We start from the raw sequence: 57,138 nt of genomic DNA on the forward strand, positions 1-57,138 counted from the left end.
CGGAATATAGCATGTGGGCCTTGGCGGGAACGGGGCCGTCCGCCTGCCGGGATTCAGGGTAATACGCCCCTCCCGACGGGCTGCAACGGGGCACCCCATCACGCGCTCTCCGAACCTTCGTTCGGGTTCACGTGAAGGATCTTGGCCTTCGAGGTCGCCCAGGTCTGCCCGCCCAGCCAGGCGAGGACGACCGCCAGAGCGCTGTACACGAAGGCGGAACTACTGAGGTCCTCGATGAGGGGACTGCGGCCGAGGGTGACGAGGATGATGCCCAGCACCGCCATCTTGACGACGAAGCCGAGCATGTTCGCCGCCAGGAAGAGGTCCTTGTTGCGGCGCGTGATCATGAGGACGGCCCACTGGCCCAGCCCGAAGCAGCCGAGCACGATCACCACGGCGAGGAGGGAGCTGAGCGCTCCCGCGACACCGGCGAAAAGCGCGGAGACCGCAATGGCCAGGACCCCGCACGCAGCGCTGGGAAGCGCGGCGCCACGGAGGATCCGGGCGTCGTGTTCCTGCATCACAAAGCTCCGTTGGGGTTCAGTGGGTACCTGCTCGTGAAAGCTATCACAAGGTTCTCGGTGCTGAATCCGGGGGTTCCTTAACGCGACCTTAACGCCCCTCAAAACGCCCGTTCCGGGCGCTCTCCGGGCCCTGTGTCACCTTCACCACACCGCTTCCGACCATTGCTCTCGCAGGTCATCGCACCCGCTTTCCGAGACCTTGGTCCCGAACGCCGACAGCCTCTCAGGCATCAGATGGCGAATCGTGACCTGCGTCCGTCTTAACGCGCTCCTTGCGGTCCCACGGCAGGAGGCCCCGGCGCCGCAGTCGGGGCAGCGCGATGAGGCCGACCGCACACGTGGCGACCAGCGCGGTGACCGTCAGCACGATCACCGGTGAGTCGAACACCGACAGGGACACCGCCGCGAACGCCACGATCCCCGCCCACAGGTACATCAGGAGCACGGCCCTCATGTGGCTGTGGCCCATGTCCAGCAGGCGGTGGTGGAGGTGGCCCCGGTCCGGGGCGAACGGGGACTTGCCCGCGAGGGTCCGGCGCAGGACGGCGAGGACCAGGTCGGACAGCGGCAGGGCGATCACCAGCAGCGGCAGCGCGATCGGCAGGAACACCACGAGCCCGCCGGAGTTGAACTCCTCGCGCGCCGTGTTGGCGTCGAACTGGCCGGTCACCGTGATGGTGATCGAGGTCAGCAGCAGCCCCAGCAGCATCGAGCCGGTGTCACCCATGAACACCCGGGCCGGGTGGAAGTTGTGGAAGAGGAATCCAGCACAGGTGCCCGCGAGAATGATCGCGATCATCGCCGGATACGACTGGCGGACGAACCCCTGCTCGACCGCGACCACGTAGTAGTACGCGAAGAACGCCAGCGAGGAGATGCCGACGATGCCGGCCGCCAGCCCGTCGAGGCCGTCGGCGAAGTTCACCGCGTTGATGGTCACCACGATGAGCAGGATCGAGACCATCGCGCCCAGCCACGGGCCCAGCGACAGCTGGGTGCCGGGCAGCGGAAGCCACAGCAGCTGCACGCCGTTCGCGACGAGGATGCCCGCGGCGACGACCTGGCCCGCGAGCTTGCTGAGCGCGTCCATGCCCCAGCGGTCGTCGATGATCCCGATGACCGTGATGAGCCCGCCCGCGAGGAGGAGGCCCAGCCAGGTGTCGGCCACGAAGACGTTCTGCAGGTGCGGGAGCTGCGCGGAGATCAGCAGGGCGGCCGCGAACCCCCCGTAGATGGCGAGCCCGCCCAGGCGCGGGATGGGTTCGGTGTGCACGTCGCGGTCGCGCACCGGAGGGGTGGCGCCGATCTTGATGGCGAACTTGCGCACCAGGGGCACGAGCAGGTACGTCACCGCCGCGGCGATGACGAAGGTGAGCGCGTACTCTCGCACGGCCTGACCCCTCTAGTTCTCGGAACGGTCGCCGTCGGGGCGCTGCCCCGCCTCGGGAGCACTGTCGTCCTTCGCGTCCCCGGCGGTCCCGCCCGTCCGGGGCTCGTCGGTGCCGGGGACCCCGTCCGTGTCCGCTCCCGCGGCCTCGCCGGCGGTCGTGGCGCCATCCGTCGCCGGGGACACCTCGTCACCGGACGCGGGCGCCGCTTCCGTCACCGGGGTCTCACCGGCGGCGGGCGCCCCGCTCCGGGCCGCCGACGCTCGCTCGGCCTTCGCGGCCTCGCCGGCCTTGGCGACCTCCTCCTCCTTCACCGGCTTCATGCGGCCCTGCCGCAGCTCGCCGATGACGGTGCCGCACACCGCGCGCAGCTGCTCGATGGAGATGGCTCCCGCCCGCAGCACCCGCGGCACCGCGTAGGTCAGGTCGACGATGGTCGAGGCGACCGGTGAGGCGGTCTCCCCGCCGTCCAGGTACACGGCGACGTCCTCGTCACCGAGCTGCTCCAGCGCCTCGTCCACCCGGGTGGCCGCCGGCCGGCCGGACTTGTTGGCACTGCTCACCGCCATGGGCCCGACCTCCTTGAGGAGCTCCAGGGCGACCGGGTCCATCGGCATCCGGACGGCCACGGTGCCCTTGGTGTCACCGAGGTCCCAGGACAGGCTGGGGGTGGCGGTGCACACGAGGGTCAGCGGGCCGGGCCAGAACTCCTCCATGAGGTCGCGGCCGTGGTTGCCGAGGTCCTCGATGAGGGCCGTGGCGGCGCGCATCGAGCCGACCAGGACGGGCGGCGGCATCTCGCGCCCGCGTCCCTTGGTGGCGAGCAGGTTCGCCACCGCGGCGGGGCTGAAGGCGTCGGTGCCGATGCCGTACACGGTGTCCGTGGGCAGCACCACCAGGTCACCTCGGCGTACCGCGGACGCGGCGTCGGCGATGCCGTCCTTGCGGGCGGTCTCGTCCGCGCAGTCGTAGATGCGGCTCACCTGCGTTCACCTCATTCTCGAACGGGGTCGACCGGATTGAGCGGTCCGACGGGTATACGGGGGGTGGTGTGGGGCACGGCCTGTCAGCCGTCCTCGTCGACGCGGCGCATGACCACGAAGCGGTCGCGCCGGGCCATGTCCTTGCGGTTGAGGACGTCGCGCCAGCCGTGGTCCTCGGGGAAGAGCCAGGGGATGTCGATGCCCTGCCCGTCGTGGTGCTCGACGGCCATGGCCCCGCCGGGGCGGAGCAGCCTGCGGCCGACCGCCTCCAGTTCGCGGATCATGTCGAGGCCGTCCTCGCCGGACCACAGGGCGGGTGCGGGGTCGTAGTCGCGCACCTCGGGCGGGATGGTCCCGGATCCGCGGGTGGGGACGTAGGGGGGGTTGCTGATGAGGAGGTCGACGCGGCCGTTCAGCTCGGGCAGCGCGGTGCGCATGTCGCCGTGGTGGGAGGTGACGCGGTCGGCGTGCCCGCTGGCGTCGATGTTGCGGCGGGCCCACTCCAGGGCCAGGGGGTCGATCTCCACGGTGTGCACCCGCGAGCGCGGCACCTCCTGGGCGATGGAGATGGCGATGGCTCCCGACCCCGTGCCGAGGTCGACGACCAGGGGGTCGGCGACGTCCATGCTGCGCAGTGTCTCGATCGCCCAGTCGACCATGATCTCGGTCTCGGGCCGGGGCACGAACACACCGGGCCCGACCCGCAGGTCGAGGTAGCGGAAGTAGGCGTGGCCGGTGATGTGCTGGAGGGGTTCGCGCGCCTCCCTGCGCGACACGCACTCCCAGTACCGGGCGTCGAAGTCGGCGTCGGCCACCATGTGCAGCTCCCCTCGACGGACACCGTGCACGAACGCCGCGAGTTCCTCGGCGTCGGTGCGGGGTGAGGCCACGCCCGCCTCGGCCAGCCGGAGCGTGGCGCGGGCGACCTCGTCGAGTAGCAGGTTCATGATGACTGGGCGGCTTCGAGCCTCTCCTTGGTGTCCGCGTCCACCAGGGCCTTGACGACCCCGTCCAGCTCCCCGTCGAGGACCTGGTCGAGGTTGTAGGCCTTGAAGCCGACCCGGTGGTCGGAGATGCGGTTCTCGGGGAAATTGTAGGTGCGCACGCGCTCGGAGCGGTCCACTGTGCGGACCTGGCTCTTGCGCTCGGCGGAGGCCTCGGCGTCCGCGCTGGCCTGGGCCTCGGCGTAGATGCGGGCGCGCAGGATGCGCATGGCCTGCTCCTTGTTCTGGAGCTGGCTCTTCTCGTTCTGGCAGGAGGCGACGATACCGGTCGGCAGGTGGGTGATGCGCACCGCCGAGTCGGTGGTGTTGACGCTCTGGCCGCCGGGCCCGGAGGAGCGGTAGACGTCGATACGCAGGTCCTTGGCGTGGATCTCGACCTCCACCTCCTCGGCCTCGGGGACGACCAGGACGCCCGCCGCGGAGGTGTGGATGCGGCCCTGCGACTCGGTGACCGGGACGCGCTGGACGCGGTGCACGCCGCCCTCGAACTTGAGCATGGGCCACACGCCGGCGCCCGGCTCGGGGTTGCCCTTGTTCTTGAAGGCGATCGTGATGTCCTTGTAGCCGCCCAGGTCGGAGTGGGTGGCGTCGATGACCTCGGTCTTCCAGCCCTGGCGTTCGGCGTAGCGCAGGTACATGCGGACCAGGTCCCCGGCGAACAGGGCGGACTCCTCGCCGCCCTCTCCGGCCTTGACCTCCATGATGAGGTTCTTGTCGTCGGAGGGGTCGCGCGGGACGAGGAGGACCCGGAGCCGCTCGGTGAGCCGCTCGGCCTCCTCGGTCAGGCGGTCGGCCTCCTCGGCGAAGGAGGAGTCCTCGACGGCGAGCTCGCGCGCGGCGTCGATGTCGTTCTCGACCTCCTTGAGCGCGCGGTAGGCCTCGATGATCGGGGTGAGCTGTGAGTAGCGTTTGCCCAGCGTGCGCGCCCTGGTCTGGTCGGCGTGCACCTCGGGGTCGGCGAGCTGCTGTTCCAGCTCGTAGTACTCCCCCAGCAGGTCATCCAGCTTCACTTCTGCCACGTCCCCGTCTTGTTCGGCTTGCCTCGCCTGTCCGTCTCCCCCTCGGGGGCCAACCTGGCCCCGTGGCGCCGGCGGTGCGGCGCCACGGGGCAGCGGGCTGCGCTACTTGCGCTTGCCGAAGCGCTTCTCGAAGCGGGCGACGCGGCCGCCCGTGTCGAGGATCTTCTGCTTGCCGGTGTAGAACGGGTGGCACTCGGAGCACACCTCGGCGCGGATCTTGCCCTCGGGCACGGTGCTGCGGGTGACGAAGTGGGCACCGCAGGTGCAGGTCACCTCGGTGGCGAAGTACTCGGGGTGGATGTCGGCCTTCATCGTGCTCTCCTCATCAGGGGCGCGACCGCCGGACGCATGCCAAGCCGCACCACCCGGAGGGTGGGTCGGCGTGGTGGGTCATGCGCGAACCGGTGTCGCGGCGATCCAGGTAGTCAGGGGCGGGCTCTGCCGGAAGACGGCGGTCCGTTGCCCTGGTACCAGTTTGCCAGACCCACAACGATGCCGGGACCAGTGTCTATTCCGTCCCCTTCTCGCCTCCCCCTCGGGCGGGGTCCCGGACTGCGCCGGACGCCCTTCCCGCGTCCGCCCTGCGCATGAGGGCCACGAGGGCGGCCAGGGCCGCGAGGAGGAGGGCGAGCACCACGGTTCCGGCGTTGGCGCCGAACCCGTGGACGAACACGTAGCTGACCGAGCCGGCCAGGAGGACGTAGTAGGCCATCGGCAGCACGGTCTGCCGGATGAGGTCGCCCTCCCTGCCGACCAGGCCGACCACCGCGGAGGCCGCGACCACGTTGTGGACGGTGATCATGTTGCCCGCGGCGCCGCCGACGGCCTGGGTGGCGACGACGGTCTCCGGCGGGACGCCGATGCGCTCCCCCGTCGAGAACTGGAACAGGGAGAACATCAGGTTGGAGACGGTGTTGGAGCCCGCGACGAACGCGCCCAGCGCACCGATCCACGGCGCGTAGAGCGGCCAGGCGGTGCCGCCCAGTTCGGCGGCGCCCGCGGCCAGGGTGAGGGGCATGCTCTCCAGGGCGGTGTCGCCGAAGTCGGCGCCCGTGTTGATGAACACGCGGACCAGGGGCACGGCGAAGAGCAGCGCGACGGCGGCGCCCGCCAGCTGCGATCCGGCCATCTTCCAGGACTCGGCGATCTGGCGCGCCTTCATGCGGTGCAGGCCGAAGGTGACCAGGCAGACCAGGATGAAGGTGGCCCCCGGCGAGTAGAGGGGTTCGACCACCTGCGAGACGGGGGTGCCGAAGATGTCGTCCGCACCGACGGTGATACCGGTCAGCCACTCCTTGACGGGTTCGACGGTGCGGGTGGCCACCAGGAGCGCGGCGACCAGGAGGTAGGGGGTCCAGGCGCGCAGGAGGCCGATGCGCCGGTCGTCGGCGAGGACGGTCTCGCCGTCACCGGGCGAGATCCTGCCGCTCCACCGGGCCAGCCAGTCCTCGCGCGGCGGGAAGTCCCACGTCCGCTCGGGCATCAGGAAGCCCTTGCGCGCGGCCAGGACGACGACGACCAGGCCGGTCAGCCCGCCGAGGAGGCTGGTGAACTCCACTCCGAGGAAGAGGTTGTACAGGACGGAGGGGACGGTCATGGCGAAGGCGGAGAAGAGCGCGAACTTCCACACCCCGAGGCCGTCGGAGAAGCGCCGCCGGCCGCCGTAGAAGCCGCAGAGCATGCAGCAGATGATCAGGGGGACCAGGGTCCCCGCGACGGCGTGCAGCAGGACGGTCTGGAACCCGATGTGGCTGATGAACCCGGGCAGGGTCAGGCCGAGCACGGCGGCGCGCTCGGCGACCTCGGGGGACCCCTCCAGTCCCCCGGCGACGCCGACGAGGATGGGGGTTCCGACGGCGCCGAAGCTGACCGGCGTGCTCTGGATGACCAGGCCGACCATGACGGCGGCCATGGCCGGGAAGCCCAGTGCCAGCATGAGCGGCGCGACGACGGCGGCGGGGGTGCCGAACCCCGAGGCGCCCTCGATGAAGCTGCCGAACAGCCAGCCGATGATGATCGCCTGGACGCGGCGGTCGGGGCTGATGTCGGTGAAGGTGGAGCGGATGGTGGCGATGGCGCCGCTCTTGGTGAGGGTGCTGAGCAGGAGCAGCGCGCCGAAGATGATGTACAGGAGCCCGACGGCGAGGATGAGCCCCTGGACGGTGGAGGCGGCGACGGCCGTCCAGTCCGCGCCCCAGCCGAGGACGGCGATGGTGACGACGACGGCGTACCCGGCGGGCATCGCGTACATGGCGGGGACGCGGAATCCGACGAGCAGGACTCCGACGAGCAGGATGGGGGTGAGCGCTAGGAGGCTGAGCAGGGCGAGGTTGTCCATACGGACGGCTCCCTGGAACGGGGGTGGTGCACTCGACCCCGCGACGATAAGCCGGTGTCCCTGGTGGGACCATCCCCCCTGTGCGATCCGAGATACACCGGTGATCTCTTTCGACTACCGGTGCGGTTCTGTCGCCATGCGGAACTAGGGGTGCCCTCCATCCCCTCCGGCCCCGGCTCACCTCCCCCGACGCACGCGACGGCCCCCTCCCTGTCGGGAGGGGGCCGTCGGTCGTTCACGCGCGGTGGAGGCTAGCGCTCCGGTCCCACGGTGGTCTTCTGGATCTGGAGCAGGAACTCCGCGTTGCTCTTGGACTCCCTCATCTTGTCCAGGAGCAGCTCGATCGCCTGGGTGGTGTCGAGCGCGTGCAGCACCCGGCGGAGCTTCCAGACGACGCCCAGTTCCTCGGACGACATCAGGATCTCCTCCTTACGGGTGCTGGAGGCGTCCACGTCCACGGCCGGGAAGATCCGCTTGTCCGCGAGGTTCCGGTTGAGCTTGAGCTCCATGTTGCCGGTGCCCTTGAACTCCTCGAAGATCACCTCGTCGGCGCGCGATCCGGTCTCGACCAGCGCGGTCGCCAGGATGGTCAGCGAGCCGCCGCCCTCGATGTTGCGGGCCGCGCCGAAGAAGCGCTTGGGCGGGTACAGGGCGGTGGAGTCCACACCACCGGACATGATGCGCCCGCTCGCCGGGGCGGCCAGGTTGTAGGCGCGGCCCAGGCGGGTGATCGAGTCCAGCAGGACGACGACGTCCATGCCCATCTCGACGAGCCGCTTGGCCCGCTCGATGGCCAGGTCGGCGACGACCGTGTGGTCCTCGGCCGGACGGTCGAAGGTCGAGTGGATGACCTCGCCCTTGACCGTGCGCTGCATGTCGGTGACTTCCTCGGGCCTCTCGTCGACCAGGATCACCATCAGGTAGCACTCGGGGTTGTTCTCGGTGATCGCGTTGGCGATCGCCTGAACCACCATCGTCTTGCCCGCCTTGGGCGGGGAGACGATGAGCCCGCGCTGGCCCTTGCCGATGGGCGCCACGAGGTCGATGATCCGCGTCGTGAGGATGTGCGGCTCGGTCTCCAGGCGCAGGCGCTCCTGGGGGTAGAGCGGGACCAGCTTGGAGAACTCCTGGCGGCCGCGGGCCTGGTCCGGCGACATGCCGTTGACCGAGTCCAGCCGCACCAGGGCGTTGAACTTCTCCCGGCGCTCGCCGTCCTTGGGCTGGCGGACCGCACCGATGATGTGGTCGCCCTTGCGCAGGCCGTGCTTGCGCACCTGGGCCAGGGAGACGTACACGTCGCTCTGACCGGGCAGGTATCCCGTGGTCCGGACGAAGGCGTAGTTGTCCAGGATGTCGAGGATGCCCGCGACGGGCAGCAGGACGTCGTCGTCGCCGATGATCGGCTCCGGCTCCTGGCCCCCGCCGCGTCCGCGGCGGTCACGACGGTCCCGGCGGCGTCCCCGGCGGCGTCCGCCGAAGTCGTCGTCGTCACCTCCGGAGTTGCGGTCCCGGTCCCGGTCCCTGTCGCGGTCGCGGTCCCTGTCGCGGTCTCGATCCCGGCCCTGGCTCTGGCCCTGACTCTGGCTCTGACCCTGGTTCTGACCGCCTCCGCCCTGCTGCGGGGCACTGCCGTTGGCGTTCTGGTCGTCGCCACCGCGGTTGCGGTTGCGGCGGTTGCGCTGGCGCTCGCGACCCTGCCCGGACCTGTTGTCACGGTCCTCGGCGGAGTCGGGGCCGTTCTTCTGGGGGGTACTGGATGTCTTGGTCACGCTGCTCGCGGAGGTAGAGGAGTCGGCGCCGTCCACCGACCTGGCCTGGTCGCCGGTCTCGTCACCGCGCCTGCGGGACGAACGCCGGTTGCGGGGCGACTTGTCGCCCCGTCCACCCTGGGGGTCGGTCACGGCCTGGTCCGACGGCCGGTCGGCCGCGCGCTGACGCGGGGCTTCGTCCGTGCTCGCCGTGTCGGGGGCCTGGGCCTCGATCGAGCCGTCGGTTGCCTCGACCTTACCGGCCTTGGGAGCCGGGTCGGCTTTCTTTGCGGTTTTGGCCTTCGCCGGGCCGCCCACGGGGCCGCCCTGCTTGGTCTCGATCGCGGCGATGACGTCGCTCTTGCGCATGCGCCCCGTGCCGGTAATGCCCAGACTGGAGGCGAGCTTCTGGAGCTCGGGGAGCTTCAGAGCCGCGAGCCCGGTACCGCGCGACGCCGTGCGGGACCTGGACGACGCACCTGTGGGCGCGCCATCGCCAGCCTCCGCTACGGAGGCGCCGGTGGAGGCTTTGCTGTCGACCGCCGCGTCCGTGTGGAGTTCGGTGGTGTCGCTCACTAAGGGTCCTTCCCAAGGAGCGGGCTTCGGCCGTCAGCGGATTGCATGATCGGCCGGCCCGGTGGTGCGAACCGGCAGGGGCCGGGTAGGGCGTGCCCCACGTGGATGTCGGAAACCGGTATGAAGACGGTCCCCTACCCAATCGCGGCGGGCTCTGGGTACAGCCAGACGTCGGGGCGGATGGCTCGGTGGTGATGCCCGTCAACCGTGGTGACACACTCATCCGAGGAGGAGTGGACTTCGATGACGTTGGCACAGTCGCGGGAGAACCGCTGACTCGACACGTTGGCCGCCGCTTCCGAGTGGTCGTGAGATCGGACCATCGGAGTATGGGATGCGGAAGCCGCTGTGGCGGATGAGCACTCGCCCCGCAACGGGGCATCCGGTGCTTCACCTAGCCTAACATCACCAGAGGCCACGGCTATTCCTCGACACAGGTGCTACGGATGGGGAGATGGGGACCGCACCCCTCCGGCTCAACGTGTAGGGGGCGTATGTCCCAATCATTACCCGCCCTCCGACGAATCGAATCAACCTGTCGGATGATTTCCGGCGAATCAGCCTCCGCGGTCCCCGTGCCGACCGAGCACAACACCAGCACCGTGGGTCCCGCGCCGGAGACCACCGCGGGCAGCCCCTCGTGTTCACGCAGGTCACGAATGAGGTCGAGGGTGCGCGGCATCGCCGGCGCCCGGTAGGACTCGTGTAGCCGATCCTCCGTCGCCGCGTACAGGGTTTCCGGGTGGCCACATACGGCCGCCGTCATCAGCGCGGAACGGCCCGCGTTGAAGGCGGCGTCGGCGTGCGGCACCGTCTCGGGCAGCAGCCCCCTCGCCCGCTCGGTGGACAGCCGCTCACCCGGGACGCACAGCACCGGGAGGATCCGCTCGTCCGGGGAGAGGCGCACCGCGCCCCACCGCCCGCTGTCCCGGTAGGCGACCGTGTAGCCGCCGTAGACGCAGGGGGCCACGTTGTCGGGGTGGCCCTCGATGTCGGCGGCGATCTGGTAGATGCCGTCCCGGTCCGGGCCGCCGTCGGGGCCGACCCGTCCCAGCAGGGCGCTGGCCGCGGCGACGCCGCCGACGATCGCCGAGGAGGACGAGCCGAGCCCCCGCGCGTGGGGCACGTTGTTGACGCACGTCAGGTCGAGTCCCGGCAGCTTCTCCCCGGCGCGCTCGAAGGTCTCGCGCATGGCGCGGACCACGAGGTGCCGCTCGTCGAGCGGAACCTCCCCGGCGCCCTCACCGCTCACCCGGACGCGGAGCCTGCCGTCGTCCCTGAGGGTGGCCTCGAACTCGTTGTACAGGCGCACGGCCAGGCCGAGGGCGTCGAAGCCCGGCCCGAGGTTGGCACTGGTGGCGGGCGCGCGGACGGACACCGCGGTGGGGCGTGGTGGGGTCACGGCGGACTCTCTCCTGACGGGAAGCGCGGCGGGCCGGGGCCCCCCGCGCCGGGGGCCGTGGACGGCGGTCGGCCTCAGGCGAGGTCGAGGGCCTGGGCGGCGGCGAGGGCGTCCACGGGGACGGTGATGGCGGAGGAGGCTCCGGCCAGCGCCCAGTCGGGGTCCTTGAGGCCGTTGCCGGTGACGGTGCAGACCACACGGCTGCCGCGCTGGACCTGTCCGGCGTCGACAGCCTGCATGAGCCCGGCGACGCTGGCGGCGGAGGCCAGTTCGACGAACACGCCCTCCTCCGCGGCGAGGAGCTTGTAGGCGGCCATGATCTGGCGGTCGGTGACCTTGTCGATCAGCCCGCCGGAGTCGTCGCGTGCCTGCTCCGCGAGCTTCCAGGAGGCCGGGTTGCCGATGCGGATCGCGGTGGCGATGGTGCTCGGGCTGGTGACGGGGGCGCCGTTGACGATGGGCGCCGAGCCGCTGGCCTGGAATCCGAGCATGCGCGGGTTCTTCGAGGAGATCCCGTCGCGGGTGTACTCGGTGTAGCCCATCCAGTAGGCGCTGATGTTGCCCGCGTTGCCCACCGGGATGCAGTGGACGTCCGGTGCGTCGCCGAGGGCGTCCACGATCTCGAACGCCGCGGTCTTCTGGCCCTGGAGCCGGTACGGGTTGACCGAGTTCACGAGGGCGACGGGGTAGTCGACGCTGAGCTTGCGGGCCAGTTCGAGGCAGTCGTCGAAGTTGCCGTCGACCTGGAGCAGTCGCGCCCCGTGGACGAGCGCCTGGGCGAGCTTGCCCATGGCGATCTTGCCCTGGGGCACCAGCACGGCGCAGGTCATGCCCGCGCGGATGGCGTAGGCCGCCGCGCTCGCGCTCGTGTTGCCGGTGGAGGCGCAGATGACGGCCTTGGCGCCGTCCTCGGCGGCCTTGGAGATGGCCATCGTCATGCCGCGGTCCTTGAAGGAACCGGTCGGGTTGAGCCCCTCGACCTTGAGGAAGACCTCGCAGCCCGTGAGCTCGGAGACGCGCGTGGCCGGCAGCAGGGGCGTGCCGCCCTCCTGGAGGGTGACGACGGGGGTGTTCTCGTTGACGGGGAGGCGGTCGCGGTACTCCTCGACGATGCCTCGCCACGCCCGTGCCATGCTCACGACTGAGTCCCTTTCGGGTGGATGCGGCTTCGCTTGACGCGCGGTGGATGCGGTGGGGGTCTCCACGGGTGCGCGGTGGCGCCTCAGGGTCCCGACCAGCTACGAGTCTACGACCCCACACATAGTATCTCGAATCGCGGTCGTCGGCGTCTCATTATGTGGCACTCCGGGTGCGGCCGGGAGGCCGCGCGGAGCCTCCGCGCGGCCCCGCCCCCGCCCCGGTGCACGCCCCGGCCGGCCCGTCCGGCCGTGCCGGCACACGGTCCGGCCGGGGCCGGACATCAGTCCGAGAAGGTCTCCACCCGCATCACGCTGGCCACCTCCCGGACCATGTGGTGCTCGCGCAGCACCTCGACCGTGGAGCTGAGCGCGGCGTCCGGCGCGGGGTGGCTGACGAGCACCAGCTGCGCGTCGTCACCGGTCCCCTCCTGCCGGACGTTCTTGATGGACACCCCGTGGTCGGAGAAGATCTCCGCGACCTTGGACAGCACACCGGGACGGTCGGCCACGTCCAGCGCCACGTGGTAGCTGGTGATGGTGTGACCCATGTCGTGCACCGGCAGCCCAGTGTCGTGCGCGCCCTCGGCCACTGAGGTGTCCGCGAGGCGGTTGCGCGCCACCGCGACCAGGTCGCCCAGGACCGCGCTCGCGGTGGGGGTGCCGCCTGCGCCCGCCCCGTAGAACATGAGGCGTCCCGCCGACTCGGCCTCGACGAAGACCGCGTTGTAGGCCTCCTTGACGCTGGCCAGCGGGTGCCCGACCGGCAGCATCACCGGGTGGACGCGCACGCCCACCGAACCGCCGTCCTCGGAGCGCTGGCAGATCGCCAGGAGTTTGACCACGCAGCCCATCGCCCGCGCGCTGGCGATGTCACCCGCGGACACACCGGTGATTCCCTCGCGGTGCACGTCGGCGGCGGTCACCCGCTGGGTGTGGAAGGCCAGCCTCGCCAGGATCGCGGCCTTGGCCGCGGCGTCGAAGCCCTCCACGTCCGCGGTGGGGTCGGCCTCCGCGTACCCGAGGGCCTGGGCCTCCTCCAGGGACTCCGTGAAACCCGCCCCCAGGGAGTCCATCCGGTCGAGGATGTAGTTGGTGGTGCCGTTCACGATGCCCAGCACCCGGTTGACCCGGTCACCGGCCAACGAGTCCCTCAGCGGGCGCAGCAGCGGGATCGCCCCCGCCACGGACGCCTCGTAGTACAGGTCCACCCCGGCGTCGCGGGCTGCCGCGTGCAGCGTCTGGCCGTCCTCCGCGAGCAGCGCCTTGTTCGCCGTCACGACGGACTTCCCCGCCTTGACCGCGGCGAGGATCAGCGACCGGGCCGGTTCGATCCCGCCGATCACCTCCACCACGAGGTCGATGTCGGGACGCGTCACCAGGGCCGTGGCATCGGTGGTCAGCAGCGCTGGGTCGACCCCGCGGTCGCGGTCGATGCGACGCACCGCGATCCCGCCGATCTCGATCGGCGTGCCCACCCGCGCGGCAAGCTCCTCGGACTGTTCGTTGACCAGGCGGACGACTTCCGAACCCACAACGCCGCATCCGAGCAGCGCCACCTTCATCGCCATTTGGGCGTGACTCCCACTTCTCTCGTGTCCCCAACCTCGCGCGGCGGCGCCGCCTCGGAGTGGACTGTTCAGCCGACGTCGAGGCGGAGCAGGTCCTCCTCGCTCTCCCTGCGCACGATGACGCGCGCGCTCCCGTCCCTGACCGCCACCATGGCCGGCCTGGGCAGATGGTTGTAGTTACTCGCCATGGAGTAGCAGTAGGCTCCCGTGGCGGCGACGGCCACCAGGTCGCCCGGCCTCAGGTCCGCCGGGAGGTAGAGGTCGTGGACGATGATGTCGCCGCTCTCGCAGTGCTTGCCGACCAGGCGCGACAGCATGGGGGCGGCGGTGCTCTCCCGGGAGACCAGCTGGCTCGTGTACTCCGAGCCGTACAGGGCGGTACGGATGTTGTCGCTCATCCCCCCGTCGACGCTGACGTAGGTGCGGATTCCCTCGACGTCCTTGACCGTACCCACCTCGTAGACGGTAATCCCGGCCGGGCCCGCCAGTGCGCGCCCCGGCTCGACGGCGATGCGCGGCATCGGCAGCCCCGCGTCCTGGCACTCCCTGCGCACGATGGAGGTCAGGCTCGCGGCGATCGCCTTGGGTTCGAGGGGGTCGTCACCCGAGGTGTAGGCGATACCGAGTCCTCCGCCGAGGTCGAGTTCGGCGAGGGTGACGCCCAGGTCCTCGTGGATGCCGGTGAGGAACCGGGCGACCCTGCGGGCGGCGACCTCGAACCCGGAGGTGTCGAAGATCTGCGAGCCGATGTGCGAGTGCAGGCCCACGAGTTCGAGGTGGGGCGCGTCGAGGACGCCGCGGACGGCGGCCGCCGCCGCCCCGGTGCTCAGCGCGAAGCCGAACTTCTGGTCGTCGTGCGCGGTGGCCACGAACTCGTGGGTGTGCGCCTCGACGCCGGTGGTCACGCGGATGAGCACCTTCGGGCGGACGCCGAGTGCGGCGGCGACCGACTCCAGGCGCGTGATCTCGTCGAAGGAGTCGATGATGATCCGTCCCACCCCGGCCTCGGCGGCGCGGCGCAGTTCGTTGACGGACTTGTTGTTGCCGTGCATGCCGATGCGCTCGGCGGGGACCCCGGCGGCCAGGGCGACGGCGAGTTCGCCGCCCGAGCACACGTCCAGCTTGAGCCCCTCCTCCACGACCCAGCGCGCGACGGCCTTGTTGAGCAGCGCCTTGCCCGCGTAGTAGACGTCGGCGTCGGAGAAGGCCGTGCGGTAGTCGCGTGCACGGCTGCGGAAGTCCTCCTCGTCCATGACGAAGAGGGGTGTGCCGTGGGCGGCGGCGAGTTCGCGCACGCCGACGCCGCCGATCGTGACCTCCCCCTCCGAGCGGCGGGCCGTCGTCGGCCACACCCGGGGGTCGAGGTCGTTGAGGTCCTCCGGCGGCAGCGGCGGGTTGTCCTCCGGCAGGATCTCCGCGTGACGGGATCCGGCGGGGTGGGCGTAGCGGCTCATGATGGGCTTTCGGCTGGAACTGTACGGCTGGGCGGGTCGGCGGGTCCCCGGCGGTGACGCCCGGGCCCATTGTCCACCAACCCGATCGGAACGCGTGGAATGGGTGTGCCCCCCGGAGGCATGGCGGGGCGTCTACAGCCTTGTGGGCGCTGACACCCCGAGCAGGAAGAGCCCGGTGCGGAGGACTCCGGCGACGGCGGCGGGCAGTGCCGTGGCCGTGACCGTGTCCGAGGTGGTCCGCTCCGCCGGTCCGGCGGCGGCGTGGGGACACGTCCGCCACTCATCGTAGGCACTGGCCAGCGCTTCCAGGTATCTCACCAGGATATGGGGTTCCTCTCGGCGCGCGGCCGTGTCCAGGACACCGGGTCCGTCGAAGAGGAGTCCGCGCACGGCGGCGGTGTGCGCGGGACACGCGGCGGGGGGCGGCGCCCCCTCGGCCGTCCAGCGTCCGCTGGTGACGGCGTGGGCGTGCGCGTGGCGCAGCCGGAAGGCGGGGTTGGCGTCGGTGAGGCGTGTCCAGGCCCCGGGGTACTCGGCGGACGGCAGGACCGGCAGGTCGCGGCCGGTGGTCTCGGTGGCGCGGGGGCGTTCGGGCACCGAACGGCAGAAGGCCACGCGCGCGCTGTCCTCCCCGACGGCTCCGAGTGCGCGCGCCGCGGGGGTGACGAGTCCGCTCCGGTCGCCGTCCAGGTAGGGGTCGCGCCAGGACACGTCGGCGTCGCCCGGCCCCGGCGGCGGGATCAGCGGCCCGGTGGCCAGGGCGATACGGCCCCGTGCGTCGGCGCGGGCGAGCCTGCGGGCCTGGGCGACCGGCCCCGCGTCGTGCAGCGCGGTCCGCGGCCACTCCCCCGCGCCGTCCCAGTCGCGGCCGGTCAGGAAGAGGGGGCCGTCGGAGGCCTCGGCGACCAGGGCGTCGCGCTGGTCGCCGGTGAAGGTGATGTTGAGGAAGCCGCGTCCGTCGGCGACGACCTGGGCGAAGTCCGCCAGGCCCGCTTCGCGCATGCTCTGCAGCTGCGCGGCCACACGGCCGGAGACCAGCAGGTGGTGGCGCCGTCCGCGCCCCTCGCCCGGGGGGAGCCGTGCGGCGACCTGCCCGACCAGGCGCGGCGCCAGGGCGGTGGCGGCGTCGGCCGTCCCGTCGGCCTGGTCGTGGCGCGGCCAGACGAACGGGACCTCCTCCGGGGGGAGGTCGAACGCGCGGGCGGCGGCCTCCCGGAGGAGGGCCTCCAGCCGTCTGGGGGTCATGCGGGGCCCCCGGCGCGGTCGACGAGTTCGCGGATGACGTCGATGAGCGCGTCCGGGTCGAAGGGCTTGGTGACGTAGGCGTCGACGCCGATCCGCTCGCCGCGCCGGTGGTCGTCGGCCTGGGTGCGGGCGGTGACGAGGATGATGGGGCAGTGCCGGGTGCGCGCGTCCGCGCGGAGCCGCTCGGCGGCGGTCCAGCCGTCCATGCGGGGCATCATCACGTCCATGGTGACGACGTGGGGGGCTATGTGGGCGGCACGGTCGAGGCAGTCGCGTCCGTCCACGGCGGTGAACACCTCGAACCCCTCCAGTTCGAGGTTGAGGCGGATCAGTTCCCGGATCACGTCGTCGTCCTCGACGACGAGAACCCGTGTGGGTAGGGCGTTCACGGGCGTGACACTACCGCCGCGCGGCGACACGGCACCACCGGAATCCGCCGATCGGCACGCCCCTCCCGGGGGCAGCGGTCACCGGTGGACGAAGGGCACGGCTCCCCTGCTACAGTTGTTCACGCAAGCCAGCCCCCTTAGCTCAGGGGATAGAGCATCGGCCTCCGGAGCCGAGGGCGCAGGTTCGAATCCTGCAGGGGGCACGCGGGCGCGTCAGCGCCATACTGGAGACGACCAGCGGGAACACTGTTCCCCGCTGGTCTTTTTCTTTTTCCGGGACGCCGACGGCACCCGACGGCCGCGGGGCCGCCCACGGTCGCGTCGGCCCGGAGGAGATCGACCCGCCTGGCAGGGGGACGACGTCCCCGACTCCTGGTGACGGTCCGGCTCGGACCGGTGGGAACGGGTGAGATACGCATGGTCGGGAGCAGGGAGCGCGAACGGGTCGCGGGTGAGCTGCGGCGGCGGATCCGGGCCGGGGACCCCGGCCCCGGCGGGCGGTTGCCCTCCGAGGACGAACTGGCCGGACTCCACGGCGCGGACCCGGCGGCCGTACGCGGGGCGCTGGCGCTCCTCCGCGCCGAGGGTCTGGTCGGGGAGCGGGACGCCCCGGGCACCGTGGTGCTCGCACCGCGGCGGGCGGTGGTGCGGAGCAGCGAACGCCACCAGTGGGAGAAGGACCGGGCACGCGCGGACCTGCGGGAGCGTCGCGCCACCGGGGCGACCGAGAACGACACGGGGTCCGTGGTGGACGACCTGGAGTTCAGCGCCCGCTACGGGCGCGTCGACGCCGACCCCGACCTGGCGGACGCCCTCGGGGTCCCGAAGGGGACCGCGCTGCTGGAGCGCGTCTACCGGACACGCCACCGCGACGAGGACGCCCCGTTCAGCCTGACGTCCTCCTACCTCGTCCTCGACCTGGTGGAGTCCAACCCCGACCTGCTCGACGAGACCAGGGAGCCGTGGCCGGGGGGCACGCAGAGCCAGCTGCGCACCGTCGGCGTCGAGGTGGACCGGGTGGAGGAGAGGATCACTGCGAGACCGCCCACACCGGACGAGGCGGACGGGCTCGGGCTCGGCGCGGGCGCCGCGGTGATGGTGCTGAGGAAGACCTCGATCGACACGCGGGGCAGGGTCGTGGACTGGTCCGAGGTCATCCTGCCCGGCGACCGCTCCGAGGCGGTCTTCACGACGCGGTTGGAGCGCTGGTAGCCGATGTCCCGGATCATCTCCGTCGTCACGGCCGTCCATGCTCCGGGCGCCCGCTTCCTGCCCGCCGCCTACCGGTCCCTCCTGGAGCAGCGGCTCCCCGACGGGTGGGACTGGCAGTGGGTCGTCCAGGAGGACGGTGAGACGGACGAGGTCCGCCCCCGCCTCGGGGAGGACTCCCGGGTGAGCTTCGGGCAGGGTCGGCCCGGCCGGGCGGGCATGGCCCGCACGATGGCGCTGTCCCGCGCGGAGGGCGAGTTCGTCAAGGTCCTGGACGCCGACGACCAGCTGACGCGGGGAGCTCTGGCGCGGGACGTCGCCGCACTGACGGGCGGGTCGGGAGCCGCGTGGGCGGCGTCGGCCGTCCTCGACCTGCTGCCCGACGGGTCCACCGCCGGGTTCGCCGGCGACCCCGACGAGGGGCCCGTGGAGCGCGGGGCCGTCCTCTCCCACTGGAGGGAGCACGACTTCCTGGCGCAGGTGCACCCGGCGACGCTGTGCGTGCGCCGCGACCTGCTCCTGGCCCTCGGCGGGTGGATGGCGCTCCCCGCGTCGGAGGACACCGGGCTGCTGCTGGCACTGAACGCCGTGAGCCGCGGGTGGTTCACGAGGGAACCCGGACTGCTGTACCGGAAGTGGCCCGGACAGGTGACCGCCGCGGCGGCGCACACCGACCGGGAGGAGCGGGCGGCGCGCATGGCCGTGGTGGAGTCGCGGGCGCTCGCCCTGTCGGGCACCGGCTGGAGCTTCGAACCGCCCCCGGCGTAGCGGGCGCCCGGGGCCACGTCCCCGCGCCGGGAGGGCGACGGCCCGACCTCCCGGAGGAGGGCGGCCCGACCACCCGCGCGGGACCGTCCTGCTCCGCGGGAGCCCGCCCGGCCCGGGACGGCCGACCGCCGGGGAGGGCCCTGCCCAGGCCCCGCCGCGACGACCGGGGTCAGACCTTGGCGAGCGGCCACGACCCGTCGATGACCGCCTCGGGGTCCCGGCCCCGCCGCAGATAGGCCTGGAAGGAGGCCGCCTGGTCGGCCTTCCAGCCGACCTGGGCGGCGTGCAGGTCGTCCACGCCCATCTCGGCCAGCTCGGGGTGGGCGGCGCCGAGCTTCCAGGCGAGGCGGGCGGCGGCGAGCGCGTCGGCGGAGGCCCCGTGCGCCTGCTCCTCGTCGAGGGGCACGCCGTGGTGCGCGCACACGTCCACCAGCGTGCGGCCACCCCTGCGGTAGGGGTCCATCTGCTTGTCCAGCACCAGGGGGTCGACGACGCGCAGCTGCCCGAAGTAGCTCACCCCCGAGCCGTGCCGTTCGAGTTCGGCGGAGAGCAGGCCGAGGTCGTAGGGAGCGTTGTAGATCACCACGGGCAGGCCGTCCACCACGACCCGCTCCAGGGCGGCCCCGATCTCGGTGACCACCTCGGCGGCGGGACGGCCGTGCTCACGGGCGTGCTCGGTGGTGATCCCGTGGATGGCGGCGGCCTCCTGGGGGATCTCCACGCCGGGGTCGGCCAGCCAGGTGACGGCCTCCTTGCTGCGGGCTCCGGGGTCGATCCTCCACAGTGCTGCGGTGACGATCCGGTCGGTGGCCAGGTCCAGACCGGTGGACTCGAAGTCCAGGGCGGCCATCGGTTGCGTGTGCCAGGTCATGACGTCCTTCGGGTCGGATGGTTCCTACCTTCCCGCACCTGGCGTCCCACACCGGAAGACGCGCGGGTTCTGACCGGCGCGGACCGGGCGTCGACGCGGACGCCGGCGGGCGGTCGGTCGGTCCGCGCCGCCGGGGCGAGTCGGCTCCCACAGACCGCGGGGCCCGGGAACGGGGTCGCGGAAGGAGCGGGACAGACGGTCGGGCAGGCCCGACAGGTGTGGCAGGGGCCGTCCCGGCGCGCGGTCAGCGGGCCGGGGCGGCCTCCCGCACCGGGAGCGGTCGGCGGGAGAACTCGCCGCCGCGCGCCACCACGGCGAAGGCCATCACGCCCAGGCCGACGAGGGTGATCAGCGCCCCGGTCCACAGCGGCGACGTGTAGCCCAGCCCCGCGGCGAGGCCGAGACCGCCGGCCCAGGCGCCGAGGGCGTTCCCGACGTTGAACGCCGCGATGTTGGCGCCGGAGGCGAGCGTGGGCGCCCGGTCGGCGAACCCCATGATGCGCATCTGGAGCCCGGGGACGGTCGCGAACCCGAACCCGCCCATCAGCACCAGGGCGACCAGTGTCGCCCAGGGGATGTGGGCGACCAGCGCGAACGCGGCCAGGACCAGGGCCAGACCGGCGATCAGCACCAGGAGGGTGCGGCCGGGGTCGCGGTCGGCGAAGCGCCCGCCGAGGAGGTTCCCGGCGAACAGTCCGACGCCGATGAGGACGAGCAGCCACGGCACGGACGCCGTGGTGAACCCCGTGACCTCCGTGAGGGTGAACGCGATGTACGTGAACCCGCCGAACATTCCGCCGAAGCCGAGCACGGTGACCGCCAGGGAGAGCCACACCTGGAGGCTGCGGAACGCGCCGAACTCGACGCGCAGCCCGCCGGACCCGCTGTGCTCCGCCTTCTCGGCCGCACCGGTGCCGGGGACGAGCGCGGCGATGCCGACGAACGCGACGATCCCGATGGCGGTGATCGCCCAGAAGGTGGAGCGCCATCCGAGGGCCTGGCCCAGGAAGGTGCCGAAGGGGACGCCGAGGACGTTGGCGGTGGTCAGCCCGGCGAACATGACGGAGATCGCGGCGGCCCTGCGGTGCGCGGGCACGAGGCCCGCCGCGAGGACCGCGCCGATGCCGAAGAACGCGCCGTGGCACAGGGCGGCGAGGATCCGGCCGGCGAGCATGACCTCGTAGGTGGCGGCGAGCGCGGAGACGGTGTTGCCCGCGATGAACAGCACCATGAGGAGCAGGAGTGCGCGCTTGCGGTTGACGGTGTGCAGGAGGGCCGTCAGCCCGACGCCGCCGACCGCGACGGCGAGCGCGTAGCCGGAGATGAGGTGGCCGGCGACCGTGGGCGTGACGCCGAAGTCGGCGCCCACCTCGGGCAGCAGGCCCATGATGACGAACTCGGTGAGTCCGATGCCGAAGCCCCCGATGGCGAGGGCGTAGAGCGCGAGCGGCATGAGGAGTACTCCTCCGAAATGATCGTTGCGCATGCACTAGTTGCAGACGCAACGAAAATAGTTGCACACGCACCCTACCGGCGCAAGCTGCTATTATGTGCTCCCCAGCACGCCGCTGGCCGACGGAAACGGGGTGTGGCCATGGGCATCGCCGACGACGCCGTGGAGATCCGCGCGCACGGATGGCGCACGCTCGCCGCCGTCCACGGGCTGATCGAGGCCTCCCTGGAGAAGGCCCTCCAGTCGGGGCACGGCATCTCCGTGGTGGAGTACACCGTCATGGACGCCCTCGACCGCCAGGACGGGTGGCACATGCGCATGCGCCAGCTCGCCCGCGCCGCCGCGCTGTCCAACAGCGCCACCACGCGCCTGGTCACCAGGTTGGAGGACCGCGGCCTACTCACCCGCGTACTGTGCGCGGACGACCGGCGCGGCATCTACACCGAGCTCACCCAGGCCGGGATGGCCCTGCTCGCCGAGGCCCGGCCCACGCACGACGCCGTGCTCCGGGAGACCCTGGACGAGGCGGCCCGGACGCCGGAGCTGGCCCCCCTCGTGGGGGCGCTGCGCGACCTCGCTCCCGTGGAGGCCTGACCGGGCCGGGGCCGGAGGACAGGTGCCGGAGGACAGGGGCCGGAGGGCCGGGGCCACGCCGGAGGTCGCGACCTTGCGGGAGACCCGCCGACAGGGGCGGATACAGGGGATCCGCGGAATGTCCCTGGCGCCGCGGGCGGCCCGAGGGCAGCACGAACACGGCGAGCCCCTGGGGACCCCCCGTCTTCCAGTCAACCGCGACAGTCCCCCACCACACCAGCCCCGACCCCCACCTGTGGACAACGCCCCCCGGGCCCCGGATCTCGGCTACGGCGCGGCACCGCGACCCGTTCGAGGGCAGCACGAACACGGTGAGCCCCTGGGCCCCCCGTCTTCCAGTCAACCGCGGCAATCCCCCACCACACCAGCCCCGACCCCCACCTGTGGACAACGACCCCCACGGCCGCCTCGGGCTACGGGCCCGCCCCCGGGACCCGAACCCCGAGACCCTGCCCCCAGGCCCCCGGACCTCGGAGCGGACACCCCCGCCCCCTCACACCCCCTGACCGCCTCCTCCGCCGCGGCCGCCCGTGAGCACCGCCGCGACCTCCCGCGCGATCCGGGCCGCGGACTCCTCCGCGACCTGGGTGGACGCGCCCGCCAGATGCGGGGTGGCGAACACCCCCGGGCGCCGCAGCAACGGGTCGCCGGCCGCCGGGGGCTCGGGGTCGAACACGTCCAGCACCGCCCCGCGCAGGTGCCCCGCCTCCAGGGCCCGGTCCAGCGCGACCGCGTCCACCAGCTCACCGCGCGCGGTGTTGACCAGCAGCGATCCTGGGCGCATCGTCGCGAGCGCCGCCGCGTCCACGATGTGCCGGGTCTCCTCCGTCAGCCGGGCGTGCAGGCTCACCACGTCCGACCCGGCCAGCAGCTCGTCCAGGCCCACCATGCGGGCGCCCGCGCGGAGTGCCGTACCGGCGTCGGCGTAGGGGTCGTGGGCGAGGACTGTCGCCCCGAAGGCCCCCAGCAGTTCGGCCACCCGCGCCCCCACCGCGCCGAGGCCGACCAGCCCCACCGTGGCCGCGCGCAGCTCCAGGCCGGTGCGCTCGTACCGGAACCCCTCAGCGTCCCACCGGCCGCGCGCCAGGCCCGAGGCCGCGGCGGGCAGACCGCGCATCGCGCAGATCATCGTGCCCACGCAGTACTCGGCGACCGCGCCCAGATTGCGCCCGGGGAGGTGGACCACGGGCACCGACGCCTCCGCCGCCGCTGCGAGGTCGACGTTCACCGGGCCGCCCCGGGTCACGCCGATCACCCTCAGGGTGCCGCGGCCCGCCTCGACCACCTCACGGGTGACGGGCGCCAGGTGGGTGACCAGGGCGTGCGCGCCCCTGGCCAGTGCGGCCAGCGCGGCGGGGTCCCCGGAGGCCTCCCTGACCCCGTCGACGTCGGCGAAGGGCGAGGTCGGCCAGGCGGAGTCGAGGCGGGCGATCCTCGTAGGGGGCCCGGGCGCTCCGGTACCGGAGTCCGTGCCCAGCTCGGCCTCCAGCGCCCTTGCGAGCAGGTCCGCGGAGATGAACCTGTCCCCGGCGCAGACCAGGCGAAGAGTCTCGGTCATCGCAGTCGCTCCCCCGTGTCGGGATCGAAGAGGTGGACGTGTTCGGGTCGCGCACCGACCAGGACCGGAGCGCCCGGGTCGAGGGTCACCCCGCCGGGCGTCTGGACGACGAACCGGCTCCGCGCCCCGGGCCCGCAGGCCGCTCCCTCCGGGGCGCGGGCGCCGGCGAGGTCGACCGTGGCCAGCCCGAACTCCATGAGGTACTCGAACACGCCGACGGTCGCGCTCAGCGCGGGACGCGCCGAGCCCCGCTCGACCACCGCGCAGTCCTGCGGACGCAGCCCGACCTGGACCCGGGTCCCCGCGCGGGCCCGGGAGGCGGTGGGAAGGGTCCCCGCTCCCCCGACGCGGACGGCCCCGCCGCCGTCCGCGACCGTGCCCTCGACCAGGTTGATCGAGGGCTCGCCCACGAAGTCGGCGACGAACCGGTTGGCGGGGTCGTCGAAGATCTCATCCGGTGTGCCGAACTGCTGGATCAGCCCGCCGTCCATGACCGCCATCCGGTCCGCCAGGCTGAGCGCCTCCAGCTGGTCGTGGGTGACCACAATGGTGGTGTAGCCGAACTCGCGCTGGAGCACCTTGAGTTCGCGGCGCACCCGCTGGCGCTGTCCGGCGTCCAGGTGGGACAGGGGTTCGTCCAGGAGGAGGACCGGCGGGTTGCGGACGAGTGCCCTGGCCAGGGCCACGCGCTGCTTCTGGCCGCTGGAGAGCCCGGCGGGGCGCAGGTCCAGCAGGTCGGTGATCTCCAGGCGCTCGGCTATGGCGGCCACGCGGGCGCGGACGTCGCGGGCCCGGCGGGCGCGCAGCCCGTACGCCAGGTTCTCCCGGACCGACAGGGGCGGGTAGAGGGCGTAGCTCTCGAAGCCGACGCCGACGTCGCGCCTGCCCGGGGGCAGGCCGGTGACCGCGCGGTCGCCGATGACGACCTCCCCCGAGGTCACGGTCTCCAGTCCGGCGATCATGCGCAGGGTGGTGGTCTTGCCGCAGCCGGAGGGTCCGAGGAGGGCGACCATCTCCCCCGGCTCGATGGCGAGGTCGATGCCGCGTACCGCCGCGAAGGGCTCGCGCCCGCGCGCCGCGTAGGTCTTGCGGAGGTCTCGCAGGGTGAGGCTCCGGGCGACCGGGGCCGCCGCGTCCGTGTGGACCGTCATCGCGTCCCCCCGACCGGGAGCGCGCCGCCCACCCGGGGCGCGTACGGCGATCGGTCCTCCGCCCGGCCGGCGAAGACGTGGACGCGGTCCCAGCCGACCGCGAGGGTGACGTCGTCGCCCTCGCGGACCCGCGGGTCGTCGGTGACCGTGATGACGGTCCGACCGGACACGTCCACGCTCAGCTCGCGGGAGCGTCCCAGGCGTTCGACCAGGACGACCCGTCCGCGCAGGACGAGTTCCCTCCCGGCGTCCTCCCGCGGCGCGGACGGGCCGAGGAGCCGCAGGTCGCGGGGGCGCAGTCCGAGCAGGACCCTGTCGGTGTCGGGCACCGTGCCGGGGAGGGCGACGGTGATTCCCCCGCCGTCGGTGGTGGCCAGTCCTGCGTGCACGCGGGCCTCCAGCAGGTTCGTCTCGGGCTGTCCCAGGGAGCGGGCCACGAAGGTGTCCGCCGGGGTGTCCCACACCTGGGCCGGGGTTCCGACCTGGACGAGCCGCCCCTCGCGCAGCACGCCGATCCGGTCCCCCAGCGCCAGGGCCTCCTGGTAGTCGTGGGTGACGTAGACGGTCGTGGTGCGCGCCATGCCGCTGAGCTGCTTGAGCTCGGCCCGCATGGTGGCGCGTAGTTTGGCGTCCAGGTGGGACAGGGGTTCGTCCAGCAGGTAGACGTCGGCGGGCCTGACCAGCACCCGCCCCAGGGCGGTGCGCTGTCGCTGGCCGTTGGACAGCTCACGCGGGTAGCGGCCGAGCAGGTGGTCGATGCCCAGGGTCCGGGTGACGTCGGCGACGCGGGCGCGGCGCTGCTCGGGCGTCCACACCCCCAGGCGGCCGGAGCGCAGGGGCGAGGCGAGGTTCTGCTCCACGGTCCTCTGCGGGTAGAGGGCGTAGCTCTCGAAGGCCATCGCGACGTTGCGCTCGTAGGGCTCCGCGCCGGTCATGTCGCGACCGCCGATGACGACCTGGCCGGTGGCGCCGTCCACCAGCCCGGCGACGCACTTGAGGGTGGTGGTCTTGCCCGCGCCGGAGGGGCCCAGGACGACGAAGAACTCGCCGTCGGCGACCTCCACGTCCAGGCCGCTGAGGGCGGTCTTCCTTCCGTAGCGGGCCCCGAGCCCGCGCAGTTCCAGGGAACTCACGACTTCACCGCCCCGAACGACAGGCCGCGCACGAGATAGCGCTGGATGGACAGGGCCACCAGGAGGGGTGGCAGGGCCGCGAGGAGCGCGGCCGCGGCGGTCAGGTTGTAGAAGGCCTGCCCGCCGCCGCCGAGGAAGCGGGTCACGGCCACGGTCACCGTGGGGTTCTGGCTACCGGTGAGGATCAGCGGGAACACGTAGTTGTTCCACGCGAAGATGAACGCCAGCAGCGCCGACGCGGCGATGCCCGGGCGCACCAGCGGGAGCGCCACCATGAGGAACGCGCGGGTGCGGGTGTAGCCGTCCAGGAGGGCGGCCTGTTCCAGTTCCTCGGGCATGTCCTGGAAGTAGGACCGCAGGATCCACACGATGAGCGGCAGGGTGACCAGCTGGAGCACCCACACGGTGCCGACGGCGGAGTCGAACAGCCCGAGCTGGTTGTAGATGATGAAGAGCGGCACGATCACCATCAGCTCCGGTGCGAACCGGAACGACAGGATGGTGAACATGATGTCGTTGGACCCCCGGTACGCCCAGCGCCCGGCCGCGTAGGCCGCGGGGATGCCGATGGCGAGGGACAGCAGGACCGCGCCCAGCGAGGTGACCAGGCTGGTGAACAGCGCCCCGGTGAAGTCGACGCTGGTGAGGCGCACCCCCTCCTCGCTGAGGACGGTGGCGAAGTTGTCGAGGGTCGGCGTGAACACGAAGTAGGTGGAGGTCTGGTCGGCCCTGGACTTGAGGGACAGCAGGACCATCCACAGGATCGGGAACAGCGAGAAGGCGAACCACAGGACCAGCAGGAGGTCGGCCCCGGCGGAGGCCGGGGAGAACCGCCGGTGTCCGGGTCGGCGGGTGGCGGTCACGGCTCAGTCCTCCGATCCGGCCGCGCGGCGCTGGGCCCGGCCCAGGACGCTGACCAGGTAGCGGGCGGTGATGAACACGATCACCCACAGCAGCAGCATGTAGGTGCTGCCGAGGGAGAAGTTCAGGTTGGTGATCGAGTTCTGGAAGGCGCCGACCTGGAGGGTGCGGGTGGCCCCTCCGGGCCCTCCGGCGGTGAGCACGTACACGTGGTCGAAGACCTTGAGCGAGTCCATGAACCGGAAGATCACGGCGACGAGGATGTAGGGCCACATCATCGGGAGCATGAGGCGCCGGAACATGTAGAACCAGCTCGCGCCGTCCACGTCGGACGCCTCGAAGGGCTCCCGGGGCAGCGAGCGGATGCCCGCCAGGACGAGGATCGCGACGAACGGGGTGAAGATCCAGACGTCGACGAGCATCACCGACCACAGGGCGCGGTCCTCGCTCAGCCAGTCGAAGGTGGAGCCGAGCCCGAGGACGTGGTTGAGGACGCCGAACTGGGGGTTGAACATCAGACCCCAGATGACGCCCGCGATCACCGGGGCGATCATCAGCGGCAGGATCAGCAGGCGTTCCAGGAGCCTGCCGACGAGGCTGGCGCGGAAGAGCAGCAGCGCGATGCCGACGCCGAGGACCGTCTCGACGGTGGTGGCCGCGACGGCGTAGGTGGCGGTGACGCGCACGCTGGACCAGAACACGGGGTCGCCGAGGGTGCCGGTGATGTTCCGCAGGCCGACGAACACGGGTTCGGGGACGACCGCCGAGTAGTCGAGGAAGGCGTAGTAGGCGCCCAGGACGAACGGGTAGAGGATGCCCGCGATGATGAGGACGGCGGGGACGGACAGCAGGTAGGGCCGGAGTGCGCGCCGCCATGCGGGCACCCGGCGGACGGGGTCGTCGCGGACGGGCCCGCTCCCGCCCGCCTCCGGAGGTGCGGTGGTCGTGCTCACGTGCTCGCCTCCCTCACTCGGTGTCGAGGGCGTCGGTGCTCGCCTGCGCCAGGGCGTCGAGCCGTTCCTCGGCGTCGTCGCCCGCGTAGATGTCCTGGAGGGCCACAGCCCAGTTCTCGGTGTTCTCGAAGAACTGGGTCTGCGGGGTGAAGTGGATCCTCGTGGAGTCGATGACCCGCTCGAAGGTCTCCTGGTAGCCGGGGAAGTCGCCGAGGCCGGCCTTGAACGCGTCCTCGAACACGGATTCGCGGGTGGGGTCGGCGAAGCCCAGCTCTCCGGTCTGCACGGCCTGGCTCTGGGCGTCCCTGCCCGTGGCCCACTGGATGAAGAGCCAGGCGGCGAGCTTGTTCCGCGACGCGGAGCTCATGGCCAGCGACCACGTCCACAGGTTGGTGTCGTAGTTGCCGTCGGGGCCCGCCGGGCCCGGGTGCCAGGCGAGGTTGCCCGCCTCGGCGCTGTTGCCCGCGATGTTCTGGGGGTAGGTGGCCGAGTCGGCGTCGTAGACCATCATGGCCGTGCCGGACCCCAGGTCGGCGGTGCAGTCGGGGTAGTCGTACGTGGTCCAGGAGGTGGGTCCGGCGTCGCGCGCCAGGTCGACCCACTTCCGGGTGAAGTCGACGGCGGCGTCCGAGTTCATGGCGGCCACGAGGCGGTCGCCCTCCAGCGTGTAGTCGACGCAGCCCTCCCTGGTGAACTGGGTCATGAACCCGGGGTGGATGGTCGCCCAGGAGCGTGAACCCCGGAAGGCGAGGCCGTAGGTGTTCTCGTCGCGGTCGGTGAGGTCGACGGCCAGCTCGCGGAGTTCGTCGAAGGTCTCGGCCGGCCGGATGCCGCGCCGGTCGAACTCGGCCTTGTTGTAGCAGAGGACGTTGGTCTCGAACCCCCAGGGGATGGCCCACTGCCCGCCGGTCCCCAGCGGGCTGCCGACGGCGAAGTCCCAGGACGTGGAGGTGCGCAGGCCCTCGTAGATGTCGTCGAAGTCGTACTCGTCGGCGGTGGCGGACTCGTTGTCGATCCAGGGGCGCAGGTCCTCCATCCAGCCGGGAGGGCCGTAGGTCCAGATGAAGTAGGCGCCGGTCATGAAGGCGTCGTAGTTGCCCGCGCCGCTGGCCAGCTCGGTGTTGAGGCGGGTGTAGTAGTCGGCCTCCGCGACGAGGTCGGCGTTGACGGTGATGCCGGTCAGCTCGGTGAACTGTGCGAGGAGCGGCTGGAAGGCGACCTGGTAGGGGTGCGGGGTCTGCAGGACCGAGATCTCCGCGCCCTCGGCCTTGCGCCAGTCGAACGCTCCGGTGACCTCTCCGGCCCCGTTCTCTCCCCCGGAGATGCCGCCCGTGCCCAGACCGCAGCCGGGCAGCAGGACGGCCCCCGCGGCGGCCGCGCCGCCCGCGCCGAGGAGGCCCATGGCACGGCGGCGGGACAGGCCCGGGACCCCGGCGACGGGGGGCGTGCCGGGGGTGCGCGGGAGGCGGGGGTTCCTTCTGGGGTTCATCGTGCTCTCCAGGCGGTGGTGGGGGGTGGTGTCCGGCGGATCGCCGCCGGGGGCGGGCCGGGGTGTTTCAGGCGGACGGCCCGGGGTTCCGTCACATGGCCGGTCCCCGGGGCCCCGGGGGCGAGGGGGGCGTCGGAGGCTCCGGATCGGCGGGGTGTGCGGTGCCCTGCGGTCGCGGGGAGGTACGCGGAGGGCCGGGGGGTTCCCGGTACGTCGGGAGGTTGAGGGACAGCAGGGCGGGCGGCGCGGAGGGGTCGGCGGGGACGCGCAGCCGGGTGACCGCGGCGTTGTCCAGCCGGGGGAACACGCGCCGGTAGTGGGCGAGGGGGATGCCCAGCCAGGAGCACAGGGCCAGGCGCAGCGCGGTGTTGTGCCCGACGACGAGGACGCGCCCTCCGGTGTGGTCGTCGGCGAGGGTCCGCAGGGCGTCGCGGACGCGGGCCGCGACCTCTGCGGGGTTCTCGGCTCCGGGAAGCGGGTGGGCGGCGGGGTCGGCGCGGAAGGCGTCCGCAGCCCCGGGGTGGCGCAGGTCGGTCTCGGCGAGGGTCAGCCCCTCCGCCAGCCCGAAGTCGGCCTCGGCGAGGCCGGGCAGGACCACGGGATCCACGCCGAGCGCCCCGGCCGCCGGCAGGGCCGTGGCCCTGGCGCGGCCCAGCGGGGAGCAGGCGACCGCGTCGTGGGGGTTGCCGCGGGCCCACCGGGCGAGCGCGAGGGCCTGGTTCCGCCCGGTGCCGTCGAGGGCGATGTCGGAGCTGCCCGCGTACCGGTTCCCGGCGTGCCAGACGGTGCGGCCGTGCCGGACCAGGGACAGCTCCGTGGATGCGGGGGTCACGCGGTGGCCTCCCGCGGGGCCCGGGGCGCCCCGATCCACCCCTTCTCGCGGAGGGCCGCGACGAGGCGCCGGTACCCGTGGTCGAGTTCGTCCGCGCGGGACGGGTCGGGTTCGTAGCGGTGGGCGACGCGGACCATGGCGCGCGCCGTCGCGGCCAGTCGCCCCGCGGGGGCGCGGGCGATCACGGCGGAGCCGAACGCCGACCCCGTGTGTGCGGGGACCAGCACGGTGCGGCCGAGGACGTCGGCCCGCAGCGCGGTGAGCCAGTGGTTGCGGACGGCGCCGCCGACGGCGGTGACCGGCCCGGCCGTGTCGGCGCCCAGCGCCGCGAGGGCGTCCAGGGAGAGGCGTTCGACGTAGGCCAGTCCGTGGGCGATCCGGTTGAGGCGCGCGGCGGGGTCCGCGGGACCGCTGCCGGGGCCGACGTCGAAGCCGCGGGCGCCGGGGACGGCGAACGGGAACCGCTCGCCGGTGCCCGCGAGGGGGTACGTGGCGCCGCCGGGGACGCCGAGGCGGAGGGCCCGCGCGGTGAGCTGGTCGAGGTCGTGGCCGCCGAGGTCGGTGTTGAGGCGGCCCGTGCCGGTGCTGGAGGCGCCCCCGGGCAGCCAGCCGCCGTCCGGGTTGCGGTGGTTGTACACCACGCCGGAGGGGTCGCGGAGCGGCTGGGGCGCGGCACCCTTGAGGACGAGCGTGGTGCCCAGGGACGAGCACCAGAGCCCTGGTTCGAGCGCGGCGGTGGCGACCTGGGCCGCGCAGCCGTCGGTCATCCCGGCCCTGACGGGGGTGCCCTCGGGGATGCCGGAGGCGCGGGCCGCCGCCGGGGTGACGTGGCCGACCGTCGTACCGGGGGCGACCACGTCGGGCAGGACCGCCGGGTCGATCCCGAGGCTGTCGATCAGGGTGTGCGGCCAGCTGAGGCTGCGGGGGTCGTAGCCGGTCTTGAGCGCCTGGCTGGTGTCGGTGGGCACGGCCTCTCCGGCGAGGCGTCCGGAGAGGTGGTCTCCCTGGTGGGCGGCGCGCAGCCCGGGGGCGAGGCGCCCCTCGCGGGCGAGGCGGACCAGCCGGGGCAGGGCCCAGGTGGACTGGACGTGGCCGGCGCCCAGGGCGCGGATGGCCGCGGTCTCGTCGGCGGCCCGGGCGTCGTCGTACATCAGGGCGGGGCCGACGGGGAGCGCGTCGGCGGTCTGGAGGAGGAGGGTGCCGGAGGTGCCGTCGACGCTGACGGCGCCGACGGGGCGACCGTCACCGGGGTCCCGTGCAGCGAGGGCTGCGCGGGTGGCCCGGCAGGCGGCGCTCCACCACTCCTCGGGGTCCTGTTCGTGGCGGGGCCCGTCGCGGTGGTCGCGGAGCAGGGTGTCCTCTCCGGAGCCGACGACCGTGCCGTGGTCGTCCACGAGGACGGCGCGGACGCCCTGGGTGCCGAGGTCGACGCCGAGCCAGAGTGCGTCGTGCCTGTCGGCGGGGTCGGAAGGAGCTTCACGTCGTGAACCGGCAGCGTGCACCGCGGATCCTCTGGTCGGAGGCGGACAGGACTGTGACCTGCTTCACCTTCGGTCGTGGTGTCGGCCAACGTAAAACCGCGTTCTTCTCATGTCAAGGTGTGTTCGTCACACGAATTTCGGTGATGTTCTCGCGGAAATGTCGCCGGCTTCCCCGAAGAAGCAGCTCAATCGGGGTGTGCCTCTCCGTGCTCGCCCAGTCGGATCGCGTGAAGTTCACACCGAGGCTTGACACGCGACTGCCGTCCGGTTGAGATGTTCGGCAACACACCGACGAACGACGGGGGACACGCACCGTGGCGGTCAAGGCGGACCCGAGCGAGCACGACCGGGCCGAGGACGAACGGCCGTCCGGGCCCGGGGACCGGCGGTCCCTGATCACCGCCCTCGTCCTGGACAACGGGTCGGTGTCCGCCCAGGAGCTGGCCGAACGGTTCGGGGTCTCGGTCATGACCATCCACCGGGACCTGGACGAACTCCAGCGCCAGGGGGTGCTCCGCAAGGCGCGGGGCGTGGCCACGGCCCAGCCCAGCGGCACCTTCGAGTCCAACGTCGAGTACCGCAGGCGGGTCAACGCCGACGCCAAGCGCGCCATCGCCGCGCGGGCCGCCGCGCTGATCGAGCCCGGCATGTCCGTGCTCATCGACGACTCCACGACCGCCGGGCGGCTCATCCCCCACCTGGCCGAACTGGCGCCGCTCACCGTGGCCACCAACTACCTGTCCGCCCTCACCGAACTGTCCCGGGTGCGGGACGTACAGGTCGTCGCCCTCGGCGGCACCTACGACGTGCAGCACGACTCGTTCCTGGGGACGACGTGTGTGGAGGCCATCCGCTCGATGCGCTTCGACGTCGCCTTCGTCAGCACCTCCGCCGTGACGGCGGGGCACGCCTTCCACCAGGAGGACCGGATCGTGGCGGTCAAGCGCGAGATGGTCGCCGCCGCCGAGACGTGCCACCTGCTCATCGACCACTCCAAGCTCACCCGGAGCGCGCTGCACCGCCTCCTGCCGCTGGAAAGGTTCTCTTCCGTGATCGTCGACTCCGCGACCCCCGAGGAACACCTCGCCCAGCTCCGCGAACACGACGTCCTCGTGGAGGTGGCGGGCGATGACGGCTGAACCGGGCCGCGCGGGCCCCGACGACCGGTCCGGCCCCTCCCGCCCCGTGGTCGTCTTCGACCTCGACGGGGTCGTCGTGCGGACCGAGCACCTGTGGGAGGAGTCCTGGGCGGCGTACTGCCGGCGCCACGGAACTCCCTGGACACGTGACGACACCCTGCGGGTCCAGGGCATGAGCAGCCCCGAGTGGTCGCGCGACGTGGCCGACCGCGTCCGCCTCCACACCGGCGCCCGCGTGGAGCCCGCGCACGCGTACGAGTCCTGCGTCGCGCACATGCGCGACGCCCTCCTCGCCGGTCGCGGCCCCCTGCTCCCCGGCGCCCGCGACCTCCTCGCCGACACGGCGGCGGCGGCCGTGATCGGCCTCGCCTCCTCCGCGGCCCGCCCCGTCATCGACACCGTCCTGGAGCGCGAGGGACTGGCGGGACTGTTCACCGCCACGGTCTCCAGCGAGGAGGTCGCACGGGGCAAGCCCTCCCCCGACGTCTACACCGAGGCGCTGCGCAGACTCGGCGTCCCCCCGGCCTCCGCGGTGCCGCTGGCCGTGGAGGACTCGGCCAACGGCATCCGTGCGGCCAGCGCGGCGCACATGCGCGTCGTGGCCATCCCCAACCGCGACTACCCGCCCGGTGACGAGGCCCTCGCCCTCGCCGACCACGTGGCCTCCGACCACGACGACGCCCGCGCCTACCTGCGGTCGGTCCTGGACGCCACCCCCTGACCCGGCCCGCCGAGGCCGCAGTCCCCGCAGTCCCCGCAGTCCCCGCAGTCCCCGCAGTCCCCGACGGCGTGAGGAGACCCCATCCCATGTCCCGACTACTCAACGACACCACCACTTTCCGTGAGGACGTGCTCACCGGCCCGCCCCAGGCCTGCGGCCGGTTCCTCGAACGCGTGGACGGAGCCTCCGGGGTCCTCCGCCGCCCCCGTCGCCGGGGACGGGCCGCGGTGGGCCTCGGCGGGGGCGCAGGCCACTACCCGGCCTTCGCGGGCCTGGTCGGCCCCGAGCCGGCCCGGCGCCCGGTCAGGGGGTGGTCGGCCCACGAGCTCGACCCGGCGTCCCCCGCCGGCACGAAGGCCGCCAGGACCAGCGCCTACGAGTCCGGGGCGCCCGACGACGCGCACGGGCCGCCGGGAGCACCGCGCACGCGGGGCGCCGGGGGGATACTGGGGCCCACAGGAGCACAGGGGCCGTCCGGGGCCCCGGGGGACACGGATTCCGAGGAGAGGCCGGGGGCGGCCGGGATGACGGGACGCGCGGGGACCACCGGGCCGGTCGAGGGCACCGGTTCCGCGGCGGGCGCGCGTGCCCGGGGCGCCTCGCAGCCCCCGCCGGCCGCGGAGGCCTCAGGACCGACCGGCTCCTTCGGGGAGGCCGCACCGTGAGCGGCGGAAGGACCCTCCTCGGGGTGGACGTGGGCACGTCCGTGGTCAAGGCGGTCGTGTTCGACGAGACGGGGGCCGCACTGGCCGTACGCGGGCGCGACCTCGCCCTGGTCCACGGGCCGGACGGAGCGGTCGAACAGGACCTGGAACACGTCCTGGCGGGGGTGTCGGAGGTGGCCCGCTCGGTGACCGCCGAGGCGGCCACCGCACCGGACCTGGTCGCGGTGACCGGACAGGGCGACGGGTGCTGGCTCACCGACGCCGACCACCGGCAGGTGCGCCCCGCCATGTCGTGGCTCGACGGGCGCGCCTCGGAGATCCTCCGGCGGTGGAACCGGACGGGCGTCACCGAGAGGGTCTACCGGGAGAACGGCACGACGATGTTCCCCGGTACGGCCGCCCCTCTGCTCGCCTGGCTCGACGAGCACGAACCGCGTTCCCTGGACCGGGCGGCGACGGCCGGGTACTGCAAGGACGCGGTGTTCGCGCGGCTGACCGGACGGCGCGCCACCGACCCGAGCGACAGTTCGATGCCCTTCGGCGACGGCTCCGGGAACGGCTACAGCGACACCGTGCTGGAACTGACCGGTCTCACCGGGCGGCGCGACCTCCTGGCGCCCGTCTCGACCACCCCCGGGGCCGCCCTGCACGCCGACGGCGCCCGCCTCCTCGGGCTCCCGGAGGGGACCCCCGTCAGTTCCGGTCCCTTCGACTTCCCCGCCTGCGCGGTGGGAGCGGGTGTGCGCGACCCCGGCGACGCGCTGATGATCGTCGGCACGACCCTCGGGTGCATGGTCCTGGTCGACCGCCTCGACACGGAGGGGACCCCGGCCGGGTTCCACGTCTCCACGGGTGCCCGGGACCGGTGGCTGCGGGCGATGCCCGCGATGGTGGGGACCGCCTCCGTGGACTGGCTGCTGTCCGTCCTCGGGCTCGACGTGGAGGGCGTGGGCCGCTCCCTGGCGGAGAGCGCTCCGGGGGCGGGAGGGGTGGAGGTGCTGCCGTACCTGGCCACGTCGGGCGAACGGGCGCCGTTCGTGGACCCGCGGGCGGCGGGCCAGTTCACCGGCGTCCGGCTGACGACGTCGCGGGGCGACCTCGTGCGCGCGGTCTGCGAGGGGCTGGCCTACGCGGCCCGGCACTGCTTCGACGCCGCCGGTTCGTCGGGCCGGCTGCTGGTGTGCGGCGGGGGCTCCCGGTCCCTGCCGTGGCTCCAGGTCTTCTCGGACGTGCTCGGGGTTCCGCTGGAGACGGCGCGCGCCCCCGAGGTCGGCGCACGCGGCGCCGTCCTGTCGGCGGTGGGCGACGGGGTGGACCGGGCCGCGTGGACCGCCCCTGCCGCGACCGTGGAACCGGACCCTGCTCTGCGCTCCCACTACGACGACGGCTACGGGCGCTACCTCGCGCACCTGGAGGCGGCCCGCCCCCTGTGGCGGCCCCTCGCGTCGGGGCCGGTAGCCGGACGGGTGCCGCGCCCCTCCCCCGCCACGGACGACGCGGAGGTCTCCCGTGGGCTCTGAACCGCACAGGCTCTCCCCCGCCGACCGGGACCGCGTGCTGTCGCGGGCCCGGGGCTCCCATGTGGACGTCGTCGTGGTGGGCGGCGGGATCACCGGTTCGGGGTGCGCGCTCGACGCCGCCGCCAGGGGCCTGTCCGTCCTGCTGGCCGAGGCCGGGGACCTGGCGGGGGGCACGTCGTCGCGCTCGGGCAAGACCGCGCACGGCGGGCTGCGCTACCTCGAACAGCTCAACTTCTCCCTGGTCGCGGAGGCGCTGCGCGAACGGGACCTCATGATCGGCGTGACCGCGCCCCACCTGGTGGGCGCCGAGCCCTTCCTCCTCCCGACCACCCGGTGGTGGGAGCGCCCGTACTTCGGCGCGGGGGTCCTCGCCTACGACGCCATGGCGCTGGCCCGGCGCAGGGGAGCCGGGGTGCCCGCGCACCGCCACTTGACCCGGCGCGGCACGCTCGCCCTCGCCCCCGGGCTGGACGCCTCCGTGGTCACCGGCGGCATCCGGTACCACGACGGGCGTATGGACGACGCCCGCCACACCCTGGCCGTGGCGCGGACCGCCGCCGCCCGCGGTGCGCTCGTCCTCAGCCACGCCCGGGTCACGGGGATGCGGGTGGAGGGCGGCCGGGTGCGCGGCGTCGCCGTCCGCACGGCCGAGGGCGATGAACTGGAGGTGTCCGCGGGCGCCGTGGTCAACGCCGCCGGCGTGTGGGCGGCGGACGTCCAGGCCATGGCCGGCGAACCCGCCTTCGCGGTGCGCCCCGCCAAGGGCGTGCACCTGCTGGTGGAGCGCGACGCCTTCGACTCGCGGGCCGGCCTCATCGCGCGGGCGGAGGACTCGGTGATCATCCTGCGCCGCTGGTACGGGCGGTGGCTGCTGGGCACCACCGACACCGGGTACGACGGGGACCGCGCCTCTCCCGGCGTGGACGCCGAGGACGTCGACTACCTGCTGCGCAACGTCAACCGCTACCTCGAACGGCCGCTGACCAGGTCGGACCTGCTGGGAGCCCATGCCGGGCTGCGACCGCTGCTCGCGTCCAGGGACACCTCGACCACGTCGGCGCTCTCGCGCGACCACGCGGTCCTGACCGACCACGGGATGGTGACTGTCGTGGGCGGCAAGTACACCACGTACCGCCTGATGGCGCGGGACGCGGTGGACGCGGCCGGCCGTGTGCTGGGCCGGAGGCTTCCGCCGTCGCCGACGGCGCGGATCCCGCTGGTCGGCGCGCGTGACTGGCCGGGCGTCGCGGGCCGGGTGGCCCAGCTGTCCACCGAGTACGGGGTCGCGGAGCACCACGTGCGGCGCATGCTCGGGCGCTACGGCGACGAGACGCCGCACGTGCTGGCGCCGGTGCGGCACGATCCCGGCCTGGGCCGGACCGTGGCGGGCTACCTGCTGGCGGAAATCCGCCACGCGGTGACCCACGAGGGCGCCCGGACCCTGGAGGACGTCCTTGCCCGGCGCACCCGGATCGCGCTGGAGGCGCCCGACGGGGGCCTCGGGCAGGCGCCCGCCGTAGCCTCCCTGGTGGCGCCGCTGCTGGGCTGGGACGGGGCCGGCGCCGAACGGGAGGTGGCCGCGTACCGAGCGGCGGTCGGCCGCGACCGCGCGGCGCTGGGAGGATGACGCCTGCGCCGCACCCGCACCCTGCACCCCCTGAGCCCCGTGAGCACCAGGGACGCGCAGGTCGTCCACAGGCTCCGACCCGGGGTGGTGCGCCGGGTCCCCCGTGCCCTAGCTTCGAGGCATGAAGTTCCTGGTACGCGAACGCGTTTTTGACATCGGTGACGACTACTGGGTGACCGACGAGAACGACCAGAAGGTCTTCCTCGTCGACGGCAAGGCCCTGCGGATCCGCACGACCTTCGAGCTCAAGGACACCGACGGCAACGTCCTCACCGTCATCCGCAAGAAGCTGTTCAAGATCCGCGACCAGATGCGCGTCGAGCGCGACGGCGACACCGTCGCCACCGTGCGCAAACGCCTGGTCAACCCCCTGCGCGACAAGCTCGTGGTGGACATGGAGGGCGCACCCGACTGGGAGGTCACGGGCGACTTCCTCGGCAAGGAGTACGTCATCAGCGACGAGCACGGCACCGTCGCGCATGTCTCCCGCAAGTGGTTCCGCGTCCGGGACACCTACGCCGTGGACGTCAACACCCACAGACAGGACGTCGGCGGTGACGCCGCCCTGGTGATCAGCGTCGCGGTCGCCGTGGACTCCCTCACCCGGGACGATGACGACGAGGAGGGCGGGGAGCAGGACTGAGCACGGCGCCCCGCGGTGTCCGCCCCCTGCCCCGGGGCGTGCCTCTCCGGGCCGCCGTGCCGGCCCCGGCGGTACCCTCCCGGGCGGGCCGATCCCGCCCGCCCGGAGAGGCACGCCCCGTCAGGCGGCCCGGCGCGAGAAGAGCGGGACCGCCACCGCCCACACCGCGGCCACCCAGGCGGCCATCACCGCGCCGCCTCCGAGCGGGGACAGTTCGGTGTCGTTGGGGCCGCCCATCAGGAACATCTGCGCCCCCGCCCGGTCGGGCAGGTAGTCCGCCAGGTCGGTCAGCATCGAGAGGTAGAAGGACAGGGCCAGCACCAGGCTGATCAGCAGGGTCAGCGGTACCACCGCGTTGCGGACGACGACGGTCACCCCGGCCGCGAGCAGGGCGATGAGCACCCAGTACGCGACAGCCCCCGCCAGCGCACCCGAGACGGGCCGGGCCGCCATGCCGGACAGCGCGAACCCGTGCTCCCCCAGCCCGACCTGGGTGGCCGTGAAGGCCGCGGGCACGGTCACCAGGGCGACGGTCAGTGCCGCCGACGCGGCCACGGCGGCCTTGGCTGCCAGGAGGCGTGGGCGGTGCGGCGTGGCGAGCAGGGAGGCGCGGATCTGCCCTCCCGTGTACTCGGAGCTGACCGCGAGCACGCCCAGGACCACCATCCCCGCCGTCCCGTAGGCGACGGCGTCGAAGCCGACCTGTTCCGGCACGACCTCCCCGACGAGGAGTTCGGGGTTGTTCTCGAGAGCCCCTCGCACCGACCACCCGGACAGCCAGGCCAGTCCGACCGTCAGCGCGGCCGTCGTCAGGCAGGCGACCAGGACCGAGGTGAGCGTGCGGAGCTTGAACGCCTCGGCGCGCACGGTGTCGATCATCGGACGCCCCCGTTCCCGCGCCCGTCCGGGGTGGCGCCGTTCCCGCCGCCGGGGTTCCACCGGCCGAACCCCGCGTCCGCCGTGTGAGGGCGTTCGGTGAGCGCGAAGAAGGCGTCCTCCAGCGAGGCGTGGCCCTCGGCCACCTCGTCCGGGGCGCCCTCGGCGACCAGGCGTCCCCTGTCGACCACCACCAGGTGGTCGGCGATCCTGGCGATCTCCCCCATGAAGTGGCTGGACAGCAGGACGGTCCGCCCCTCGTCGGCCAGTTGCCGGGTGAACCCCCGCATCCAGCGGATGCCCTCCGGGTCGAGGCCGTTGACGGGCTCGTCCATGACCAGCACGCCGGGGTCACCGAGGAGGGCCGCGGCCAGGTTCAGCCGCTGCCCCATCCCCAGCGAGAACGTGCGCACCCGCGCGCGGGCGGACCGCCCCAGACCGACCCCCTCCAGTACCTCGCCCACGCGGGACGCGGGCAGGCCGTTCGCCCTGGCGATCCACCCCAGGTGGGCGCGGGCCGTCCGTGCGGGGTGGGCCCCTCCCCCGTCGAGTTGGGCGCCGACCGCCGTGGCCGGTCGTCGCAGCTCCGCGTAGCGCTCACCGCCGATCAGGGCGGTTCCGGCGTCGGCGCGGTCGAGCCCGAGCAGGACGCGGAGTGTGGTGCTCTTCCCGGCGCCGTTGGGTCCGAGGAAGCCCGTGACCTGGCCGGGGCGGGCGGTGAAGGTGAGCCCGTCTACCGCCGTGTGGGCGCCGAAGCGCCTGGTGAGTCCGCGTATCTCGATCATGGGCCCATCGTCGGGTCCGGACGCGGTCGTGCGCATCGGCCCGGGGAGGACAGTCCCGACGTCATCCGGGGAGGACGTCGCCCCGTGCTCCGGAGGCCCTGACCAGCCCGCTCTCGTAGGCGAACACGACGAGCTGTGCGCGGTCGCGGGCGTCGAGCTTGGTGAGCAGGCGGCTCACGTACGTCTTGACGGTGGCCCTGCTGAGGGTGAGGCGTTCGGCGATGTCGGCGTTGGACAGCCCGCGGGCGATGAGGGTGACGACCTCCCGCTCGCGCGGGGTGAGCGGTGTCCGGGCCCAGGCGGCGGGCGCGGGCGCGTCCCGCTCGCGCACGACGTGGGCGATCAGCCGGCCCGTGACCTCGGGGGCGAGCAGTGCCTGCCCGTCGGCGACCACGTGGACGGCGCGGAGCAGTTCCTCCGGGGCGGTGTTCTTGAGCAGGAACCCGCTGGCCCCCGCGCGCAGTGCCCCGTAGACGTAGTCGTCCAGGTCGAACATGGTCAGCACGACCACCCTGGTGTGCGAGGTGGCCACGCAGATCTCCCGGGTGGCGGCCAGCCCGTCCATCTCGGGCATGCGGACGTCCATGAGGACGAGGTCCGGTTGGAGGCGCGCGGCCAGGTCGACCGCCTCGCGCCCGGTGCGGGCCTCACCGACCACGGTCAGGCCGGGATCGCCGTCCATGAGCATGCGCAGCGAGCCGCGCAGGAGGTCCTGGTCGTCGGCGACCACGATCCTCACGGGTACCGCGTCGCCCATGCGTCCTCCAGCCTTCGGTGTCGTGAACCCGGTCGTGGGCGGTGTCGGGGCCGTGCGCGCACCGTTCGCCCCGGCGGGACCATGGAAGGGGCGGCCCGCGGAACCGGCCCGGCACACGGCGGCCCGGACCGCCGCCTCCAGTCTCCCGGACGCCGAGCCGGCGTCGAGCCCGGAGGGCCCGCCGGGCGCGACGCCGGCTCGGCGCCGGCCTCCCGGAGGGGGCGGGAGCTCCGGTGGGGACCGCGCCTCCCGTGGCCGTCCCGTCCGGGCCGCCGGAGTGCGTCCCGTCCCCCGCCGCCCGTCCCGGTCGCGGCGTTCTCAGCCGCCGAGGGGCCCGAGGGGGATGCTGGCTCGGACCCGGAAACCGCCGCCGGGCAGCGGACCGGCTGTGAGGGAACCGCCGTGGACGGCCGCGCGCTCGCGCATCCCGGCCAGGCCGACGCCCGCGCCCGGCCTCCCCACGCGGCCCCGCACGGGGCCGGTGTCGGTCACCTGCGTCTCCACGGTGTCCGCTCCCCCGGTGACGGTGACCTCGCAGACGCCGCCGGGGGCGTGCCTGATGACGTTCGTCAGAGCCTCCTGGACGATCCTGTACACGCCGGCGGCCACCGCCGGGGACACCGCCTCCACGCCCGAGACCGTCAGACGGCAGTCGACTCCGGTGCGGCGCGCCGTGTCGGCGAGGGCGGCCAGGCCGTCCAGTCCGGGCTGGGGGCCCAGGGGGGCCTCGGTGTCGGCGCGCAGGGCTCCCAGGACCCTGCCGAGTTCGTTCGAGGCCGCGCGGCTGGCCGTCTCGATGTCGGCCAGGGCCTCCCGCAGGGACTCGGCGTCCCCTCCCGCGTAACGGGCCACCCCGGCGCGCATGCCGACGGCGCCAAGGGTGTGGGAGACGATGTCGTGCACCTCCCTGGCCACCCGCAGCCGTTCCCGTGTCCGCGCCTCGCGCTCGATGGCGGCCACCGCTCGCGCCTCCTGTTCGCAGAGCTCGCGCACCGACCTGCCCAGCAGCCAGGACAGTCCGAGGAGGACCGCGCCGAGGACGAGGGGGCGGACCGGCCCCTCCAGCAGCACGGGTTCCAGGCCGGTGGTCACCAGCACGAGGAGCGCCGCGAGGAGGTACGCCCAGTACCAGGGCCGGAAGGCCCCGCGCCGCGAGGTCAGCGCCAGCGGGTAGAGCGTCCACGCGGCGGCGGTGAGCGGTTCCTGCGTCCACCCGGCGGACACGGCGGCGAGCGAGGCGGCGAGCACCGCGCCGAAGGAGGCGGAGGGCAGCCGCCAGCGCAGCATGATCCCCGCCGTGACCGCGGCGGCCAGGGCGAGGCGGACCCAGGGCAGGGGGTCGTCGGCTCCCAGGTCGCGGGGGTCGGGGGCGGCGCCGGAGATCGCCAGGTAGCCCAGGGCCGCCGCGGCGTCCGTCGCGAGCCTCCGGGGTGTGGGGGCGCCGTCCGCGCGCAGGGCGGGCCACGACCGTCGAGGGGGTGGGGGCACGGGGACGTCGGGGGAGGTGAGGGAGGTGAGGGAGGTGGCCGGGGCGGCCGGGGGACGGTCAATCGCTGAGGACACCGAACATGCTCCGCTCCCATGGCAGGTAGGGCTGTCTGCTGCTGCGCAGCACCGGGCGCGGGTCCCGGTTCTCGGACACGCAGCGGGAGATCTCCAGTGCGGCCAGCTCACCGGTCATCCGGAAGGCGCGGGGTGTGGAGTCCTCCCGGTGCCAGCGGGCGTCGACGAGGCGGACCAGGGCGACGAGACCCGGTTGGGCCCCGCCCGCGGCGTGCCATGCCAGCCGGAGCCCCTGGGCGAAGGCGGCGGCCAGGTCCTCGGGGAGGCACTCGCCCCTGGGGCCGACGGGAGGGACCGCGTTGACGAACTCGAAGCCGTCGGGGTGACCGTCCGGCAGGGGCTCCGCCTCGGCCCAGGCGGCGGCGAAGTAGCCTCCGTGGCTCTGGAGGACGTTGCGGACGTAGATCCCGTGGACCGGGCGTGGCAGTGGTGTGCGGTTCGGGAAGGGCACTGGCCTCTCCTTCCTCCGGGTGCGCCGATCCGGGAATCCTTCCCGGTCTTCCTTCCGAAGATGCCCATGCGTTGGCGAACGGTTGTCCGGGAACCCCGGGCTCCCGCTCGGGGCGGCGGACCGGCGCGCGGGCGTTCTGCCGCCGCGGCGCGGCGGCGGCGGCCGATCCGCCCCCCGGGGGGCGGATCTTTCGACGGAAGGATACGCATTCCCCGTGCGCGCCGCCCGGACCACGGTCCCCGGTACCAAGCCCGCCGGTCGCACCGCCTCGGCCGCCGAGGACGCCGATTCCGGTTGTGCGCGCCCGCTCCCGCCGCTGTCCCGGTGCGGTCCGCAGGGCGAACAGGGTGGCTGGCTGTAGTGCCCGGCACCTCCGCGATGGCCCAGACTGATCGGTGCTGAGGGGTTCGGACGCGAACGCGTGAACGGGAAGGACCGGGGATGAATGACGTCTGGGCTCGGGGGTTGCGGGCGAGCGGCTACCTGTTGGTGGCCTTCGGGTCGGGTCTGGCCATGCTGGTGGCGCTGCCCCTGACCCTGGTCGTGGTGCTCACCGTGCCGATCGGCGGCATCGGGTTCATGCTGCTGCCGCCCTGGCTGGGGGCCGTGGGGAGGATCGCCGCCTGGCACCAGGGCCAGGCCTCCCGCCTGCTCCGGGTTCCGGTGCCGGCGCTCCCCGACACCGGGGTCCCCGGATTCCGCGCCCTGTGGCGCGAGCCGTCCACGCGCAGGGTGCTGCTGTGGATGCCCGTGTTCGCGGTGGTGAGCCTCTTCGCCGGGCTCCTGGGTCTGTTCGCGGTGACCCTGCCCCTGTCCTCGGTGCAGTTCCTGTTCTGGTGGGCGCTCCCCGAGGGACAGGAGCTCCAGTTCCTGTGGTTCCCGGCCGACAGCTGGGGCACGGCCCTGGCCACCGTGGCCGTGCAGCTCGTGCTCGGGTTCGCCCTGTTCCGGTGGGCGGTGGTCCCCGCGGCCAAGGCGCACGCCCGCATGAACCTGCGGCTGCTGGCCCCCACCGAGGCGGAGCTGCTGGCCGCACGGGTGGACGAGCTCAGCCGGACCCGCGCGGACGTGGTGGACGCCCACGGTGCCGAGCTGCGCCGGATCGAGCGCGACCTGCACGACGGCACCCAGGCACGGCTCGTCTCGATCGCGATGCAGCTGGGCGTGGCCCGGGAGGCGCTGGCGGAGGATCCCCGACTCGCGGCGCTGCTGAAGAACGCCCACGAGGGCACCGAGGAGGCGATGTCGGAGCTGCGCGAGGTGATCCGGGGCATCTACCCGCCCATCCTCGCCGACCGGGGGCTGGCCGGTGCGCTGAGCGCCCTGGCCGCCCGCACCACGGTCACCACCAGGCTGGACGTGGGCGAGCTGGGCACGCTGCCGGTGGCGGCGGAGACCGCCGCGTACTTCGTGGTCACCGAGGCTGTCACCAACGCGGTGCGGCACAGCACCGCCCGGGAGATCGGGGTGCGCCTGGACCGGGTCGGCGCCGTCCTGCGGGTGTCGGTGCGCGACGACGGCGCGGGCGGGGTGGACGAGTCCCGCGGCAGCGGGGTGACCGGGATCCGTCGCCGGGTGGCGGCCCTGGACGGTACCGTGCGCGTGGACAGCCCGGCAGGCGGGCCGACCGTGGTCGAGGTGGAGCTTCCGTGCGGATCGTGATCGCCGAGGACAACGTGCTGTTGTCCGCGGGTCTGGAGTTGCTGCTGTCCACGCGCGGGTTCGAGGTGGCGGAGGTCGCCGTCGACGCGGCGGCCTTCGCCGACGCCGTGGAGCGGCACCGGCCCGACCTGGCGATCGTGGACGTCCGGCTGCCGCCGAACTTCCGGGACGAGGGCATCCACGCGGCGATCGCGGCCCGGCAGCGCCACGAGGCGCTGCCGGTGCTGGTGCTGTCGCAGTACGTGGAGCGCGACTACGCCGGTGAACTGCTGGCCGACGGCCGGGGCGGGGTGGGCTACCTGCTCAAGGACCGGGTGGGCCGGGTCAGTGAGTTCGTGGACGCCCTGCGCAGGGTCGCGGAGGGCGGCACGGTGATGGACCCTGCGGTGGTCCAGCAGCTTCTGGCCCGGCGGTCCCGGGACCCCTTGGAGACCCTCACCCGGCGCGAGAACGAGATGCTGGCGCTGATGGCGGAGGGGCTGGGCAACGGCGAGATCGCCGAGCGGATCGTGGTGACCGAGAACGCGGTGCACAAGCACGTCGGCAACATCTTCGCGAAGCTGGGGCTGTCGCCGTCCGACAGCGGGCACCGCCGGGTGCGCGCGGTGCTCGCCTACCTCGACGGCAGGTGAGCGGCGCGCCCGCCCGTCCGGCGGGTCAGCCGCCGGCGGCCCCGGCGTCCTCCCGCGCGCCGCGCCGGTTGAGCAGCAGGCCGGTGGCGCCCGCGGTGAAGAACATGAGCACGCCGTACACGGCCGACGGGATCGCGATCTCGGTGCTGTCGAGCAGTGCGGGGCTGAGCGCGATGGCCAGGGACAGCGTGGTGTTGTGCAGGCCGATCTCCATGCAGGACGCGATCGCCTCGGGGCGGCCCGTGCCGATGACGCGCGGCGCCCAGTAGCCGACGGCGAGGCTGGCGATGTTGAACAGCAGCACCATCAGGCCCACGGCGACGATGTAGTCGCCGAGGTTGGCGCGCTCCTGGAAGATGGCGACGGCGATGACGCCGAACAGCACCAGCACCGAGGCGATCTTGACCGGCCTCTCCATGCGCCGGGCGAAGGAGGCGGCCCCGGCCCTGACGAGCATTCCCGCGGCGACGGGGATCAGGATGATCGCGAAGACCTGGAGGACCTTGTCGGCCTGGAGGCCGAGCGTGTCCCCGTCCCCCATGAAGTAGGCGATCGACAGGTTGGTGATCAGCGGCAGGCTCACCATCGCCGTGACGGAGTTGAGCGCGGTCAGGGAGATGTTGAGCGCGACGTTGCCCCGGAACAGGTAGCTGTACAGGCTGGCGGTGGTGCCTCCCGGGGAGGCGGCCAGCAGCATCATCCCGACCGCCAGCGCCGGAGGCGGCTGGAAGAGCACGACCAGGACGAACGCGAACAGGGGCAGCAGGAGTATCTGGCAGCCCAGGATGAGCGCGACCGTGCCGGGCAGCCTGACGAGCCGGACGAAGTCGTCGACGGTCAGGCTCAGGCCGAGGCCCAGCATGATGACGGCGAGCGCGGCGGGGAGCGCGATCGTGGCGATGGCGGAATCCATGGGGACACCTCGGGATCGGGCCGCGCTGGGGGGTGCGGCTCGGCGGTCGGGGGCACTGGCCGGCGTGGGGCGCCGGTCGTCGCGGACCGCGTTCGGTGACGGTGCCGGAGTGGAGTCGTCTGGGGGGTTCCGGGCGGGGCCGCCCGGGCGGATCGGGGATCGCGCCGTCCCGTGATCTGCGCCACTTCTGCTGCTCGTCGGTATGTTGGCACGCCGGAGGCGGCCCTGACAAGGCCTCCCCGCCCCGACGGGGCCGGGCGCTCCGGGATCCTCCCCGGGTCAGGCTGCGGGCCAGGAACTGCCCCTCAGGTCGTAGGCCAGGTGGAACCAGACCTTGCGGATGCTCGGGTGCCCGTTGTCGCCCCACGTGGTGGCGAAGCTGTCGACGAGGGCCAGCCCGCGGCCGTTCTCGGCGGTGAGCCGGTCGCCGACCATCGGTGCGGCGCTGAGCCGGCCGTCCTCCCCCGAGGGCGCGCTGGTGGGCCTGCCGTTGTCGCGGCAGGCCAGGGTCAGGCCGTTGGGCTCCCGGATCACCTTGAGCACGAACGTCTGGCCCTGCTCGCCGGAACGGCTGTGCCGGATGGCGTTGGTCGCCAGTTCGGTCCCCAGCAGCGAGAACACGTAACGGAACTCCGAGTCGCGGGACGCCGCGCAGGTGTCCAGGAAGGCACGGGCCAGCGGCACGCTCGCGGGCTCCCCGGCGAACTCCCAGTGGCGTTTGGTGTACGGGACCGGTGACCGGCCGTTGAAGTAGTGCCGGTACTCGTCCGGGACCCCCGCGAGGACGGAGTCCTCCTCCTTGGCCAGTGCTGGCACGGGAACGAGCGTGGGCATGGGTGACTCCTTCGGCGGGGCGGCTCGGTGGACGGGCGAACCGCGGGAGGGGGCGGCTGCGGGAGCGTCCGGCGGCCGTCTGGGGGAGGTGCGGCGCGGAACGGCTACGACCTTACGCGATAAGACCCCTGTGGGACAGGGGATGTGGGTGTGGCAAGTGCCCGAATGCCGGTGCGCGTGCCGCCCCCGGATCCGCGTCCCCGCGGTCGTGCACGGGGCCGTCCCGACCGCTCCGCCGAACCGGCCCGCGGCCCGCCTGCCCTCAGACCACCGCGTCGAGAGCGCCCCTCGCCGCCGCCTCCGCCTCGGCCCTCTCCGCCGGGACCAGACCGATCCGGGTACGGCGGTCCAGCAGGTCGTCCGCGTCCATGGCCCCCTCGTGGCGCACCCCGAACCGGAACTCCGCGCCGGTGACGCCGCGCACGACCGGCCTGAGCAGGGCGGGGTCGCCCCCTGCCCCGGCCAGGACGTCGACGGCCTCGGTTCCGTACCGCTCGACCAGGCGGCGCGGGGCGTCCACCGCGTCCAGCTCCTCGCGGGAGGCCGCACCGACCAGGGGCAGGGAGCGCGTCCGGCAGGGCCGCGCGGGCAGCCGGTGGACGCGCACCGCCGCGTCCACGGCCTCCTCGGCCATCGCCCGGTAGGTGGTGAGCTTCCCGCCGACCACGGTGACCGTCCCGTTCGGCGCGACGGAGACGGCGTGCTCGCGTGACAGGTCGGCGCTGTCGCCGACCCCCTCCAGCAGCGGGCGCAGCCCGGCGAACGCGCCGATGACGTCGCCGCGGCCGATCCTGGTCTCCAGAGCGCCGTTGAACTGGTCGAGCAGGAAGTCCACGTCGCCCGCGGTCACCTCGGGGACGCGCGGCGCGGGTCCGTCCACGGGTTCGTCGGTGAGCCCGGCGAACACGCGCCCGTCCGGCTGGGGCAGGGCGAACACGAACCGGCTGACGCTGCCGCCGATCGGCACGGTGAGCGCGGCCTTCGGGTGGCCGAGGGCCGCACCGTCGAGCACGAGGTGGCTGCCCCGGCTGGGTCGCAGCCGCACACCGGGGTCCAGGAGGCCGGCGTGGACGCCGGTGGCGTTGACGACGGCGCGCGGGCGCACCGGGATGATCCGGCCCGTGGTCTCGTCCCGCAGCACCGCTCCGTCGGAGGCGACGCTCTCGGCGGAGCAGCGGGTGATGACCCGGGCCCCCTCGCGGGCGGCGGTGCGCGCCAGTCCGACGACGAGGCGGGCGTCGTCCACGAGCTGGCCGTCGAAGGAGAGGATGCCCCCGAGCAGGTCGCGCCTGGCTGCCCCGGGGAGGAGGCGCAGGGTCTGGCGGGCGTTGAGCAGCCGGGGGCGGGGCAGCACGCTTCCGGGAGTTCCCGCCATCACGCGCAGGAGGTCGCCCAGGCCCATGCCCGCGCGCACGGCCAGTGCCCTGGCCAGACCGCTCCCGCGGTGGACGGGCACGATCATCGGCAGGGGACGGACCAGGTGGGGTGCGGTCACCCGCATGAGCACGTCGCGTTCGCGGGCGCTCTCGTAGGCGATGCCGACCTGCCCCTTGGCCAGGTAGCGCAGGCCTCCGTGGACGAGCTTGGAACTCCACCGGCTGGTGCCGAAGGCCAGGTCGTGGCGTTCGACCAGCACGGTGGAGAGACCGCGCGAAGCGGCGTCGAGCGCGGCCCCGGCCCCCGTCACGCCTCCCCCGACGACCAGGACGTCCACCTCGGGCCGGGCCTCCAGTGCGGCGAGGTCCGCGGTTCTCCGGGCGGCGTTCAGTGACGGGGACGCGGGACGTGTGGTGCTCATGGGAGCGGTCCTTTCCGGGGGCGGTGTGGCGGACCGGCGTGGGCCGTGATCCGGCCCGAGGTCGCGGCGTGTCAGGGTGCCAGGTAGCCGTCGAGGAGGACGGCGAGTTCCCGGACGAGGCCGTCCTCGTCGAGGACGTCGGCGAACAGGCGGCGGGAGGTGACCGTGCCCTGGACGGTGACCAGGACGAGGCGGGCCAGGGCCTCGGGGTCACCCGCGCGGACCGAGCCGTCGCGCTGCCCCTCGGCGACGACCGGTTCCACCAGGTCGAGGGCGGCCCGGTGGCTGGTGCCCAGGCGGTGGAAGGTGTAGGTCGCCAGGAGTTCGGGCTCGGTGTCCACGATCCGGGTGAACAGGGGGTGCGCCAGCATCGCGCGGGCGACCCCGGCCGCGTGCCGGACCAGGCGCGGGCGCACGCTCTCCCCGGCCGGGTCGGCGGCGGAGGCCACGCCCTCGTCGCTCAGGATCCGCCGGAGCTCGCGGGTGAGGAGGTCGGCGACGAGCGCGGTCGCGTCGGGCCAGCGGCGGTACACGGTGGGTCTGCTGACCCCGGCACGGCGGGCCACGTCGGTCAGCGTGGTGCGGCGCACCCCGAAGGCCTCGACGCAGGCGCGGGCCGCGTCCAGGATCCGGTCCTCTACGTTACGTTTTGACGCCATGTGTAAAACTGTAGAGCATGGCTCACGAGAACACACCCCCCGACGGCGCGCACACGCCCGGCCCCGGCCCGGGCACGGGCACGGACGACGCACCCGACATGAGCTGGTTCGCCTGGGGTGACCCCGCCAGGGCACGGGAGCTCGACCCCGGCCTGCGCGACCTGGTCGCCCAGGTGCTCCGGGCCAGGTTCGAGGCCCTGCCCCCGGTCCCGGAGGAGCAGGTGGAACTGCCTCCCACCAGGCTCGACGCCCGAACGCGCGGCCTGTTCGCCGCGGTGGTCGGCTCCGAGCACGTGAACGCGGAGGACCCCGTCCGGCTGCGCCACTGCGGCGGCAAGAGCACCCCCGACCTGCTCCTGCGCCGCGCGGGCACGGCGAATCCCGCGCCGGACGCCGTCCTCTATCCGGCCGACCACGACGAGGTGGAGAGACTGCTCGCGGTGTGCTCTGCCGAGCGCGTCGCCGTCGTGCCCTTCGGCGGCGGCACCAGCGTGGTCGGCGGCGTCACCCCGCTGCGCGGGGGCTTCCGCGCCGTGGTCGCCCTCGACCTGCGCCGCCTGGACCGCCTGGTGTCCGTGGACCCCGTGTCGATGACGGCCGTCCTGGGCGCCGGCGTGCGCGGGCCGCACGCCGAGGCGCTGCTCGCGGAGCACGGCCTCACCCTCGGCCACCTGCCGCAGAGCCACGAGTACGCGACCATCGGCGGCTACGCGGCGACACGTTCCAGCGGACAGGCGTCCTCCGGGTACGGCCGGTTCGAGGACATGGTCGTGTCACTGCGCGTGGCCACCCCGCGCGGCACCCTGGAGGCGGGCGGCCCCCCGGCGTCGGCCGCCGGCCCGGACCTGCGCCGCCTGCTGCTGGGCTCGGAGGGCACCCTGGGCGTCATCACCGAGGTGGGTGTGCGCGTGCGCAGGACGCCCGAGCGGGTGCTGGACGAGGCGTGGACGTTCCCCGACTTCAGGACGGGGGTGGACGCGCTGCGCGTCCTGGCGCAGTCGGACACCCGGCCGACCATGGCGCGCGTGCTGGACGAGTCGGAGACGTTCGTGGGCGCGGCCATGGGGGGCCGTGAGGCCTCCCCCGGGTGCCAGGCGGTCCTGGGCTTCGAGGGGGCGTCCGCGGAGGTGGACGCCCGCGCGGCCGCGGTGCGGGAGCTCATGGCCGGGGCGGGCGGCACACCGCTCGGCCCGGAACCGGTGGCGCACTGGCGCGAGAACCGGTTCTCCTCCCCCTACCTGCGCGACACGCTGCTGTCGGCGGGGATCCTCGCCGAGACGCTGGAGACCGCCGCCTCGTGGACCGGCCTGCTACCGCTCTACGCGGCGGTGTCGGCGGCCCTCACCGGAGCGCTGGAGGGCGACGAGGGCGGCGCGGTCGTGATGTGCCACGTGTCGCACACCTATCCCACGGGCGCGTCCCTGTACTTCACGGTGGCGACGGCGGCCGGAGCGGATCCCGTGGCGCGCTGGGGCCGGGCCAAGCGCGCGGCCTCGGACGCGATCATGGCCAACGGCGGCACGATCACGCACCACCACGCGGTCGGGGCGGACCACCGGCCGTGGATGGCGGCGGAGATCGGACCGCTGGGCGGCGACGTGCTGCGCGCGGTCAAGGCCGCGCTGGACCCCGAGGGCGTGCTGAACCCGGGCAAGCTCATCCCCGACCCCGGGTAGCGGGCCGCGGGCGCGGCGCCGCCGGAGGGCCCCGGCGGCGCCCCGGCACGCGGCTGGGCCCGCCCGGGACCCGCCCGGGGCCGGGGTCAGGCCCTCTCGGCCTCGCGGGAGATCTGGCGTTCGACCTGTCCCGCGAAGTCGTCGAGGAAGTCCAGGGCCTCGCCCTCGCCGATCCCGCCGTCCTCCAGCGGGAAGCTGATCAGGACGGCCACGTTCACGAGGGTGAAGGAGGCCGCCGCGAAGATCTCCTCGGAGTAGTCCTCGTCCTGGTACAGGACCGCGAAGCCCCCGTCCCCCGCGGAGACGGACCGCCAGTCGAGGATCCCGCCGCTCATGCCCTCGGGCGACCTGTCCCTCCCCAGGTCCTCCCGGGCGTCGCCCACCTCCTCGCGAAGGTCGGCGACGGCCTCGCCGTCGTCCTCGAACTCGTACAGGGTCGCGTGGACGTCGAGGAGGAACACGTCGGAGTCGCTGACGGAGCAGGCGAGGTAGCCGATCTGGCCGCCTTCCTCGTAGCCCGTCTCCTCCGCCGGGTAGTAGTCGCCCTCGGCCCTCGGGCTGCCGGCTCCCGGGATGCCGTCGACCACGTCGGCCGGCAGCAGCTGGCGGCAGCCGGGCAGGTCCGCGTAGGGGCGCCCGCCCGCGACGTTCCACACCACGACGCCGATGGAGGCCGCCACCACCAGGACGGCGGCGACGGCGGCGACGACCGCGCCCGTTCCGCGACGCCTCGGCCGTCCGGGCCGGCCCGGCACGGGGGGCTGCTGGGGAGGGACGCCTCCGGGAAAGCCGTGGCCGGGCTGGACGGGCGGGACGTACTGCTGTCCCGGGTATCCGCCGGGCGACGTGCCCTGCGGCCCGTAGGGGCCGGGCGGGGGCTGCTGGCCGGGGTGGGGGGACCACCCCTGGTGGGGCCGGCCGGGCTGACCCGGGAACGGCTGCCCTCCGGGGGGACCGGGGAACGAACCGTCGTTGGGGGGATAGGTCATCGGTCTCGCGGCTGGGGCGCACCCGACCCGGGGGGCGGGTGGTCGCCGCGCCTCCTCACAGGTGGTCTCGTGTCGCACGGAACGGCCCGGGCCGCCGCCCGCACCGCGCTGCGGCCACGCGGGGTGCGTCCGCATGTCACACCCAGTATCGCCAACCGCGCGCCGTCCGTCACACCGAAGGCCGGAACCGGACGAAACCGACCTCACGCCGGGAACCAGGCCCGGGCGCCCCCGGATACCCCGACAATGGATGCCGTGGCACGAGGAAAACTCCGTATCTACCTGGGTTCGGCCCCGGGGGTGGGCACCACCCACAACGTCCTGGTCGAGGCCCGCCGACGGGCCGCGCACGGCACCGACGTGGTGGTCGCAGCCGTCCACACCCACCGCCGGGAACGCACGTCCGCCCTCATGGAGGGGTTGGAGGACGTCCCGCCGCATCCGTCCGGTTCGGTGGACACCGCTTCGGTGATCTCGCGGGCGCCCGGCATGGCGCTGGTCGACGACCTCGCGCGGACCAACCCGCCGGGGGCGCCCAACCCGAACCGCTGGCAGGACGTGGAGGAGCTGCTGGAGGCGGGCATCGACGTCCTGTCGACCGTGGGCATCCACCACCTGGAGTCCCTCAACGACGTCGTCCACCAGATCACCGGGGTACGACCCCGGCAGACGGTCCCCGACCACGTGGTGCGCCGCGCGGCCGAGGTCGAACTCGTGGACATCACCCCGCAGGAGCTCCGCCGCCGCATGGCGCACGGCGACATCCACCCGGTCGAGCGGGTGGACGCCGCCCTCGCCGACTACTACCGGGAGGGCAACCTGGCGGCGCTGCGCGAGCTGGCGCTCCTGTGGACCGCCGACCGCGTGGAGGAGGGCCTGGCCCGCTACCGCGGCGAGCACGAGATCCAGCGGACCTGGGAGGCCCGCGAGCGCGTCGTCGTGGCGCTCACCGGGGGCCCCGAGGGGGAGACGCTGATCCGCCGGGCCGCCCGCGTCGCGGCCAGGTCCCGGGGCGGCCACCCCCAGCCCAGCCACCTGCTGGCGGTGCACGTCGTCCCCCCGCACGGGATCCCGGAGACGCCCCCGGACGACCTGTTGCGGCAGCGGCGGCTCCTCGCCGAACTGGGCGGGACCTACCACCAGGTGGTCGGCAACGACGTCCCGACCGGCCTGCTGGAGTTCGCCCGGGGCGTGCACGCCACCCAGATCGTGCTCGGCTCGTCGCGCCGCCGCACCTGGCAGTACGTGTTCGGCCCCGGGGTCGGCGCGATCGTCGCCCGCGACTCCGGCGACATCGACGTGCACATCGTCACCCACGAGAGGGTGGGCAGCGGCCGGTGGCCCCTGCCGCCTCCCGGCCGCGGGCTGGGCGAGCACCGCCGTGTGGCCGGGTGGTCGCTGGCTCTGCTGGCCCCCACCCTCGTGTCGCTGGTGATGGCGCTGCCCCTCTTCTCGAACGTGGGACCGGCCTCCGACACGATGCTCCTGCTGCTGATCACCGTCGCCACCGCCGCCGTGGGCGGGCTGAGCCCCGCACTGGTGTCGGCCCTCTGGAGCGCGATCCTGCTCACCGTCCTGGTGTCCCCGCTGCACGGGCGGCCGTCGGTGTCGTTGGACAACGTGGTCGCGCTGACCTCGTTCACCCTGGTCGGCACGCTCGTCGCGATCGTGGTGGAGATGGCGGCCCGGCGGTCGGCGCAGGCGGCACGCGCCCGTGCCGAGGCGGACGCGGTGACCCTCCTCGCGGGCAGCATCCTGTCCGGGAAGGAACCCCTCCAGGCACTGCTCCGGCGTATCAGGGAGACGTTCGGGCAGCGGTCGGCGACCCTCCTGGAAAGGCTGGACGACGGCCGGTGGCGCCCCGCCCACAGCGTCGGGGCCCCGGCCTGCGACTCCCCCGACGAGTCGGACGTCCTGGTGTCGGTCTCCGACAACCTGGCGCTGGCCCTGCGCGGCCGGGTACTGCCCGCCGCGGACCGGGGCGTGCTGCGCGCGTTCGCCGCGCACATCGGCATCGCCCTGGAGCACCAGCGGTTGGAGTGGGACGCCGCCGAGGCGAAGAGCCAGGCGGCGGGCAACCGCATCCGCACCGCCCTTCTGGCCGCCGTGTCGCACGACCTGCGCACGCCGCTGACGTCGATCAAGGCGAGCCTGGCGAGCCTGCGGGCCACCGACATCACGCTCACCCCGGAGGACCGCGAGGACCTGATGGAGACCGCGGAGGAGTCGACGGACCGGCTCAACCGCCTGATCGACAACCTCCTGGACATGAGCCGTGTGCACACCGACAACGTGCGCCCCAAGCTCCACGCGGTGGGCCTCGACGAGGTCGTCCCGATCACCCTCCTGGGACTGCCCCACGATGCCGTCACCGTGGACGTCCCCGACGGCCTGCCGCGCGTGCTGGCGGACGCCGGGCTGCTGGAGCGGGCGGTGGCGAACGTGGTCGCCAACGCGGTGAGGTACAACCCCGACCCGCTCGTGCCGGTCCTGGTCGCCGCGAGCGCGCACGGCGACAGTGTTCAGCTGCGCGTGGCGGACCGGGGGCCGGGTGTCTCGGACGAGGGCAAGCAGCGCATGTTCGAGGCCTTCCAGCGCCTGGGCGACGCGCCCCAGGGGACGGGGGTGGGGCTCGGACTCGCCGTCGCCCGTGGTTTCGTTGAGGCGATGCACGGCACACTCGACCCCGAGGACACCCCGGGGGGCGGGTTGACGATGGTCTTCACCCTTCGGGCGACAGAACCCGACAAGACGGACATCGGTGGCGAGAGGGGGACCGATGCGGGTCCTGGTCGTTGACGACGACATGCAGATCATCCGCGCCATGCGGATCAACCTCCGCGCACGGGGGCACGACGTGGACACGGCCGCCGACGGCGCCACGGCGCTGACCCTGGCCGCCGCGAACCACCCCGACGTGGTCCTCCTCGACCTCGGGCTGCCCGACATGGAGGGCCTGGAGGTCATACGGCGCCTGCGCGGCTGGTCCCAGGTGCCGATCATCGTGCTCTCGGCCCGGCACTCGGCCGGAGAGAAGGTGCGGTGCCTGGACTCGGGCGCCGACGACTACGTCACCAAGCCGTTCGGGATGGACGAGCTGCTCGCCCGGATGAGGGCGGCCGAGCGCCGGTCGGTCCGCGCGGAGGAGGCCCCGGTCGTGCGCACGTCGTGCTTCACGGTGGACCTGGGCGCCAAACGGGTCCTGCGCGACGGCGGGGAGGTGCGGCTGACCCCGACGGAGTGGCACATCCTGGAGATCCTGGCCCGCCACGCCGGGCAGTTGGTGAGCCAGCGCCAGCTCCTCCACGACGTGTGGGGACCGGCCTACCAGAGCGAGACCAACTATCTGCGGGTGTACATGGCGCAGCTGCGCCGCAAACTGGAGCCGGACCCCGCCCGTCCCCGGTACCTGATCACGGAGGCGGGCAGGGGCTACCGCTTCGAGGGGGCGGGCTGACGCGAGGGGCCCGCCCCTCCGGGTCAGCGGGCGACGGCGGCGCCCTCGGCCAGCTCCATGAGCACGTCGAACTCGTCGGTGCCGACGTGGCCCCGGTTGGCCTTGGCGACCGCCTGGCAGGGGGCGAAGGCGCGCACCCACTCGAACATCCGGTCGGCGTCCACGTCCATGGCCTCGGAGAGCACCTGTACCCGGCGCTCCACCTCGGCCACCCCGGTGGCCTTCCACAGGGCCCAGTCGACGGCGTCGACCGCGCCGTCGCCGAGGCACGCGCGCGGGTCGACGGCGACCAGGCCCCGCGCGCCCCCATCGATGACGTTGCCCGGGTGCAGGTCGCCGTGCACGGGCACCACGTCGACCGTCCCGTTGGCCAGGTCCCGGGCGCGGCAGAAGCCGCGGTGCATGGCGGAGACCGGCACCACCTCGGCCGCGGGTCCCTCGCCGCGCTCGCGGTTCCAGAAGTCGAAGACGAACTGCACCCGCGACGTCAGCGGGCGGAGCTCGGCGAGCTCCCCTGCGGGCACGTCCGTGGCGTGCAGCTGGGCGATCAGAGCACCGACGGTCTCCATCGACGGCACCGTGCCCCGGGAGGCGATCGTGTCGCCGTCGATCCGCTCCATGAGGACGGCTCCCCGGTCGTCGTCGAGACCCCACACGAGGGGCACCCGGTGGGAGTCCGCCCACATGCGGAGCATCCTGGCCTCGGAGACGGCCAGCCCGCTCTCCGGGGAGAGCTTGAGCACTCCCTCGGACCCGTCGGCGCGCCTGACGTGGATCACCACGGACGTGCGCCCGCGCGGGGCGGGGACCTCGACCGTCAGCCGCCACTCGGCGGCGAGCGCGTCGACGATCGCGGGCAGCTCGGTCAGCCACTCGCCCACGTGGCTGCCGAAGCGCTGTTCCAGACGCCGACGCTGCCGGCCGCCGACGAACTGCGCTGTGACGTGGTTCATACATCCACCTTAGGTTCGCTCACGACGATGCCTGTCGGGGTCGAGTCCCGCCGCGGCTCGGTGGGCCGCCCTGCCCGAACCGCGCGAGCGCCGTCAGGGCCCGGGTCGGTCACAGGAGGCCTCCCTGCCGACGGGGGAGTTCACAGCTCCGGAGGAGTCGCACCCGGGCCGTTCCGCGCCGCCGGGGCGCGGACGGGGTGCGGGTGCCGCGTTGTGGGTGCGGGGAGTTCCCGCCCTCTCGACACCTACCCAGCCTCGTGGTCCCGGTAACGGCGCGGCCGCGACCCGAACCTCCTTCGTTACCGAACGGTGTGAGGCTGTCACACCCCGTGGGTTTCGCCCCGGGCGTCCGGAAGCACCTTCCGCGGGGTCAGACCAGCCTCCCCTTGGCCGCCCGGTGCTGGGCGAGGAGCGTGTCCACGACCAGCTCGGAGGGCCACAGAGGCGCGGTGAGGGCCGTGACGTCGAGCCCGCGCAGCAGGTCGAAGTCGGGCCCGTCGACGAGCCTCCACGCGGCGACGGCGACGTTGTCGCGGCCGTCGCGGCGCAGCCGGTCGACGGCGTCGAACACCGACGGCGCCCAGGTGCGCAGGTAGCCGACCTGGACCGGGGAACCGAGGCGGCGGCTGAGCATGCGCGCCACGTCCATGACGACCTGGCGCTCCTCGGTGCCGGTGGTGCCGTCCGCGGCCAGGACCACACCGTCGTCGCGGCTCCAGCCCGAGTCGGTGAGGCGCCCCGCGAGGTCGGCGACGATGGACGGGACCGCTCCGAGGGGCGGCGTGCGGCAGGCGTTCCCCAGGCCGCGGAGATCGAGCCTGGAGAGGAGGTGGGCGCTGGCGACGTCGCCGCCGGCGACGAACGCGGGGACGACCACCTTGGGCCCGCGGACGGCGCGGATGGCGGCGGTGACCTCGGCGGGACTGCCGAAGGCCGGGGCGACCGGCACCTCGCCCCGTCCGGCAACCGCCGCGGCCAGGCCGCACAGGGCCTCCCGCCGGTGGGCGTCACGTGAGTCGTCGGCTACGAGGACCATCGTCGGGACCATGCACGGCTCCTTGGAATCGCTGTGAGATCTACCGTCGTCCACCGAGAGTAAAGGGGCACAGTTTCAGGGAAGTGCTCTCGTGTTACATGGAGGGAAACAGCAGACAATGGCTGTGATGGTTATCACCTGGGGAAGTCTTGGTGAACCATAACAATCGCCGAAAAACTGGAACGTGTCCACTTGTCCGGGAAGTGGCGTACGCCTCAGTTCGACCGTCCGACGGAACGGGCGACTCCCGAAACGACGGGAACGCAGACCTCCACCTGCCCCGATGTCGAAACCCCCGCCTCCGCGCCGAATCTCCGACAGGGACGGCGCACCCGGCACCGCACCACCCATTGCCAACTCGGGTGAAAACTCCCTTTCCTCCCGAGTTCTATAGAGAAATAACGAGCAAACAATTTCCCATGCATTCGCCCGGTGCGGATGCACGTGCCTCCGAATGTGCGCCGGGTGTGCTGCCGGACACGGGAACGGTTTCCCTGTGTTACCGAAGCACTCCGGCACTACACTCCGGGAGGGGCCGCGGGACCGGCAACCCCTTCCACACCCGACCCTTTTCTGTCAAGGGTGCGCACTCCCCCACAACGTCATAGCCGCACACCACCTGACGTGGGGAGACAGGATGCCGGTCCGGCGT

Annotated in this window: 49 protein-coding genes, 1 tRNA gene and 1 pseudogene; 15 read left to right on the forward strand and 36 right to left on the reverse strand. The window is 73.3% G+C overall.

The features are described 5' to 3' along the window. Positions 1–98: 98 nt before the first annotated feature. The 14 genes and pseudogenes from Q8791_RS13955 to Q8791_RS14020 all read right to left on the reverse strand — a co-directional run bounded on the left by Q8791_RS13955 (position 99) and on the right by Q8791_RS14020 (position 16,777). A complete protein-coding gene (locus Q8791_RS13955) occupies positions 99–521 on the reverse strand; it encodes a hypothetical protein (RefSeq protein WP_330092112.1) in 423 nt (140 codons plus the stop codon). A 226-nt stretch (positions 522–747) separates the two neighbouring features. Continuing rightward, positions 748–1,914 (reverse strand): MraY family glycosyltransferase, encoded by a 1,167-nt coding sequence (locus Q8791_RS13960; protein WP_330092113.1) that lies wholly within the window; start codon positions 1,912–1,914, stop codon positions 748–750. 12 nt (positions 1,915–1,926) lie between these two features. Beyond that, positions 1,927–2,895: an L-threonylcarbamoyladenylate synthase gene (locus Q8791_RS13965; protein WP_330092114.1), complete on the reverse strand. Its 969-nt coding sequence runs from the start codon at positions 2,893–2,895 to the stop codon at positions 1,927–1,929. 83 nt (positions 2,896–2,978) lie between these two features. Further along, a complete protein-coding gene (prmC, locus tag Q8791_RS13970) occupies positions 2,979–3,842 on the reverse strand; it encodes a peptide chain release factor N(5)-glutamine methyltransferase (RefSeq protein WP_330092115.1) in 864 nt (287 codons plus the stop codon). After that, positions 3,839–4,909, reverse strand: a complete 1,071-nt coding sequence (prfA, locus tag Q8791_RS13975; RefSeq protein WP_330092216.1) for a peptide chain release factor 1 — start codon at positions 4,907–4,909, stop codon at positions 3,839–3,841. The genes prmC and prfA overlap by 4 nt, the downstream gene beginning before the upstream one ends. 111 nt (positions 4,910–5,020) lie before the next feature. Next, the gene (rpmE, locus tag Q8791_RS13980) at positions 5,021–5,230 is read right to left on the reverse strand and encodes a 50S ribosomal protein L31 (protein WP_330092116.1); all 210 of its coding nucleotides are present in this window, start codon (positions 5,228–5,230) and stop codon (positions 5,021–5,023) included. Positions 5,231–5,426: 196 nt separating this feature from the next. Beyond that, entirely contained in the window at positions 5,427–7,256 is a 1,830-nt protein-coding gene (locus Q8791_RS13985) for an L-lactate permease (protein ID WP_330092117.1), read from the reverse strand. A gap of 251 nt (positions 7,257–7,507) precedes the next feature. Then, complete coding sequence (rho, locus tag Q8791_RS13990; protein ID WP_330092118.1) at positions 7,508–9,580, reverse strand: transcription termination factor Rho; 2,073 nt, start codon at positions 9,578–9,580, stop codon at positions 7,508–7,510. A gap of 440 nt (positions 9,581–10,020) precedes the next feature. Then, positions 10,021–10,958: pseudogene (thrB, locus tag Q8791_RS13995) on the reverse strand (homoserine kinase). 98 nt (positions 10,959–11,056) lie between these two features. Continuing rightward, positions 11,057–12,115, reverse strand: a complete 1,059-nt coding sequence (gene thrC, locus Q8791_RS14000) for a threonine synthase (RefSeq protein ID WP_330092217.1) — start codon at positions 12,113–12,115, stop codon at positions 11,057–11,059. A gap of 287 nt (positions 12,116–12,402) precedes the next feature. Next, complete coding sequence (locus tag Q8791_RS14005; RefSeq protein WP_330092119.1) at positions 12,403–13,689, reverse strand: homoserine dehydrogenase; 1,287 nt, start codon at positions 13,687–13,689, stop codon at positions 12,403–12,405. Positions 13,690–13,757: 68 nt separating this feature from the next. Then, entirely contained in the window at positions 13,758–15,143 is a 1,386-nt protein-coding gene (gene lysA / locus Q8791_RS14010) for a diaminopimelate decarboxylase (protein ID WP_330092120.1), read from the reverse strand. Positions 15,144–15,275: 132 nt separating this feature from the next. After that, complete coding sequence (locus Q8791_RS14015) at positions 15,276–16,388, reverse strand: DALR anticodon-binding domain-containing protein (RefSeq protein ID WP_330092121.1); 1,113 nt, start codon at positions 16,386–16,388, stop codon at positions 15,276–15,278. Then, positions 16,385–16,777, reverse strand: coding sequence for a response regulator (locus Q8791_RS14020; RefSeq protein WP_330092122.1), 393 nt, complete (start codon positions 16,775–16,777; stop codon positions 16,385–16,387). The genes Q8791_RS14015 and Q8791_RS14020 overlap by 4 nt, the downstream gene beginning before the upstream one ends. A 131-nt stretch (positions 16,778–16,908) precedes the next feature. Between Q8791_RS14020 and Q8791_RS14025 the strand changes: the two genes are divergently transcribed. The 3 genes from Q8791_RS14025 (at position 16,909) to Q8791_RS14035 (ending at position 18,754) form a co-directional block, all read left to right on the forward strand. Then, a tRNA-Arg gene (locus tag Q8791_RS14025) sits at positions 16,909–16,980 on the forward strand. A gap of 214 nt (positions 16,981–17,194) precedes the next feature. Beyond that, entirely contained in the window at positions 17,195–17,989 is a 795-nt protein-coding gene (locus Q8791_RS14030; protein WP_330092123.1) for a GntR family transcriptional regulator, read from the forward strand. Between the two features lie 3 nt (positions 17,990–17,992). After that, a complete protein-coding gene (locus Q8791_RS14035) occupies positions 17,993–18,754 on the forward strand; it encodes a glycosyltransferase family 2 protein (RefSeq protein WP_330092124.1) in 762 nt (253 codons plus the stop codon). Positions 18,755–18,923: 169 nt separating this feature from the next. Here the strand turns inward: Q8791_RS14035 and Q8791_RS14040 are convergent, their stop codons facing one another. Both Q8791_RS14040 and Q8791_RS14045 read right to left on the reverse strand, forming a co-directional pair. After that, positions 18,924–19,625, reverse strand: coding sequence for an exonuclease domain-containing protein (locus Q8791_RS14040; protein WP_330092125.1), 702 nt, complete (start codon positions 19,623–19,625; stop codon positions 18,924–18,926). A 244-nt stretch (positions 19,626–19,869) separates the two neighbouring features. Then, positions 19,870–21,078: an MFS transporter gene (locus Q8791_RS14045; protein WP_407942001.1), complete on the reverse strand. Its 1,209-nt coding sequence runs from the start codon at positions 21,076–21,078 to the stop codon at positions 19,870–19,872. 141 nt (positions 21,079–21,219) lie between these two features. Between Q8791_RS14045 and Q8791_RS14050 the strand changes: the two genes are divergently transcribed. Further along, positions 21,220–21,672, forward strand: coding sequence for a MarR family winged helix-turn-helix transcriptional regulator (locus Q8791_RS14050; protein WP_330092127.1), 453 nt, complete (start codon positions 21,220–21,222; stop codon positions 21,670–21,672). Positions 21,673–22,165: 493 nt separating this feature from the next. On the opposite strand, the gene Q8791_RS14055 is transcribed toward Q8791_RS14050, so the two are convergent. From Q8791_RS14055 to Q8791_RS14090, 8 genes are all read right to left on the reverse strand, one after another. Next, positions 22,166–23,230 (reverse strand): NAD(P)-dependent oxidoreductase, encoded by a 1,065-nt coding sequence (locus Q8791_RS14055; RefSeq protein ID WP_330092128.1) that lies wholly within the window; start codon positions 23,228–23,230, stop codon positions 22,166–22,168. Beyond that, positions 23,227–24,381 (reverse strand): ABC transporter ATP-binding protein, encoded by a 1,155-nt coding sequence (locus Q8791_RS14060; RefSeq protein ID WP_330092129.1) that lies wholly within the window; start codon positions 24,379–24,381, stop codon positions 23,227–23,229. The genes Q8791_RS14055 and Q8791_RS14060 overlap by 4 nt, the downstream gene beginning before the upstream one ends. Next, positions 24,378–25,514 carry an ABC transporter ATP-binding protein gene (locus Q8791_RS14065; protein ID WP_330092130.1) on the reverse strand — a complete coding sequence of 379 codons (1,137 nt, stop codon included), beginning with the start codon at positions 25,512–25,514 and terminating at the stop codon, positions 24,378–24,380. The genes Q8791_RS14060 and Q8791_RS14065 overlap by 4 nt, the downstream gene beginning before the upstream one ends. After that, the gene (locus Q8791_RS14070) at positions 25,511–26,377 is read right to left on the reverse strand and encodes a carbohydrate ABC transporter permease (protein WP_330092131.1); all 867 of its coding nucleotides are present in this window, start codon (positions 26,375–26,377) and stop codon (positions 25,511–25,513) included. The genes Q8791_RS14065 and Q8791_RS14070 overlap by 4 nt, the downstream gene beginning before the upstream one ends. A gap of 3 nt (positions 26,378–26,380) precedes the next feature. Then, positions 26,381–27,328 (reverse strand): carbohydrate ABC transporter permease, encoded by a 948-nt coding sequence (locus Q8791_RS14075; protein WP_330092132.1) that lies wholly within the window; start codon positions 27,326–27,328, stop codon positions 26,381–26,383. Positions 27,329–27,341: 13 nt separating this feature from the next. Further along, positions 27,342–28,817, reverse strand: a complete 1,476-nt coding sequence (locus Q8791_RS14080) for an extracellular solute-binding protein (RefSeq protein ID WP_330092133.1) — start codon at positions 28,815–28,817, stop codon at positions 27,342–27,344. A 91-nt stretch (positions 28,818–28,908) separates the two neighbouring features. Then, positions 28,909–29,649 carry a histidine phosphatase family protein gene (locus Q8791_RS14085; protein ID WP_330092134.1) on the reverse strand — a complete coding sequence of 247 codons (741 nt, stop codon included), beginning with the start codon at positions 29,647–29,649 and terminating at the stop codon, positions 28,909–28,911. Further along, positions 29,646–31,151: an FGGY-family carbohydrate kinase gene (locus tag Q8791_RS14090; RefSeq protein ID WP_330092135.1), complete on the reverse strand. Its 1,506-nt coding sequence runs from the start codon at positions 31,149–31,151 to the stop codon at positions 29,646–29,648. Before Q8791_RS14090 ends, Q8791_RS14085 begins: the two co-directional genes overlap by 4 nt. Before the next feature lie 293 nt (positions 31,152–31,444). On the opposite strand from Q8791_RS14090, the gene Q8791_RS14095 reads away from it, so the two are divergent. The 6 genes from Q8791_RS14095 (at position 31,445) to Q8791_RS14120 (ending at position 37,445) form a co-directional block, all read left to right on the forward strand. Continuing rightward, on the forward strand, positions 31,445–32,269 hold the full coding sequence (locus Q8791_RS14095; protein WP_330092136.1) for a DeoR/GlpR family DNA-binding transcription regulator: 825 nt from the start codon (positions 31,445–31,447) through the stop codon (positions 32,267–32,269). Then, the gene (locus Q8791_RS14100; protein ID WP_330092137.1) at positions 32,259–32,990 is read left to right on the forward strand and encodes an HAD family hydrolase; all 732 of its coding nucleotides are present in this window, start codon (positions 32,259–32,261) and stop codon (positions 32,988–32,990) included. Before Q8791_RS14095 ends, Q8791_RS14100 begins: the two co-directional genes overlap by 11 nt. An 86-nt stretch (positions 32,991–33,076) precedes the next feature. Beyond that, complete coding sequence (locus tag Q8791_RS14105) at positions 33,077–33,655, forward strand: hypothetical protein (RefSeq protein WP_330092138.1); 579 nt, start codon at positions 33,077–33,079, stop codon at positions 33,653–33,655. Continuing rightward, the gene (locus Q8791_RS14110; protein ID WP_330092139.1) at positions 33,652–35,175 is read left to right on the forward strand and encodes an FGGY-family carbohydrate kinase; all 1,524 of its coding nucleotides are present in this window, start codon (positions 33,652–33,654) and stop codon (positions 35,173–35,175) included. The genes Q8791_RS14105 and Q8791_RS14110 overlap by 4 nt, the downstream gene beginning before the upstream one ends. After that, a complete protein-coding gene (locus Q8791_RS14115) occupies positions 35,165–36,802 on the forward strand; it encodes a glycerol-3-phosphate dehydrogenase/oxidase (protein ID WP_330092140.1) in 1,638 nt (545 codons plus the stop codon). Before Q8791_RS14110 ends, Q8791_RS14115 begins: the two co-directional genes overlap by 11 nt. A 121-nt stretch (positions 36,803–36,923) precedes the next feature. After that, a complete protein-coding gene (locus Q8791_RS14120) occupies positions 36,924–37,445 on the forward strand; it encodes an LURP-one-related/scramblase family protein (protein ID WP_330092141.1) in 522 nt (173 codons plus the stop codon). 120 nt (positions 37,446–37,565) lie between these two features. Here Q8791_RS14120 and Q8791_RS14125 read toward each other — a convergent pair whose 3' ends face one another. From Q8791_RS14125 to Q8791_RS14145, 5 genes are all read right to left on the reverse strand, one after another. Then, complete coding sequence (locus Q8791_RS14125; protein WP_330092142.1) at positions 37,566–38,324, reverse strand: ABC transporter permease; 759 nt, start codon at positions 38,322–38,324, stop codon at positions 37,566–37,568. Further along, on the reverse strand, positions 38,321–39,106 hold the full coding sequence (locus Q8791_RS14130; RefSeq protein WP_330092143.1) for an ABC transporter ATP-binding protein: 786 nt from the start codon (positions 39,104–39,106) through the stop codon (positions 38,321–38,323). The genes Q8791_RS14125 and Q8791_RS14130 overlap by 4 nt, the downstream gene beginning before the upstream one ends. Before the next feature lie 61 nt (positions 39,107–39,167). Next, positions 39,168–39,863 carry a response regulator transcription factor gene (locus Q8791_RS14135; RefSeq protein ID WP_330092144.1) on the reverse strand — a complete coding sequence of 232 codons (696 nt, stop codon included), beginning with the start codon at positions 39,861–39,863 and terminating at the stop codon, positions 39,168–39,170. A gap of 318 nt (positions 39,864–40,181) precedes the next feature. Then, positions 40,182–41,426: a sensor histidine kinase gene (locus Q8791_RS14140; RefSeq protein ID WP_330092145.1), complete on the reverse strand. Its 1,245-nt coding sequence runs from the start codon at positions 41,424–41,426 to the stop codon at positions 40,182–40,184. Next, positions 41,410–41,877, reverse strand: coding sequence for a hypothetical protein (locus Q8791_RS14145; RefSeq protein WP_330092146.1), 468 nt, complete (start codon positions 41,875–41,877; stop codon positions 41,410–41,412). Before Q8791_RS14145 ends, Q8791_RS14140 begins: the two co-directional genes overlap by 17 nt. Positions 41,878–42,318: 441 nt before the next feature. On the opposite strand from Q8791_RS14145, the gene Q8791_RS14150 reads away from it, so the two are divergent. Then, positions 42,319–43,539: a sensor histidine kinase gene (locus Q8791_RS14150; protein WP_330092147.1), complete on the forward strand. Its 1,221-nt coding sequence runs from the start codon at positions 42,319–42,321 to the stop codon at positions 43,537–43,539. Further along, positions 43,527–44,171, forward strand: coding sequence for a response regulator transcription factor (locus tag Q8791_RS14155; protein ID WP_330092148.1), 645 nt, complete (start codon positions 43,527–43,529; stop codon positions 44,169–44,171). Before Q8791_RS14150 ends, Q8791_RS14155 begins: the two co-directional genes overlap by 13 nt. A gap of 25 nt (positions 44,172–44,196) precedes the next feature. Here the strand turns inward: Q8791_RS14155 and Q8791_RS14160 are convergent, their stop codons facing one another. The 4 genes from Q8791_RS14160 to Q8791_RS14175 form a co-directional block, all read right to left on the reverse strand. Continuing rightward, positions 44,197–45,084 carry a bile acid:sodium symporter family protein gene (locus Q8791_RS14160; protein WP_330092149.1) on the reverse strand — a complete coding sequence of 296 codons (888 nt, stop codon included), beginning with the start codon at positions 45,082–45,084 and terminating at the stop codon, positions 44,197–44,199. A gap of 279 nt (positions 45,085–45,363) precedes the next feature. Further along, positions 45,364–45,918 carry an ATP-binding protein gene (locus Q8791_RS14165; RefSeq protein WP_330092150.1) on the reverse strand — a complete coding sequence of 185 codons (555 nt, stop codon included), beginning with the start codon at positions 45,916–45,918 and terminating at the stop codon, positions 45,364–45,366. A 262-nt stretch (positions 45,919–46,180) separates the two neighbouring features. Then, positions 46,181–47,716, reverse strand: a complete 1,536-nt coding sequence (locus Q8791_RS14170; RefSeq protein ID WP_330092151.1) for a glycerol-3-phosphate dehydrogenase/oxidase — start codon at positions 47,714–47,716, stop codon at positions 46,181–46,183. Positions 47,717–47,787: 71 nt separating this feature from the next. Next, the gene (locus Q8791_RS14175) at positions 47,788–48,375 is read right to left on the reverse strand and encodes a TetR/AcrR family transcriptional regulator (protein WP_330092152.1); all 588 of its coding nucleotides are present in this window, start codon (positions 48,373–48,375) and stop codon (positions 47,788–47,790) included. Between the two features lie 98 nt (positions 48,376–48,473). Here Q8791_RS14175 and Q8791_RS14180 point away from each other — a divergent pair, with 98 nt between their 5' ends. Continuing rightward, positions 48,474–50,051: an FAD-binding oxidoreductase gene (locus Q8791_RS14180; protein ID WP_330092218.1), complete on the forward strand. Its 1,578-nt coding sequence runs from the start codon at positions 48,474–48,476 to the stop codon at positions 50,049–50,051. 86 nt (positions 50,052–50,137) lie between these two features. Here Q8791_RS14180 and Q8791_RS14185 read toward each other — a convergent pair whose 3' ends face one another. Next, a complete protein-coding gene (locus Q8791_RS14185; protein ID WP_330092153.1) occupies positions 50,138–51,040 on the reverse strand; it encodes a hypothetical protein in 903 nt (300 codons plus the stop codon). 246 nt (positions 51,041–51,286) lie between these two features. On the opposite strand from Q8791_RS14185, the gene Q8791_RS14190 reads away from it, so the two are divergent. Continuing rightward, positions 51,287–53,839: an ATP-binding protein gene (locus tag Q8791_RS14190; protein ID WP_330092154.1), complete on the forward strand. Its 2,553-nt coding sequence runs from the start codon at positions 51,287–51,289 to the stop codon at positions 53,837–53,839. After that, positions 53,820–54,497 (forward strand): response regulator, encoded by a 678-nt coding sequence (locus Q8791_RS14195; RefSeq protein WP_330092155.1) that lies wholly within the window; start codon positions 53,820–53,822, stop codon positions 54,495–54,497. The genes Q8791_RS14190 and Q8791_RS14195 overlap by 20 nt, the downstream gene beginning before the upstream one ends. Before the next feature lie 23 nt (positions 54,498–54,520). Here the strand turns inward: Q8791_RS14195 and Q8791_RS14200 are convergent, their stop codons facing one another. Both Q8791_RS14200 and Q8791_RS14205 read right to left on the reverse strand, forming a co-directional pair. Continuing rightward, a complete protein-coding gene (locus Q8791_RS14200; RefSeq protein ID WP_330092156.1) occupies positions 54,521–55,450 on the reverse strand; it encodes an aminoglycoside phosphotransferase family protein in 930 nt (309 codons plus the stop codon). Positions 55,451–55,820: 370 nt separating this feature from the next. Then, positions 55,821–56,498 (reverse strand): sirohydrochlorin chelatase, encoded by a 678-nt coding sequence (locus Q8791_RS14205; RefSeq protein ID WP_330092157.1) that lies wholly within the window; start codon positions 56,496–56,498, stop codon positions 55,821–55,823. Between the last annotated feature and the right edge of the window lie 640 nt (positions 56,499–57,138).

Origin of the sequence: Nocardiopsis codii (genome assembly GCF_036327455.1) — a bacterium.
Lineage (GTDB): Bacteria > Actinomycetota > Actinomycetes > Streptosporangiales > Streptosporangiaceae > Nocardiopsis > Nocardiopsis codii.

Excerpts from the sequence above, each read along its gene's own strand:
- Q8791_RS13955 (WP_330092112.1), bottom strand. The coding sequence starts at position 521 with ATGCAGGAACACGACGCCCGGATCCTCCGTGGCGCCGCGCTTCCCAGC.
- Q8791_RS14125 (WP_330092142.1), bottom strand. The coding sequence starts at position 38,324 with ATGATCGACACCGTGCGCGCCGAGGCGTTCAAGCTCCGCACGCTCACC.
- Q8791_RS14165 (WP_330092150.1), bottom strand. The coding sequence starts at position 45,918 with ATGCCCACGCTCGTTCCCGTGCCAGCACTGGCCAAGGAGGAGGACTCC.
- Q8791_RS14045 (WP_407942001.1), bottom strand. The coding sequence starts at position 21,078 with ATGCCGCTCGCGCTCTACGCCCTCGCCATCGGGGGCTTCGGCATCGGA.
- Q8791_RS14120 (WP_330092141.1), top strand. The coding sequence starts at position 36,924 with ATGAAGTTCCTGGTACGCGAACGCGTTTTTGACATCGGTGACGACTAC.
- Q8791_RS14130 (WP_330092143.1), bottom strand. The coding sequence starts at position 39,106 with ATGATCGAGATACGCGGACTCACCAGGCGCTTCGGCGCCCACACGGCG.
- Q8791_RS14185 (WP_330092153.1), bottom strand. The coding sequence starts at position 51,040 with ATGACCTATCCCCCCAACGACGGTTCGTTCCCCGGTCCCCCCGGAGGG.
- Q8791_RS14050 (WP_330092127.1), top strand. The coding sequence starts at position 21,220 with ATGGGCATCGCCGACGACGCCGTGGAGATCCGCGCGCACGGATGGCGC.
- thrC (WP_330092217.1), bottom strand. The coding sequence starts at position 12,115 with ATGGCACGGGCGTGGCGAGGCATCGTCGAGGAGTACCGCGACCGCCTC.
- Q8791_RS14055 (WP_330092128.1), bottom strand. The coding sequence starts at position 23,230 with ATGACCGAGACTCTTCGCCTGGTCTGCGCCGGGGACAGGTTCATCTCC.
- Q8791_RS14015 (WP_330092121.1), bottom strand. The coding sequence starts at position 16,388 with ATGACCCCCAGACGGCTGGAGGCCCTCCTCCGGGAGGCCGCCGCCCGC.
- Q8791_RS13985 (WP_330092117.1), bottom strand. The coding sequence starts at position 7,256 with ATGGACAACCTCGCCCTGCTCAGCCTCCTAGCGCTCACCCCCATCCTG.
- Q8791_RS14105 (WP_330092138.1), top strand. The coding sequence starts at position 33,077 with ATGTCCCGACTACTCAACGACACCACCACTTTCCGTGAGGACGTGCTC.
- Q8791_RS14135 (WP_330092144.1), bottom strand. The coding sequence starts at position 39,863 with ATGGGCGACGCGGTACCCGTGAGGATCGTGGTCGCCGACGACCAGGAC.
- Q8791_RS14180 (WP_330092218.1), top strand. The coding sequence starts at position 48,474 with ATGAGCTGGTTCGCCTGGGGTGACCCCGCCAGGGCACGGGAGCTCGAC.
- Q8791_RS14175 (WP_330092152.1), bottom strand. The coding sequence starts at position 48,375 with ATGGCGTCAAAACGTAACGTAGAGGACCGGATCCTGGACGCGGCCCGC.
- lysA (WP_330092120.1), bottom strand. The coding sequence starts at position 15,143 with ATGAGCCGCTACGCCCACCCCGCCGGATCCCGTCACGCGGAGATCCTG.
- Q8791_RS14005 (WP_330092119.1), bottom strand. The coding sequence starts at position 13,689 with ATGGCGATGAAGGTGGCGCTGCTCGGATGCGGCGTTGTGGGTTCGGAA.
- Q8791_RS14170 (WP_330092151.1), bottom strand. The coding sequence starts at position 47,716 with ATGAGCACCACACGTCCCGCGTCCCCGTCACTGAACGCCGCCCGGAGA.
- Q8791_RS14035 (WP_330092124.1), top strand. The coding sequence starts at position 17,993 with ATGTCCCGGATCATCTCCGTCGTCACGGCCGTCCATGCTCCGGGCGCC.
- Q8791_RS14060 (WP_330092129.1), bottom strand. The coding sequence starts at position 24,381 with ATGACGGTCCACACGGACGCGGCGGCCCCGGTCGCCCGGAGCCTCACC.
- Q8791_RS14195 (WP_330092155.1), top strand. The coding sequence starts at position 53,820 with ATGCGGGTCCTGGTCGTTGACGACGACATGCAGATCATCCGCGCCATG.
- Q8791_RS14150 (WP_330092147.1), top strand. The coding sequence starts at position 42,319 with ATGAATGACGTCTGGGCTCGGGGGTTGCGGGCGAGCGGCTACCTGTTG.
- Q8791_RS14190 (WP_330092154.1), top strand. The coding sequence starts at position 51,287 with ATGGATGCCGTGGCACGAGGAAAACTCCGTATCTACCTGGGTTCGGCC.
- Q8791_RS14080 (WP_330092133.1), bottom strand. The coding sequence starts at position 28,817 with ATGAACCCCAGAAGGAACCCCCGCCTCCCGCGCACCCCCGGCACGCCC.
- Q8791_RS14100 (WP_330092137.1), top strand. The coding sequence starts at position 32,259 with ATGACGGCTGAACCGGGCCGCGCGGGCCCCGACGACCGGTCCGGCCCC.
- prmC (WP_330092115.1), bottom strand. The coding sequence starts at position 3,842 with ATGAACCTGCTACTCGACGAGGTCGCCCGCGCCACGCTCCGGCTGGCC.
- rpmE (WP_330092116.1), bottom strand. The coding sequence starts at position 5,230 with ATGAAGGCCGACATCCACCCCGAGTACTTCGCCACCGAGGTGACCTGC.
- Q8791_RS14200 (WP_330092156.1), bottom strand. The coding sequence starts at position 55,450 with ATGAACCACGTCACAGCGCAGTTCGTCGGCGGCCGGCAGCGTCGGCGT.
- Q8791_RS14030 (WP_330092123.1), top strand. The coding sequence starts at position 17,195 with ATGGTCGGGAGCAGGGAGCGCGAACGGGTCGCGGGTGAGCTGCGGCGG.
- Q8791_RS14040 (WP_330092125.1), bottom strand. The coding sequence starts at position 19,625 with ATGACCTGGCACACGCAACCGATGGCCGCCCTGGACTTCGAGTCCACC.
- Q8791_RS14205 (WP_330092157.1), bottom strand. The coding sequence starts at position 56,498 with ATGGTCCCGACGATGGTCCTCGTAGCCGACGACTCACGTGACGCCCAC.
- Q8791_RS14160 (WP_330092149.1), bottom strand. The coding sequence starts at position 45,084 with ATGGATTCCGCCATCGCCACGATCGCGCTCCCCGCCGCGCTCGCCGTC.